Here is a 54,962-nt window from a genome sequence, read left to right on the forward strand (position 1 = left end):
TCAGACCCCTTCTGTACGGCGGACCGCAGGGGAAGGGTCCTCATCTTCTGCGTATTATACCACAATCGCTGGTTACTATTTAAGGCCTCTGAATCGAAACTCCAAAGGTAGGCACTACCATGCAAAACTCAATATATAATGATTGTGTTTCTGCCCGAACTATTCTAATAACTCGAGACCACAGTCGTAGCCGAATCTCGTTCAGAACGCCGCTGAGCGGAGATGCTCGTTCACGAAACTAGTTCGGCCCTCGAGTGCGCCAACGGACGGCTTTCGAGACGATCCTGATGATCGCGGCTGGCGGCGACTCGTCTACCGGGAAACGGCGTCCACGCTGGCTGATTTTCGTTCGTGGGTCACGCGTACGCGTGCGCTATTTCTGGATTGAGACGTTCCGGATCGGTCGCTTCGTCCGTTACCGAGAATCGACGACCCAACTGCCTCGAGTCAGCCCGATCTCGAAACTTGCAAACTCGGTTATCGGGAAAGGCGATTCCGGACGCATTCGGGCCATCTCGAGCAGTTTCGAATCGCTCTCAAGACGACGCGAAGACGATCCTTCGCGCCCCGCTATGCGATACTACGCGGGGATCGATCTCTCCCAGACCGCAGCTGACGTCGCTCCGGCTCACGACGCGAGCGACGAAGACCGTATTTGCCACGTCTCGAGACCCCTAATTCGTTCGGGTTCCGCACTCGCGGCGCGACTCGTTCGGTACTATCGAGTCGGTTGTATTGCTGCTTGCGGGCTCTCTTTCACGTGGTTCACAGCAGAAGAAGGTAAGTCCGATTAGAACCGTCGCGGGGAGCACTCACTCGCTGCGCTCGCGAGTGCACCGTTTGGAGCACAAATCCTCGCCGCAAGTCCCGTGACTCAGAACGAAGTTCACCGCAAAAGTACGGGCCAACTCGGCTTTGAACCACCTCGAGACGTTCCGGGTCGCTCACTGCGTTCGCTCCCGGGCGTGTGACTCGCGTAGTTAAAATCCGAGTCGGATTCCATAGCTGCGACTCACGGATTTGTTCGTCGCAAGAATATGGGCCAACTCGGATTTGAACCGAGAGCCTCCACCTTATCAGAGTGGCGCTCAACCTAATTGAGCTATTGGCCCGCGCTTCGCACTCAATAGTTGCGGGGTGGAACGTTTAAGCGTTTCTTTCTTCGGGCCCCGTGCGAACCGCTACCGGGCGGAGGGATCGTCGTCTCGATCCTCTCCGGAATCGGAGGGCCGCTCGTCGCCGAAATCGATCGTATACGAGTCCTCATCGGTCCTGTCGTCGACCGTGTAGTCGTCGTCGCCGAGGTCGTACGTTCCGCCGTCGGTCGAGCCGGCGTCACTGGAATTCCCGCCTCGAGTCGCTCCCTCGTCGGGAAAGCCGAAGGTCCAGACCTTGCCGCTGGCGAAGCCGCCGGTCTTCTTGTCCGCGTAGGGGACGATCACGAACCGTTTGAGGGCGGCCCGGATCGGAATCCGCGTGATCGGGACGGCTAGCAGGAAGCCGATGGCGTCCGTGACGAGGCCGGGAGTCAGCAGGAAGGCCCCGGCGGCGATCAGGAGTCCGCCGTCGAGCAGTTCGTTGGTCGGGGGTCGCCCCTCGGCCAGCGACCGCTGCATCTTCCCGATAGTTCGGCGACCCTCGGCACGGACGAGCAGCATGCCGACGAGTCCGGTCAGGACGACGAGCAGCACCATCCCGACCCAGGTAAACGCGCCGAACTGAGTGACGAGGAACCCGAGTAACACCGCATCGAGAAACGGGATGAGCAACAACGCGGCAATCCACCGGAGCATACGTCGACATAGCCGGCGGAGGGTGAAAACGCTTTACTCTCACTACACGTCCGCGGAACGACCGTTTTGGAGCAGTTTTGCTCGTTGGAGGTCCGATCTCGTCGGTCTCGCAATTGCGCCGGTCAGCGGCGGTTCCGCAGTCGAAGGGCTTACGCCCGCAACAGCCGAGGCTCCGGTATGGACGACCAGACGCGCGTCGAGTGGCGCGACTGGGGACAGGACGCCTTCGACGAGGCGGCGGAGGCGGACGCCCCGGTTTTGCTCTCGCTCACCGCGACGTGGTGTGATCACTGCCACGAGATGGACGCGGAGACCTACGCCGAGCCTCGCATCGCGGCGAATATCAACGACAGTTTCGTCCCCGTTCGGGTCGACGTCGATCGCCATCCGCGCGTGCGCGATCGGTACAACATGGGCGGGTTCCCGTCGACGGTCTTTCTGGCCCCGGACGGAACGGTGCTGACCGGCGCGGGCTATCTCGGGCCCGACGGCATGCGACAGGTGCTGGACAGCGTCCGGACCATGTGGCAGACGAAAGGCAGCGGCGCCGGTCGCGTCCCGCGCCCGCTTCGCGAGGACAACCCGCCCGCGGGTCGGCTCACGAGCGACGTCGAGTCGGCGATGCTCGGCCAATTGACCGAGGCCTACGACGAAGTCGCCGGCGGCTGGGGCGGGAGTCCGAAGTTCCCGTTACCCGACGCCCTCGAGTTCGCCCTCAAGCGCGATCGGGAGATGGCCCTGCGCTCTTTCGACGCGGTCAGCGCGAACCTGTTGGACGAGTACGACGGGGGCTTCTACCGGTTCGCGGCCGAACGCGACTGGGCCGGGCTCCAACACGAGAAGCTCTTGGATTCCAACGGCGCGCTCGTGCGCGCGTTCGCCAACGCCTACCTGCTGACGGGCAAAGACGAGTACCGCGAGCCCGCCGAGCGGACCGTCGACTACCTCACGACGACGCTGTGGAACGACGAGGCCGACGCCTTCGCGAACAGTCAGGCGCCCGGTGAGGACGACGCCCACACGATCGACGCGACCGACCGCGCCGCGGCCGACGAGCCGCCGGTCGACGAGGGCGTCTTCGCCGGCCCGAACGGGCTGGCGATCGAGGGATTGCTCACCTACCACGCTTACACCGACGATGAGCGGGCGCGTCGGTACGCGGAACGCGCGCTCGAGACCCTTCGGAACGACCTGCTCGAGGACGGCGTCGCCGTCCACGCGCTCGAGGGCGACGTCGAACGCGACGCGGACGGCGAGGTGACGCCGCTGCTCGCGAATCAGGCCCGCGTCCTGGCGGCGCTGACGACGACCGCGAGCGTCCTCGAGACGGACGCGCTGGCGGACGCGACCGCGGTCGCGGACGCGACGATCGATCGGCTCCGCGACGGGGAGTCGTTCCTCGACGGGCCGGCGTCGGGGGCCGGACTCCTCGAGCGCCCGCTTCGACCGCTGGATACGAACGTCGCGCTCGCGGACGCGCTGCTTGAGCTCGCGGTCCTGACCGGCGAGGAGCGGTACCGCGAGGTCGCCCGGGAAACGCTCGAGACCTTCGCGGGCGCGAGCGATCGCTTCGGCGTCCAGATGGCTCGCTACGCGACCGCCGTCTCGCGGCTGCTCGAGGGACCGCTGGTGATCCGCGTCGCGGCCGACCCCGGAACCGACCTCCATCGGGCCGCCCTGCGAATGGCGGACCACGAGAAGGTCGTCGTTCCCGCCGCCGACGACCTCAAGGCGGGGCTGGCGCGGGTCGAACGCGGCGACCAGCGCTCGGACACCGCCGAAACCCCCGCCGAGTTGAGCGAACGCGTCCAGTCGGTCCTCGAGTAACGCGAGCGGAGGCGGCGGCTTCCGGCGGCTCAGTCATCCGTCTGTCAAACGACCACAGCGTTTATATTTCCCCGGTTAGTTTTTTCAGAATATGTCCAGTCTCAGGGATCTCGGGCTCTCGGAGTACGAGGCTCGAGCCTACCGGTCGTTGCTCAACACCGGTCCCACAACGGCAAAGGAGTTGTCTCGTGCCAGCGACGTGCCGATGGGACGGATCTACGACGTCCTCAACAGCATCGAGCAGTACAACCTCGTCCGGAGCCAGACCGCGAGTCGGCCGAAGAAGTACGTCGCCGTCGAACCCTCGACGGCGTTAGACCGGCTTCTCGAGGACAAGAAACGCGAACTCGAGGAGAAAGCCGACCAGTACGAGTCGATCGTCGACGACCTGGCCAACGAACTCGACGCGGCCGAACCGGTCGAAGACCAGTTCTGGACCGCCGCCGTCGGCCCCGAGGAGACCGTCGATCTCATGCTCGAACGGCTCGCGGCCGCCGACGATCACATCGTGATGGTGTCGGCCGATCCGGCCCCCCAGTGGGACCTCCAGACCGTCAGCGAGGCGGTCAACGCCCAACTCGAGGACGCCCTCGACCGGGGCGTCTCGATCGATCTCCTGATGACCCGCGAGATGGTCGGCTCGCTCTCGGAAGATGTGGGTCGACGGTACCGAACGACCCTCCAGCAGCGCGACGACTTCGACGTCCGGACGAACGACGATATCTCGGGTTCGTTCAACATTATCGACGGCGTCGAGATCTGCATTCAGGTGCCGAACCCGCTGTCGTCGGGCGACGCCTTCGGCATGATCGATCTGAAGGACCCGGAGTTCGCCGCGAACGTCCACGAGGAGTTCGTCCCCCGGTGGGAAGAGGCGGAACCGCTCGAGTTCTGAGCTGGTACTTACTCTTCGTCGAGAACGACCGGAACCCCGGCGGCCGCGACGTCGGCGGCGAAGGCACGGGAGTTGGCCTCGAGATCCGGAAACGTGTTGTAGTGGATCGGACAGACGAGGTCGGGATCGATCGCCGCCGCTAGCTCCGCGGCCTCGGTCCGGTTCATGGTGAAATTCTTCCCGATCGGCGGCAGGAACAGCGAGACCTCGAGGTCCCCGTGGTCGTCGAGCACGTCCGAGTCACCGGTCCAGCAGACGCTCGTCCCGTCGACTTCGAACCGGTAGCCGCAGCCGAAGCCCTCCGGATGGATGGGGTCGCCGTCGGGAGCGTTGGGGCCGTCGGGGTGATTGAAGGCGGGGAGAACCTCGAGGTCGACGCCTTCGACGGTCGCCTCTTCGCCGTACTCGACGCGCCGAACGTCGTAGGGCAGGGCCTCGAGGTCCTCGACGTCGCGACCGCCCGCGCGGATCGATTCGGCGTCGACGGCCTCGTAGGCGATGACCGTCGCGTCCTCGCTCGCGACCCGTCGGACGCCGTCGGAGTCGTAGTGGTGGTCGTGGGTCACCAGCACGAGGTCGCCGTCGCGTTCGTCGTACGCTCGGCCCGGCGGATGGGGGACGTCCCGTTCCCATTCGCCGGTGAGGGTCCCGTATCGTCCGGGATCGACGTAGACGACGGTTCCGTCGGCCGACTCGAGTCGAACGGTCGCGTAGCCGAGCCACGAGACCGTCACGTTGTCGTGTCGTACTGTCACTGTAGATCGTTACCGGGCGACGCTGATAACGGTTAGCGTGATCCGTCGCGAGAGTACCGCGGCCGTGGTCGGTCCGCGATTCGATCACCCAGTCCCCTTCGAGGAGAAACGCGGAACTCAGTCGTCGCCGGCGACTTCCTCGCGCAGCGTCCCCATCTCGACCTTTCGCTCGGCGTGGGCGTTGTGCTGGTGGATCGACTCGTCGTTGGACTGTTTCATCGTGATCACCGCGTCGTCGGGGAGGTGATCGAACTCGTCGACGACGCCCTCGGCGAGCGCGCGCACGCAGTCCTCGACGAACTTCGCGTCGGCGTGGGCCGCGTAGGTCATGTGATCCTCGTCGGGCCGCTTCGCGAGGTTGTAGATCCGCGCGCTCATCGCGTCCCGGGCGATGTCGATGACGTCGTTCAGGTCGATCTCCGGATCGCCGTTCGATTCGACCGTCAGCGTCGCGTGGCCCCGCTGGGAGTGGCCCGGCTGTGGCACTTCCTCGAGGAACTCGGTGATCGTCTCCTCCTCGACGCCCAGGTCCTCGAGCGTCTGTTTCGCGCGCGCGGCCGACATCCCCTGCGAGCAGGGGCAGACGGTCATCCCGGTGACCTCCGCGCCGATCTCCTCTCGGGTGCCCTCCTCGGTGGCCGTCGCGGAGGCGATGATGTCGACGGTGTGTTGGGTCTCGCGGTCGCTGGCGGGCGTCTGCTCGCGGCGCATGAACTCCGCTTCCATCGAGACCTTGGCCGTCGACGTGTAGTCGTGTTTCTCGAGGAGCCGTTCGGCGGCGTCGCCGCAGACGTCCTCGACGCGGTAGGCCTCCTCGCGGGTGGCCTCCTCGAGAATCTCGTCGATGACCTCCATGTTGCGGCTCATGTCCGCGCCCTTGCGCCAGGCGGGCAGGTCGACGAAGACCTCGAACTCGGCGGTGAGGACGATCGGTCGTTTCCCCTCGCGGGCGATCTTGACGAGTTTGTCGACGCCGGTGACGCCGACCTGGCTCAGGCCGACGGTGACGTCGGGTGACGTTGCCTGCACGTCCGGAAGCTGATGACTCATTGTCCGTATTCAGGGCAGGCGGCGATTCAACCTTTCGGAACGGGAAATCATCGGTGTACAGTTGGCCCATCCGGGCTGCAGCCAGGTCTCGAATCGCCGTCAGCCTCGAGGGTCGTTTAAGTGCTTCTGGTCATAAGGTGAAGATACGACTGAGAGGCGGTTCTTCTCGAGTCCTCAACGATGTCGTAGCGACGGGTTCGCGGTCGGATCTGTCCCATTCGACTCAGGCGACGGCGTCTGCGCTGCGAGGCGAGATGTCGTCGGCCGCATTCTTGCCATACTGGACTCCTAGAGTGGCACGTGCTGCGCGGTGGTGGACTACCGACGGACCGCTACACAACTCGCGCGCGGCCTCCCTCACGAGCGCTACGAGCGAACGGCGTGGAAGACGCGACGCGTCTCCCAGTGGTCGAGCGAAGGAGACACCGCAGACCAGTTCTCGAGACAATCAGCTCACGCTCTTCCCAAGACCCGTCGCTACGCGTTTCTCTTTAAGTGCTTCTGGTCCTAAGGTGGAGATACGACGGGAGATCGGTTCTTCTCGAGTCGTCTACTTCGGTAGCGATAGCACTCGCTCGAGCGCTCTGGTCGCCGATCGTTCTTTAAGTGCCTCTGGTTACAAGGTGAAGCTACGAAGAGCTTTTCGCGGACCGCTCCCACTCGAGAGACGAGCCACAGCCATGTCTACCGTCCCCGAGTCCGTTTTCGAGCGCGTCGACGACCTGCTGACCGACCTCGAGCGCGACCGCGAGGTGCGCGTCGCGCTGGCGGTCGCCCGCGGCAGTCACGCTTGGGGCGCGGCGAGCCCCGAGAGCGACTACGACGTCGGCTTCGTCTTCGTTCCTGATGACCTGCGCCGGTACGCCCACCTCGCGGGCCCGCCGGAGACGATCCACGAGGCCGCCGACACGGACGACGGCGACGTCGAACTGCAGGGCTGGGACGTCCGAACGTTCGCGCGACTGCTCGCGGATTCCAACGACGGCGCGATCGATCTGCTCCGGAGTCCGATCCGCTACCGCGTCGCGTACGAGCCCGCGGGACTCGCCGCCTACGTCGAGCGGACGTACAATCCGATGGATCTCTACCACGCGTGGCGGGGGATCGCGACGAGCAACTATCGAAAGTACATCTCGAACCATCTGGTCCGCAACGACGACGCGATCTTCCCGATCCTCGAGTCCCGCGAGGACGAGTACGTCGTCGAGACGCGAGACAGTGCGGACGACGCGGGCAGCGACGACGAAACGCGGACGATCCCGGTCGACGACGAGCGGTTCGCCGAGACGCAGACGAAACCCACGGTGAAGCGAAATCTGACGATCTACCGCGCGGCGATGTCGGCTCGCTACCTGACGGCGACCGGAGAAGGGGACGGCCACGAGCTACCCGTGATCGAGTTCGACCGCTTCCTGGACGAGCAGGCGCCGTCCGTCTTCGACGCCGATCGGATCGAACGCGCCCGCGCGTTGCTCGAGCGAAAGCGGGCCGGCGACGGTTCGGAGACGATCGGCGACGCCGTCGGCCGCGAGTTCGCCCGTCCGCCCCGCGAGATCGATCCCGGGCGTCACGCGCGCAGCGGTCCCGATCCGGAGCGGCTGGACGGGTTCGTCGACGAACTGATCGCGGCAGTGCAGTAGGACGGGGCGGTGATCGGAGCGCATCGTTCTTTAAGTGCTTCTGGTAACAAGGTGAAGACACGACGGGAGACCGGTCTTCTCGAGTGGTGCTCTACCGGCCAGCTACTGCTGTCGAGCGCAGCGACGCCGTCGTTTCCATCCGCGACAGCCGTTCCGCAGGTATTGGGCCGTCCCCAGGCTCCCGACGGCACCTTCGTTCCGAATCGAATACCGTTGCATCGGGTAGACCACGGCTGTTGCTACTCCCGCGGTCACAACAGGGTTTACTACGGTGAGCGTCTGAACTCGCCAATGACCTGTGACGTGTGTGGCCGGGAGATAGAGGGGGTTAGATTGTACAAAGCGAGCAGGGGAAGCAAGGGAAACCTCGGCGTCTTTCACCCGGAGTGTCGTCCGTAGGATCCGTCTGCCCGTCGATTCGCTCGTTGCTGCTGTCGTATTACGAGCCCCCCGTTCGTCTCGAACGACCGGGGAGGCGAACTCCGATCTGATTTAAGTACTTCTGGTCACAAGGTGAAGATACGACGGAGAGGCGGTCCTTCTCGAGTTGTCCTCGACCGAGGAGTCACCACTATCTCCGACTGAACTCGCCCCGGTTAGTCGCTTTCAGTTCCTCTAGTCGCAAGTAGAGATACGACGGGAGACCGGGTCTTCTCGAGCCTCAATCCCCGAGTGGCGAGACTACTCGCCGGGCGGTAACCGGGATCGACGCTCCAACATCTCTTTAAGTACCTCTGGTTACAAGGTGAAGCTACGAAGAGCTTTTCGCGGCGTCGAAATCCGTCCCCAGCCTCGAGAGCGGTCGCGCCGTCAGGTGATCGGCCGTCGAGTTCGTATCACCGAGGCTTTCAGTTCCATCGAGCGACGGTTTCACTAGGAGGTGCCTTTTTCCGTCTGCCGGTCCGAGCAAGCGGTAATGAGAGACGACGGTGCTGAACCCGGTCCAGGCCCCGACGAAACCGCGGCCGTCGGCGACAGCCCGCAACTCGAGTACGAGGACGAACGCCGACTCGAAAACCGGCCCGGTTCCGGGTCGCTCTCGCGGGCGGACGTCCAGCGCGATTCGACGGTCCGCCAGTGGGGGGTCGTCACGCCGAGTGCGACCGTGATCGGTCGCGCGGAGTCGCCGGAGGGGGACCTCTCGGAGAGCGTCCGCCGACTGCACGACGAACAACACGCGGCCACGCCGGGCTACAGCGAGCGCGCCCACCGACTCGATCGGCTACGGACGACCCAGGCGCTGTGTAACGCCCTCGAGGTGACGCCGTGGCAGCGGGACCTTGCGCTGGGGGTCATGGACGAGATCGATCTCACCGAATTCGGGAGCCAGCGCGCCATCGAGAAGGTCGCGCTGGTGGTCATCCGCCACGTGGTCGACGTCGACCGCCAGCAGTACTTTGGGCTCGACGACATCGACGCGCAGGCGCTGTCGGCCGACCGGATGGACGACCTCTTCGCCCAGTACCGCGCCCACGACATCACCGAGGAGGAGACGTTCAAGCGTCTCGCGGCCGACTACGGGCTGGACACGACCAGCCTGAACCGGCTCCGGCGGGTCCTCAAGGGGCAACTCGAGGACGAGCTGCCGGCGTACGGCCGGAACCCCTACCGCGACCCCAACCTCCCGGACGTCACCGAGGCCAACGCCGGGAGCGAAGAAGGCGTCGCCGCCGGCGACGGCGCGAACGGGGCCTGAGTTCGCCACCGGGAGCGGGGACCGACGACGAGCGGGAGTCGATGGCGACGCACCCTCGCAGACGGCTTCCGGTTGCCGGCGACTTTTCCGTCGTCGCTCCCTACCGCGGGTATGTCCGAGACAGCCGATTCGACCGACCGACTCGAACTCTACGCCGACTACGTCTGTCCCTTCTGTTACCTGGGGACGCGCTCGCTCGAGCAGTACCGCGAAGCGCGCGAAGAACCCCTCGAGATCGACTGGCAACCGTTCGACCTCCGCAGCGGCAAGCGGAACCCGGACGGATCGATCGATCACGAGGCCGACGACGGCAAGGACGACCAGTACTACGAGCAGGCCAAGCAGAACGTCCGCCGACTGCAGGAGGAGTACGGCGTCGAGATGAACCAGATCATGGCCACCGAGGTCGACTCGCTGCCGGCCCAGCAGGCCTCCTGGTACGTCAAGCAGGAGTACCCCGAGCAGTGGGCAGCCTTCGACGAGGCGATCTACCAGGCGCTCTGGCAGAACGGCCGCGACATCGGCGACGCCGACGTCCTGGCGGACCTCGCCGAGACCGTCGGGCTCCCGGTCGACGAGATCCGCTCGGCGGTCGACGACGACGGGCTCCGAACGGAGCTCGAGGACCAGTTCCAGGCGGCCCAGCGACGGGGCATAACCGGCGTTCCGACGTTCGTCTACGAGGACCACGCCGCCCGCGGCGCCGTCCCGCCGGCCCAACTCGAGCGACTCGTCGAGGGTGCAGAGCAGGCCCAGCGATAGCGTTCGCGGAACGCCGTCCCGGCGTCAGTCGAGTTTTTCGAGGCTGGAGACGAAGTCCCCGCGAGGCCCGACGAGCCTGATCGGCTCGTCCGCGACCGAGACGGTGACGGTCGCGGGGGGGTCGAGTCGCCGTCGGTTCCGCCCGTCGCTGATCGCGTAGCCGGTGTCGGAGTCGGAGATCGTGATCGAGAGTTCTGTGTCTGGATCGACGACCAGCGGCGGCATCGAGTCGGCGGCGGCCATCTGCGTGACGACCAGCGCGTCGGCCGTCGGATGAACCAGCGGCCCGCCCTCGCTCAAGTTGTACGCGGTCGAGCCCGCGGGCGTCGCCACGAGGACGCCGTCGGCGTGGCTGGCGGCGTACCGCCCGCCGTCGACGCGGACCTCGACGGTCGCCCCGCCGCCCGGACCCCGGCGCGGGCCGTGGACGACGATCTCGTTGAGCGCCGGCTCGAGGGTCCAGTCGGCGCCCTCGCTCGTCGCCTCGAGGCGGGCGAGTTCGCGGCCCTCGAACGCGCCGGTCTCGCGGTAGTCCGCGACGAGATCGGTGACGACGTCGACGGCGTCCTTGGGTGCGACAGCGTTGAGAAAGCCGACCTCGCCGAGGTTGACCCCGAGGATCGGCGTGGGGCCGACCTCGCGGGCGACGAACAGCAGCGTGCCGTCGCCGCCGATGCTCACGACGAGATCCCGGTCGTCCATTTCGTCAACCGGGCACGCGGGCGCGTCGACCGCCTCGCCGGTCGCCTCGTCGACGACGACCGCGGTCTCCCCCCCATCGCGTCCGCTTCGCTCGAGCGTCTCCGCGAGCGACGCGGCGAGTCCCTGTGCGCGCTCGTTGCCTCGCTGGCCGACGATGCCGACGGCGACGTCCATCGTCGGCGGCTACCCGCTGCGTCGTCAAAAAGCCACCCGTCACGCCGTCGGGGCGGCAACAACATTCATCGTGGTGGGGGACACTCGAGTACGTGAACGGCCCGCGACGGCCGCCGTCCCAGATCCCGCATGATAGAGGCGCTCCCGCCGAGGTATTTCGATCGATCGCCGCAACTGCATCGAGCGGGTAGCCTCGAGCGCGGTAGCGCTTCCGGCGACGGCCGCCACGGGGCAGCGGGCGTCAGCGACGGTGATCCCCGTGCGTGACGAGTCCGACGACTGGTTCGAGCGCGCGCTCGAGGACGCCGAGGAGTCCGCGAACGACGACGGTGACGCTGCGGACGAGCCGTCCGGCGACGGAACCGGTGAGCAGTTCGACGCGCTCGATGGCGTCGAATCTGCTGAAGCCGCGAGTCAGCGCGAGACGGCGGCCGAGACGGCCGCCGACACCGAGGGAGCTGAGGGGAGCGAAGGCGAACTGTTCGACGAGGACTTCGGCGCGGCGCTCGCGGACGTCGACGTTCCGAACGCCGGCGCGGACGAACCCGGCCCCGAGGGCTTCTCGGAGCTCGACTTCGGCCTCGCGGCGGGCACCGAGACCGACTTCGACGAGGCGGTCGACTCCGACCTCCCCCGACTCGAGCTCGGCATCGAGGGGCTCGATCGGATGATCCAGGGCGGCGTCCCCGAACGCTCCTTGCTCGTCGCGATGGGTAGCGCCGGGACCGGGAAGACGACCTTCGGCCTGCAGTTTCTCGAGCACGGGCTAGCGCGGGGGGAGAACGCGGTGTACATTACCCTAGAGGAGAGCCGCCGCCGGGTGATCGACAGCGCGACCGAGAAGGGGTACCCCTTCGACGAGTACCTCGCCGAGGACCGACTCGCCGTCGTCGACGTCGATCCCGTCGAGATGGCCAACAGCCTGCAATCGATCACGAACGAGCTTCCGACGCTCATCGAGGAGTTCGACGCCGCGCGGCTCGTTCTCGACTCGGTGTCGCTGCTCGAGATGATGTACGAGGACCGCGCGACCCGCCGCAACGAGATTTACGACTTCACCCGGAGCCTGAAGGAGGCCGGCGTCACCGCCCTGCTGACGAGCGAGGCGTCCGAAGAGTCGCCGTACGCCTCCCGGTACGGCATCGTGGAGTACCTCACGGACGCGGTCTTCGTCCTGCAGTACGTCCGGCCGGACGACTTCCGGGAGACGCGCCTGGCCGTCGAGATCCAGAAGATTCGGGACGCGAACCACTCCCGGGAGAAGAAGCCCTACGAAATCACGGACGAGGGGATTTCGGTCTACCAGCAGGCGAACCTGTTCTAGCTTGTCTCGGTTCGGATTCGATAGCGGTTCGACCGCGGCTGCGGTGGTAAACCTCCGTTAGGAACCCGTTCGCTGCCCATACTTTTGCGGATATCGGCGCCACTAGCGCGTATGGTTCAACGGACGACGGCCGACGAGAAACTTCCGCGATCGGAACTCGCAGCGTTCCTGGCGACGCTGTCCGAGGAGTTCGACGGAGAGAGCGAGCAGATCGACGTCAACGTCGGCAACAAGACGGTTTCGCTGAACCCGTCCGAGGAGGTCGACTTCTCGATCGACGTCGTCGAGCGCTCCTCGATGCTCCGCGGCAGTCGCGAAACGATCGAGATCGAACTGAGCTGGAAGTCCTAACTCACTATGGCCGTAATCGATTCCGCCATCATCTTCGTGCTCAGTCTGCTCGTCGGGACGGTCGCGATCCTGGCCGGTGCCCGGGTCATCCTCGACCGGGACGCGAGCGCCTTCAACGCCGCGCTGACCGCGCTGATCGGCGCGGCCGTCTGGGCGCTGACGAGCTACTTCGTCGGCTGGATCCCGCTGCTCGGCGTGCTGGTGATGCTCGTCGCCTGGATCGGCGTGATCAACTGGCGCTACCCCGGCGGCTGGGGGACCGCGGCCGCGATCGGCATCGTCGCCTGGGTCGTCGCCGTCGCGATCGTGTACGCCGCCTCGATACTCGGGATCGTCACTCCCGAGGCGCTGGGCATCCCGGGCGCCTAGCCCCGACCGAAACCGATCGCTACCGGAAACGGATGCGATATTCCCAGCCGGAGAGAACGACGGCAATCGCTTTTTCACCGCGGACGAGTGTCTCGTATACGCCCGATGTACGAGACACTCCTCGTTCCAACCGACGGCAGCGACCAGGCGGCGGTCGCCGCGAGCCACGCGATCGACATCGCAGCGACGCGGTCGGCGACGGTCCACGTCCTCTCGGTCGTCGACGACCGCGCGTTCCTCGTCCTCGACGAGGACCGCGTCGAGACGGTCCGCGAAGACCTGCGAGTGAACGCCCGCGACGCGATCGACGATGTCGCGACGAGCGCGGCGGCCCGCGACCTCGCGGTCGAGACGGCCACCGACACGGGCCATCCCGCCGAATGTATCGTCGACTACGCGGCCGACCACGACGTCGATATGATCGTGATGGGAACCAGCGGCGACGAGTACGAGACCAACGTCGTCGGAAGCGTCTCCCAGCGGGTCGTTCGCGAGGCCCCCGCGCCCGTCCTGACCGTCGGGCCGGACGTCGAGGGCTGACCGGAGTCTGCAACCACATGGATTGATGTGTAAGCCGTCGCTAGTAGGGAGAACATGCGTCGATCGCTCGTGATTGCGCTCGCGTTACTCGTTCTCGCCCTGCTCTTCGTCGGCGGCCCCTCGCTGCTGTTCTCTCCCTCGACCGAGTCCATCTCCCCGAACGAGACGGAGGTATCGCCCAAGATGACCGAACTCGAGGACTCCGACAGTCGGTTCTGGCGATACTTGAGCCCCGAGGAGCGGTTCAAGCAGCGGAGCCCGATCAACGTGATCGTTCGCGGTGACGTCGACGACGTCGAGCGGGTGCTGACCGAAGCCAGCGACGGCGACTGGGCGGAAATCAACGAGAGCGAGGTCGAAGCGGGACCGGAGACCTACACGCTCACCGGCGGCGGCAACCGCTCCGACGATCCCGAGGCCGAGGACAACGAGACGGCGGGCACAGGAAACGAGCCGACCGTCGACGAGCCGCCCACGAACGACACTGTCAACGACTCCGAGACGGCCAACGACTCTGAGGCAGCCAACGACTCGTCGGGGCCCGTCCCCAACCTCGAGTGGGGCGACGCCGACGGCGGCACTCGCTACGCCTACCTCGATCCCGGACCGAACGAGTCCGGCTACTGGACGACCGAGACGCGGCAACTCGAGGACGGCGACTACTACGGCCAGCGCTACCACATCAGGCTCTACGAGAGCCCCAACGAGGACGACCAGTGGGTGATCATGCAGACCCACTCGGAACACTTCGACTGGTTCACGCTCCGCCACCGCGTCCACGGCTCTCAGGACGCCCAGACGAAAGTCGAGAACGACTTCATGAAGCACCCGCGCGTCGACGTCGAGGAGGACGTCCGCAGAGTGTACCTGAACAACAGGAACTCCAGCGACGCCGACGGCTGGGCGAGCGTCGTCGATCTCACCGGGATGATCCTCCTGCCCGGGGCCGTCGGACTCGTCGCGCGCAGACGCGATCGGCTGCTGCGGGCCGACACCGGCAGTCAGACCGACCCCGAACGCATCGCCGACCGAGCGCCGTCGGCCATCGACGACCACCTGACGGACGTCGACCGCCGGCGGATCGCGGCCGCCTACGACCGGATCGAGGTCGGCCATCTGCTCCTCGTCGGCACCATCGTCGGGCTCTACTTCGCCGTGCGCTTCGGCGGCCTCGGCCTCGAGCGCCGCGCCGACTTTCTCACCCCACACCAGATCGCCGGCCTGCTGTACCCGGTGCTCGCCGTCGGGATTCCGACCGCGACCTACCTGGTCGCCGGGACGCTCACGCGCCGGCTCGACGCCGCGCTCGTCGCCGCGGGCTCGCTGGCCGCCGCGATCTGGCTCGATTACGGCTACCTCGGCGTCGATTCGCTGCCCGTCGACGTCGTCCTCCAGCGCATGCTCGTCGTCGTCGCGCTGGGACTGATCGCCGGCGGCGCGGCCAAACGCGCGACCCGCGAGTCGCGGTTCAACGACATGCTGGTCGCGGGCGTCGCGCTCTGGGTGCTCGTCCTCTCCGGAACGCTGTTAGGCTACTTCTGAGGGGGGTTCGCGGCTTTCTTTCCGTCGGAGCGTTCTGAAAAGCGATTGATCTGTAGAGGGCGACACCTAAAAGCCTCGGCCGTCATTGTCTATACGAAATGGCTCGCCCATCCCGCCAGCGCGAACGCGAATCAGCATCGACCGAAACCACAGATCAACGCGAGCGCGAGCGGGCGTGTGACGAGTGTTCCGACGGAACGCTCGTCACGAGCGAAGATCAGGGCGAACTCGTCTGCGACCAGTGCGGGCTCGTCGTCGAGGGTTCGAACATCGACCACGGCCCGGAGTGGCGCGCGTTCAACCACTCGGAGCGACAGAGCAAGTCCCGCGTCGGCGCGCCGACGACCCAGACGATGCACGACAAGGGGCTGACGACTTCCATCGACTGGAAGAACCAGGACGCCTACGGCCGCTCGATCTCCGCGGACAAGCGCAGCCAGATGCGCCGCCTGCGCAAGTGGCAGGAACGCATCCGAACCAAGGACGCCGGCGAACGCAACCTGCAGTTCGCCCTCAGCGAGATCGATCGGATGGCCTCCTCGCTGGGCATTCCGCGGTCGGTCCGCGAGGTCGCCTGCGTCATCTACCGCCGCGCGTTAGACGAGGACCTCATCCGTGGGCGCTCCATCGAGGGCGTCGCCACCAGTACCCTCTACGCCGCCTGCCGCATGGAGGGCATCCCCCGCAGCTTAGAGGAGGTCGCCGCCGTCTCCCGCGTCGAGCGCAAGGAGATCGGCCGCACCTACCGCTACGTCGCCCAGGAGCTCAGCCTCGAGATGGAGCCCGTCGACCCGAAACAGTACACGCCGCGCTTTTGCTCGGAGCTCGACCTCTCGGAAGAGGTCCAGGCCAAGGCCACCGAGATCATCGACACGACGACCGAGAAGGGACTGCTGTCGGGCAAGTCGCCCACGGGCTACGCCGCCGCCGCGATCTACGCCGCCTCGCTGCTCTGTAACGAGAAGAAGACCCAGCGCGAGATCGCCGAGGTCGCGCAGGTGACCGAGGTGACCATTCGAAATCGGTATCAGGAGCAGATCGAAGCGATGGGAATCTAGCCGCTGGCGCGAACGCGAACGGGATCACCACAGCCGTCGCGGCCGAGTAGACGACTGGATTTTGACTGGCGTTTCTAATTCCCGACGGACAGCGAGTAATAACGCGTCGTATCGCGGCGATTCGCGTCACTACTCGGCTGCGAGTGAGCGGGAGAATATGCGCCGGCCGGGAATTGAACCCGATGGCAAGACCTCACTTCGTTCGGTCTTGCGTGATTCAATTCTCCTTATGGCGCATTCGGTCCTCACGTTCGTTCGTCGCAGAAATGCGCCGGCCGGGAATTGAACCCGGGCCGCGAGCTTGGGAAGCTCGAGTCCTACCACTGGACCACCGGCGCTCACTCCGTTCGCGCCGTCATTCGACGGACGACGTCCGTCTCATCACCAGCGCTCCGTATGGACTCGAGGTGCCGGCTCATATTAAAAGAAACGGACGACGGCTCCGACGGCCGGCGACTCGTCGGCCGCCGGGAAACGGTGCGATCACGACGCGAGCGGGGCTAGCCGGTCATGACCGCCATCATCTGTTCAGCGACGAACTCGTCGTCGATCTTGTAGTGGGCCTTGCGGATCGCCTCGGTCTCCCAGCGGTGTTCCTCGAGGAACCGGATGGCGTCCTGGTTCGTCGCCGGCAGACTCTGGTACACCTTATCGTACTCGTTCTCGGTAGCCCACTGGAGCCCCCGCTCGAGGAGATTGCTTCCGATCCCGTGACCGCGGTACTCCTCGAGCACGCCCATGGTCAGCTCCGCGGTGTGCGAGAGCTTCGCGTAGTTGGGCGCCTGCAGGTGGACCCAGCCGACGACGTCGTCATTGATCGTCGCGACGAAGAAGATCCGAGACGTGATATCGTTGTGTCGGAAGACGACCTCCTCGTGGTCGAGCAGGTCGACGACGGTCTCGGCGACGAGGTAGTCGTTCTCTTCGGCGACCTGTCGCATCACGCCCACGATCCCCTGCAGATCGCTCTGTTCGGCCGGCCGGATCGTATACTCCAGCTCGTCGGTCGCGTGCGTCTTCTCTTCGCCGATGTCGATCGCCAACCGCACGAGTCCCTCCTCGGTCTCGACGTACCCGTCGTCCTCGAGGGTCGAGAGCGTCTCCTCGAGTTCGTCGTCGCCGAACCCGAACTCCGCTTTCAACTGTTGTCGTTCGACGGCCCCGTTTCGCTCGACGAAGTCGTACACCTTCCGCTGGACGTCAGTTTCGAAGTCGCGTTGTTCGATTGCCTGCATGGGAGAGCGTTCTCCGTCGGCGTATTTAGTGATTGGTAGAAGTTAACATTGAACACAGTTTGGCTGGGAAGAATAGCTCCAGACTACGGTTCTCGGAGACGGAATTCGCCCGAGTCGCTACCGGGGCGTCGCAGCGGGACCGAACGCCGAAACGGGAGACGCGCCGGCTGGAAATTGAACCCGGGTTGCCAGCCTGGGAAGCTCACGTCCTCCCGCTAGACTACCCGCGCCCATTTCGTTCGCTCATTTCCCGTGGCTCGCAACTCCCCCGGATTCGCTCATCACCGGCGCTCACCGACGCCTCGCGGCCGATTTCGATTCACCGTCCCGCTCCTCCTCGAGGCCGTTCCCCGCGGCGAGTCATCGATCGGACGCGCGTCCAGTTTTTGCCCGAGAGGCGAGGCTATTAGGACGGGCCAGCCGTACGAACGCCCAGACAGATGCTCGACCTTCGCTTCTCGGAGGCGGAACTGGAACGGCGACGCGATCACATCACCGACTTCGTTCAGTCTCGAGTCGACGCCGCGAGGGCCGACGGCGCCGTCCTCGGACTTTCCGGGGGGATCGACAGCACGCTCACCGCACACCTCGCCGTCGAGGCGCTGGGCGCCGAGAACGTCCACGGGCTCGTCCTTCCGGCCCGGGTCAGCAGCGAGGGGAACATGAGCGATGCCGAACGCGTCGCCCAGAACCTCGAGATCAGTTACGACGTCATCGAGGTCGAGCCGATCGTCGACGCCCTGCTGAAGGCCTATCCCGAAGCGGAGGGTGATCGCGAGGCCGTCGGGAACGCCCGCGCACGCGTCCGAGCCGTCCTGAACTACCTCGTAGCGAACCACGAGGACCGGCTGGTTCTGGGCACGGGCAACCGCAGCGAGGCCGCGGTCGGCTACTTCACCAAGTACGGCGACGGCGCGGTCGACTGCCACCCGATCGGCAACCTCTACAAGGCACAGGTCCGCCAGCTGGCCCGCCACGTCGGCGTCCCCGAGGAACTGGCCGCGAAGACGGCCACGGCCGAACTGTGGGCCGACCAGACCGACGAGGACGAGATGGGCGTCAGCTACGAGACGCTCGACTCGATTCTGGCGACTCACATTGACGGGCCGCTGTCGGTCGACGCGACGGCCCGCCTGCTCGAGGTCGAGGCAGAGACCGTCGAGAAGGTCCGCGGCATGTACGAACGCAGCGAACACAAGCGGCGGGTACCGCCGGCGCCGGAGCAACTGGACTGAGCGCGCTCAGTTGGCCCGCGACCGCCAGTTCGGCTCGAGGAGCCCGTACCAGTACGTGTCCTGATAGTCGCCGTCGACGAACACCTCGTCGCGATGGATCCCCTCCTTGGTGAATCCGATCGACTCGAGCAGCCGCTGTGAGGCCTCGTTGAACTCGAACACGCGGGCCGTGACCTTGTGCAGCCCGAGCTGGTCGAAGCCGTAGGTGACGAACCGCTCGACCGCGTCGGTGGCGTACCCCTGCCGGTGGTAGTCGGGCGCGATCCAGTAGCCGATCTCCGCCCGATCGGCCTCCCAGTCGATTCCGTTGAAGGCGACCGTCCCGACCGGCGTCGAATCGGCGACGATCAGGAGGTTCACCGTGTCGTCGCCGCAGACGACGTCCTCGAAGAACTCCCGTTCCTGCTCGCAGTTGACGGGTCGCGATCGGCCGATCGGTCGCCAGACGCGCCGGTCGTTGACCGCCGGCCGCAGGAACTCGAGGTCGTCCTCCTCGATCGGTCGGAGATCGACGCTGTCACCGGAGAGAAACACCGAGTCGGGCATTGATCCACCCTCGTCGTGAAACGGGAAAAACATTTCTGAGAGCACAGGTCTTGCGGCACGGTCGCCTCGCCCGCCGGCCGCTACTCGAGGACGGCGTCGATATCGTCCGCGTGGTTCGCGACGAGGTCGCCGAACGCCCGCGCCTCGAGCCGTTCCTGCGTCGCGCGCTCGCTGTCGTCCCGAATCCGTCGTTTCAAGACGGCGAGCGCATCGGGCGCGTTCTCGGCGATCTCCTCGGCGACCGCCCGCGGCTCGGCGTTGATTCTCGAGATGAGGCCCATGTGCAGGGCGGCGTCGGCGTCCACGGCTCGCCCCGAGAGCGCGAACTCGAGGGCGTCCCCCTCGCCGAGCACGCGAGGCAGTCGGACGGTACCGCCCCAGGCGCCGAACAGGCCGAACGTGACGCCGGGCTCGCCGTATGTCGAGTCGGGCGTCCCGACGCGGACGTCGCAGGCCAGCGCGAGCTCGAGGCCGCCGCCGCGGGCGGGGCCGTCGATACCGGCGACGACGACCGCCGGCGAGTCCTCGATCGTCCGGGCGACGTGCTGGCCCAGTCGGGCGAACTCGACGGCCCGCTCACTGTCGCCGTCGAGATCGGCGACCGCCTCGAGGTCCGCGCCCGCGGAGAACGCCCCGCCGCGTCCGCGGAGGTAGATCACCGGCTCCTCGGCGTCTTCGATCGCCGTCTCGAGGGCCTCGAGACCCGCGACGGTCAGGGCGTTGCGCGCGCCGGGGCGGTCGATCGTCACGGTTCGAATCGATCGGTCGGCGTTACTCTCCACATCGATCATGTGCGCGAGTCTACCGGACGTTTCCAAAGGTCTTTGGCTCCCCCGTCGTAAGCCGCTATCAATGGATCGAGCCGACAGCTGTCGGCGTGCCGCCTCCGAAGCCGTCGCGGACGTGGAGCCGCCGGCGCTGCACGACCGCATCGAGACCACCCTCACTGAAGCATCGATGGTCCCCGGCGTGCTGACACTCGAGAGCGCCGCAACCACGGCCGACGGACGCGCCGTCGCCGACACCGAGCGCAGCGGGGAGACCGACCGCGGTCGCGCACGGCACCGCGGCCGGGACGGAGACCGCGACAGCGACGCGCTCGCGACCCAGGCGGCCGGCGTCCAGCTCATCTACGAGGGGCTGCGGCTGACGCGGTCGCTCGCCCACGACGAGCCCTGGGCCGTCGAGGGGAACGGCGACGACGACAGCGATCTCGCGATCCTCGCCGCCGACATCCTCGTGGCCCGTGGCTTCTACCTGCTCGCTCGCACCGACGCCGCCAGCAAGGCGGTCCGGACCGTCCAGAAATTCGGACGCGACCAGACCCGCCGCGACGCGGTCGCCGATCGCTCGAGTGCGGGGGTCGCCGGTGCCGACGGCGAGCCCGCACCGGACGACGGCGAGGCGACGGCGATCGACGCCAACCTCGAGCGCGATATCCTCGAACTCGCGGTCCGCACGGGCGCCGCCGCGGTCGGCGACGCGCCGTCCCAGCGGCTGCTCGCCACCGCCGAGACCCTCGCCGAGACCGTCGGCACCTCCTTCCCGCCGGCAGCGGACTGTCTCGCCGATTTCGAGCCGATGCCCTCCGAACAGTCCCTCGAGGATCCGACGACCGACCGAGCGACGTCGGCGACCGATCCCTGAGCGCGGGTTCGAGTGGCTCGCTACACAGCCCCACGCCCCACGGCAAATCGAAAGCCCTAAAGACGACTCGAGTCAACGAAGAAGTGCGCGCCTGGGTAGCTTAGCGGTAAAGCGCGTCCTTGGTAAGGACGAGAGCCCGGGTTCAAATCCCGGCCTAGGCTTTTCTCGAGGTACAGTGGCTATCGTTCCACTTTTCACGCTGATAAATGACGAAATAGCCACTATCACAAAAAGCTCGATACCGTTACATTCTATCCCGGCGCTGCACTGCGATTTGCGAAATTGTAAGGCGACACAACTAAACTGCAAGATGGCATCGAGTTTAGGGAAGAATGTATTAGGGCCACATCCTATAGAATAGGCCCTGTATCGCTAATCTTACGATCAGGAACCCTCTATGCAGTGGACCACACGGTTTCGATTTGACTAAAACTCCTGTAAAGAGGGTGCTATTTCATTTGCTTCCCCTAGAGAACGACATTCACATTCCTAACATCCGTTGTTTGTAGTTATCGTCCTGCATAATATGTCGGATAAGAAAGAGCAGTTCTGGATCCGTGATCATGAGAACACGATCTTTAGAATCCCATTCGACTAATTCCTCACCTGGACGTTTGTTATCGGCAATACTCTCTATTTGATCACAAACATTACTTATTTGAGAACCTCTGGGGACTTCGTTAACACAATCTTTTCGGATACGTTTTTTGAGGTCGGAGAAATGGAATGAGGTATTTGCATCTCCATTTGCAATTGCCCTTAACGTCAAAACATAGGTGTCTCCGGGTTCTTCTCCACCATAATCGTATTCCTCCCTACCAGAGTCATTCACCCCGCCAAGCATCTCTCTCACTACCGACCGTTTACCCATCCAGTCAGCAGCAATTGTAAGCACCTTTTCGAACTCCTCATCTGACAAGTCAATAATTTTGGTCTCCTGATTTGGATCGCGAGTCCCAGTAATTCCGGCAACCTCACACGCAGATGCACAGAGTCTCTGCATTATCATCGGCGATTTTATTGCGTTCTCAGCCAATCGTTTTTTTAGATCATCAGAGAACACGACATTCAAATGTTCCTGGCCTTTGTTAACGATTTCTTCTAACTCAGACTTTTTCCAAGACTGAACTGGAATAGTCATTATACGGTCATCAATGTCAGAAACAAGTTCCTGCAATGTTTCTCCACGATGAGTTACAAATGCAACACATACTGGGACTTTATCTTCAATGGCCCCCTTGAGTGACTGCACGATAGACACTTTGGTTTCTCTATTATCGATATAGTGGAAGTCGTCAATGAGAATGATGAAATTCCGGTTTTCTGCATAGTCAACGACTTGTCGCAGACCCCGACGGCTGTAGGACCTAGATTGTCCAGAGGCCTGGACATCCCTTTTTTCTCTGGTGTGATCGATACCAGTTCCTTGCGGTTTCACTCCACCAGAAGTTGTACCTGCTTTTTCAGTTGTGTCTGTTCTGTGTTCATCGATGGTCTCGGGGGCATCCAATTCATCAAGAACAATGTTCCAAAGCTCGTTTACAGAACCGATTTCTGGGCCCCGGATCTGAATGACTGGGATTTCCTTTTCTCTCGCTGTATTCTTTACCAAAGCTGTCTTCCCCGATTTTGATGGGCCGACAATTGATGCGCCAGGTGTAGAGCTTCTAAGAACTCTTTCTAATCGAGAATCTATTCGCCTATTATTCCGTTTGACATAGCTATATTGGGAATATTCACCCGCATCAAATACTTCTTCTGCGGTAGGCATAGAAGCAGAATATGTTGCGTCATATAAGAACTCTGGGGTAATATGACGCCAATTGTTTGTGGTCGTTTGATGAGGTCTATGGATTGAGAAACTAGCTTCACCTCGGAGCGTGGTCTGCCCATTGTGGCGTGATGCCCTAAGATGTATTTAATCGCTATAATCCAATGCGGAAAAATAACTATCCTTGACTTCGTTAATGATCCAGCGTATCCTTGATGCGACATATGGTCCTGGTTTCGGGAACCATTTATACATAGAATTAGTAATCTATGATAGAGAAGGTTTTCAAGAAATCACACACAGAGCGTTGCTGCTATCTCTTGTCTGACAATATTCATTTGACGGAGAGTCTGTCACCAGTTTCCGAATCCGGACGGACAGCAGTGGCGGGGCTGGGATTCAACCGTCGCGAACTCGTACAACCACTCGAGTAGACCGAACGGCCAGTGCGGACCGACGCTCACCACGATTCACCATGTCCTCTCACAGCACCGATACGGCCGACCTCGAGGCGACGTACGGAACCGACGAGACGGACTCGCAGGCCGATTCGAGCGGGGTCCTTCCAACTATCCTCACCCAAATCCAGAACGGAACCGTCCCGATACTGACCGGTACCGCCCTGCTCGTCGATGCGGTCCGGTCGGCGGGACGGAGTCGACGCCGCGCCAGTCTCCGCGCGTTCGCCGGAGGCGCACTGCTCGGAATCGGCCTCCGAAAACGGCGCTCGAGCGACGACGCACTCGGACCGACGGGCGACGAGTCGGGCGCGTACGACGGCACCGAGTCGATCGGGATCAGCGACGAGGGAGGCGGGGGTTCGGACGACGCTCGAGCCAACCGCGAGCGCTCCGACGTGCTCCACGAGTCCGAGGCGAACCCTCGCGGCGTGTCGGGGGAGCCCGACGTCGAGACCGAGACCGCTCCCGACGAAGGGGACGTTCGGTTCACGACGGACCGAGACGGGGACGCGTCGCCGAAGCCGCACCTCGAGGGGACCGACGAGGATCCGCGCCGCGCCGAGTCGGATCCGGAGACGGACGACGACCACGTCGAGGTCGACCTCTCGGCGGCCGCGATGGCCGACGAGGCCAGCGAGGCGACGGGCCCCGATCCGGAGCAGGCCTACCCCTCGCTCGAGGGGACCGACCCCGAACCGATGGCGGAGGAGGCGCCGCCGCGGGGCGACCACGAAGCCGATTCGGCCGCCGATTCCGAGGGTGACGACGGCGAGCGCGACGACGAGCGCTAGACAAACGACGCAACAACCGAGTGACGCGGCGTCGGCCGCTGACGACCGCGTTGTAATCACGGCAGCCGGATTCCGCCGTCTCCCTTCTCGAGGTGCAGTTTGGAACCACGGTTTAGTGGGTGACCGTTGGACGACCGGTATGGCCGAGACCGAGCTATCGACGCCGGAGTTCGAGTACGATATCGAGAGTGCGATCGTCACGGGGGCGACCGGCGACGTCGGGTCGTGGGTCGTCGACCAACTGGCGGATCGCGGCGTCGACGTCGTCGGCGTCGATTTCGATCGCCCCGACGGCGTGCGCGCCAACGTCGACTTTCGGGCCGTCGACCTGACCGAGGGCGTCGACACCTGGGAGACGATCGCCGAGGTCGATCCCGACGCCGTCGTCCACCTGGCGGCGCTCTCGGATCCCCTCGAGAACCCATCGACGCGGCTCTTCGAGAACAACGTCACGAGCGCGTACAACGTCCTGCAGGCGGCCGGCCGCGAGGGGATCGACGTCGTCTGGTCGTCCTCGCAGGCGACCTACGGCGCGCTGTTCGCGGCGTCGACGTGGACGCCGGACTACCTGCCGATCGACGAGGCCCACGACCGCCGGCCCGAGGACGCCTACGGGCTCTCGAAGGTCTGTGGCGAGGAGATCGCGAAATCGATGGCCCGCCGGTACGGGATCTCGGTCGCGACGATCCGGCCGGCGACGATCTTTTCGCCGACGAAGGAGCGAGCGCGACCGACCGAGGACGGCTCGGACCTCTCGAGCGAGGAGCCGACCGGCAATTTCGCGTCCTACGTCGACGTGCGCGACGTCGCGCGAATGATCGAAGCGGCGCTGGCGGCCGACCTCGAGGGTCACGAGGAGTTCCTCTGCGTCGCCGACGAGAACTACCTCGGGCGGCCGACCGCGGAGCTCGTCGAGACGGTCTGCGGGTCGATCCCCCGCGGGGTCGACCTCGAGGGCAAGGAGTCGGCGCTGTCGAACGCGAAGGCCGCCGACGTGCTCGGTTGGACGCCTGCCCACACCTGGCACGAAGGGGCCGACGAGGACGTGTCGGGACCGACGTGGCTGTAACTCAGGCGTCGTCGGGCGACGGGGAAAGCTGCGGGCGCCACCGCGGAACGTCCGTTTCGTTCCGGGCGACCAGCGTGACGCGCGGCTCGTCTCCGATCCGGTGTTCGGCGTAGTACAGAATCGCGAGGTCCGAACACGCCGCCAGCAGTTCGTTCGAATCGAACCGGAACCGATCGCCCGGGCCGGCGTCGCGCTCCGCCGACGCGAGGTAGTGTTCGTAACAGAGGACGCCCCCGGGCGCGAGGGCGTCGATCAGGGCCGGCAGCCGATCGCGCGCGTCGAAGAAACTCACCGTCACGAGGTCGTAGCTCCCCTCGAGAACGCAGTAGCGATCGGCGTCGGCCAGAATCCAGTTGACGGTCGTCCCGCGTTCGCTCGCCCGCTCGCGGGCCCGCGAGAGCTTCGCGTTCGAGAGATCGACGGCGTCGACGATCCAACCGCGCTCCGCCAGAGCGAGGGCGTTCCGACCGGTGCCGGTGGCGACGTCGAAGGCCCGTCCGGGGGGCAGTTCCTCGACGACCGACCGAACGACCGGCGCGAGTCCGTCCGATCCGACGGCGTCGCCTCGAGACGGGCCCGAACCCGACCGAGCGGCGTCGTGGTCTTCGGTCACGGCTCGCACTCGCGGGACGCAGCGCCTTAGTTTCTCGCGGGATTCGACGATCGCTCGTCCCGTCGTCAGCACGGTGTGCCGTCGCCGCGCTACGTCACGTACAGCGAGTAGGCGATGATGACGAAGCCCACGAGCATCAGGAGGCTCTCGAGCAGGATACCCATCATCAGCGAGACCCCGAGAATTTCGTACAGCAGCCCGGCTAGCACGAGGCCGAGCGTGACGAGGCCGAAGCCGGCGGCCAGGAGTCCGAGCGCGCGCTGGCGCGTCCGGCGGTAGGCTTTGAACGCGAGAAAGGTGATGAAACTGCCCACGAGCAGGATGAGGGTCTTGACGACGGCAAGCGAGATGGCGATCGACGTTCCTGCGTCGTGGAAACTCATGGTATCCGTACGTCGAAAATTACGAACGGGAACCAAGTAGCTTGCGTTCACGACGAACCAGCCGGCTACGACCGCGGTCTCGAGGCGAATCGAACCGACGCGCGGACACCCGAGTCTTTTGCCCGCCGGTCCCGAACCGACGGCCATGACGCGATTGGTCGAACTCGAGGAGACGGGACCGAGAAAGCTCGAGCCGTCTGATATCGACGACGAGAAGGGAGACGTCGCGGTCTGTCGGTGCGGCCTGTCGGAGTCGTTTCCGTTCTGCGACGGGAGCCACCGACGGACCCGCGACGAGGAGCCGGAGACGACCTACGTCTACGAGGACGGCGAGCGTCGGGTCGTCGAGCGAGTCGTGACCGAAGACGGGGCGGTCGGCGGCGACGGCACTGGGGATGCCGACACCGACGGCGATGACGACGCCAGCGCCGAATAGGGTTCGCCACCGGAGTTACCCTACCGCATCGAGCGCGAGGAGTTGAGCACGACCAGCAGGCTGCTCGCGGCCATCGCGACGGCGGCGAAGAGGGGGTTCAGCAGGCCGGCGACCGCCAGTGGGATCGCCACCGCGTTGTAGCAAAACGCCCAGCCGAGGTTCTGGCGGATGCGCCGGTGCGTGCTCGCGGCAATCTCGAGCGTCTCGCCGACGGCCTCGAGGTCGTCGCCGACGATCACCGCGTCGGCCGCGTCGGTCGCGAGTCGGGTCCCGCCGCCCATCGCGATGCCGACGTCGGCGGCGGCCAGCGCGGGCGCGTCGTTGCTCCCGTCGCCGACCATCGCGACCGTCCCCCGCGCCCGGAGGCGGTCGACGGTCTCGGCTTTCGCCTCCGGCGGGACGCCCGCGAAGACCTCGTCGACGCCGTCGACCGCGCGGAACCGCTCGGCGGCCGGCCCCTCGTCGCCGGTGAGGACGACGATCTCGCGACCCGACGAGAGCGCCTCGAGCGCTGCATCCAGTTCCTCGCGTTCCGAGTCGCCGACCGCGACGACGCCGCGGACCCGACCGTCCCAGCCGACGGCGGCGGGGACGCGTCCGACTGCGCGGGCGTCCTCGATCGGGGACTCGAGGGCATCGGGAACCGATAGCCCGCGATCGCGGCAGAAGTCGGGGTGGCCGACGACGACGCGCTCGCCGTCGACGACGCCGCTGACGCCGCGGTCGGCTCGCTCGAACGAGTCGACGGCCGTCGTGGACTCCTCGGCGCCGGCCGCGGTCCCACCGTCATTTTCGGCCTCGAGACCACCGCCGTCGGCCGCGGCGACGGGCGCCGCCTCGACGACGGCGGCGGCGATCGGGTGGTCCGACAGCGATTCGACCGCGCCGGCTCGCCGAAGTAACTCGTCCGAGTCGGCCCCGTCGACGACGTGGACGTCCTCGACGGCCATTTCCCCGGTCGTCAGCGTCCCCGTCTTGTCTAGCACGACGACGTCGACGTCCGGGGCGTCCTCGAAGATCGTCTCCGCGGCGACGACGATCCCGCGCTTCGCGGCGGCCTGCACCCCTGCGGCGATCGCCAGCGGCGTCGCCAGCCCGAGCGCGCAGGGACAGGAGACGATGACGACCGTCAGCCCGATCAGGAGGGCGGTCGACGGACTCGAGCCGGTCGCGAGCAGGACGGCGGCCGTACAGACGGCGAGGGCGACGACCAGCGGGACGAACACCGTCGCGAGCTTGTCCGCGAGCCGCTGGACGCCGGGTCGGGAGCTCTGGATCGACCAGAGCAGCGAGACGAGCCGGTCGAGGGTGCTCTCGGCCTCGTCGCCGACCCCGAGGACGATCGGCGCGTCGGTGACGACGGTGCCGCCGCGGAGTTCGTCGCCGGGAGTCTTCCGAACGGGCAGGGACTCGCCGGTGACCAGCGACTCGTCGACGGCCGCGGACCCCTCGAGGACCTCGCCGTCGAGGGGGACCCGCTCTCCGGGCCGGACGAGCAGCCGATCACCGGGCTCCACGGCCTCGAGCGGAATCGTCTCGCCGCTCTCGAGGCGGGCCTCGTCGACCTGGCGTTCGGTCAGCTCCGAGAGCAACCCCGTCGCACGGCGTTTGACCGCCCGCTCGTAGTGGGTGCCCGCGGTGACGACGAGGACGACGGCGACGGTGACATCGAAGTAGAGGTGGCTCTCCCCGAGGAGGATCGCGACCGCGCTGTAGCCGTACGAGCCGAGCGCGGCCGTCGCGACGAGCAGGTCCATGTTCGGCCGACCCGCCCGGAGGCTGACGGACGCGCCCCGGAGGATCGGATACCCGGTGTAGAAGAGGATGAACGACGTGAACGCCCAGATGTTCGCGGACAGAAACGCGAGCTCGTAGCCGCCGAAGGCGACGACCGGCTCGAGGTCGAAGTAGGTCGGGTAGAGAAAGAGGACATACCACACCATGACCATCATGCCGAAGAAGCCGCCGAGCAGCAGCCGGGCGAGCCCGTCGTCGTCGCCCGCGTCGCCGTCGGCGGCCGATCGATCGGCCGCGGTGTAGCCGTAGCCCGAGACGATTTCGGGGAGGTCGTCGGCCGCGAGCCGGTCGGGATCGTAGACGATCCGGATCGTGTCCGTCGCGTAACTCGCCGTCGCGCCCAGCACGCCCGCCTCGCGCTCGGCGACCGACTCGAGAAACGCCTCGCAGGTCGAACAGTGCATCCCGTCGACCGCGAGGAAGGCGTCCTCGCCGTCGAGGTCGTCGAGGTCGCGGCCGCCCGCCGCGTCCGCCCCGTCCAGCCGCGATCGGACCGCCGCCTCATCTGGACCGTCATCGCGTCGCTCGAGGGTTCGCGCGACCTCGAGACAGCCCCGGCAGCAGTAGGTGCCGTCGGCGTCGGGGTCGGGGTCGGTGATCGGCGTCGACGGAAGCGGCAGGTCACAGAGGTCACAGCCGTCGCTCCCGTCGACTGGCGACGGCGATTCGGGCGCGTGTGGGCGTTCGGACGAGTCTGGGTTCCGTGAGTCTGGGCACATCGTTAGAACGGTGGTGCGAACGGCAGCGGCGGGTGGGGCAGATGGATTCCGTACAGCATCAGTCCGTGCGAGAGCGGGACGTAGCCAAGGACGACGAAGGCGGCGCCGAGCCCGCGGTGGAGGCGGACGCGCGTCGACGACTCGAGGGCGGTCAGGACGGTACCGTAGGCGAACAGCGTCGGGATCGTTCCGAGCCCGAGGACGGCGAGCGAGAGCGCCCCGCGGGTCGGCGAGCCGACCGCGAACGCGTAGAGGTATGCCGGGTAGATGATCGGACACGGCATGAGTCCGTGGACCGCGCCGAGGGCGGCGATCCCCGGCGATGTCGCGAGTCGGTCGATCCGATTCGAGAGCAGCGTCGAGAGGCGCCGGAACAGCGTCCCGACGAGGGGGAGATCGTGACCGGGGACGGCCGTCCGCCCGCGGACGTAGTAGAGTCCGCTCGCGATGATGGCGATCCCGACGAGGATTCCCGTCGCGCCCCTGACGGAGTCGCCGACCGCGGCGACGGCCTCGCTCGAGGCGACCGTCGCCGCGCCGAGGAGGCCGAAGAGGGCCCCGATCGTCGCGTAGCTCGCCGTCCGTCCGAGGTTGAACAGCGCGTGCTGGCGCACCTCGTAGCCGGTGAGCGTATCGTCGCGGCGCTTGTCGCCGGCGGCGCCGATCCGGTCGGCGTAAGCCGTTACCAGCGGCCCGCACATCCCCAGGCAGTGAGCGCCGGCGAGCAGGCCGACGACGAAGAGGACGACCAGGTCCGCGTGCTCGAGGCCGAGCCCCGGCCCGGCGCTCGCGAGTGCTGCGAGGGTCATCTCCGGCCGTCGTTCGGTCGCCGAGGCGTCACCTGGCGGCCCCGTTTTCGCTCGCGGCGTGATCGCCGTGTGATCCCTCGACCGGCGACATCGCGAGGTACAGCGAGCCGATGATCACCGCGACGTTGACCGCGCTGACGAGACCGGCGACGCCCGAGTTCGTGGCTCCGTAGACGAGAACCGGAACGACCGCGAGTAGCCCGACGGCCGCCGCGTGTCGCGGCGTAACTGTCTCGAGGGTCATAGCTGTCTCTCGGGCAGTCATCGGCTTAATACCTCGAGTTGTTTTCATCGGACGGGAATTACGATCGGTCGTAAGGTGCCGCTGTTCCCTACCAACGCGTATGAGTTCAGCGACAGAACAACGGACGACCGATCAGGCTACCGAGACCGATTCTGGGGAGACCGGTCCGGTTCGCACGATCGGTCACGACGAGTACGATCCGATCGGGACGCTGATCCTGATCGCGATCTACTTCGCGATACTGGTACTGCTGTGGCTGTTCATGTACTTCGTCGAGTTCCTCGGTAACGGGCCGACCGTCGTCGGGACGCTCGTGACGGTGGTGGGGCTGGCATGAACATTCACACCTACGAGAAGCTCTGGCTGGCCGCAGCGATGGTGTTGATCGTCGGCTTCATCGCGACGATCACGTACGGCGCCGTCGGGCCCGGCGTCTCGATGGTCGACGACGACGGCGGCTCGATCGACCCCGACGCGATCAGCGATCACGAGCGGTTCGGCGACACCGGCGTCACACACGTCGGCGGGAACGAGTACGAGGTCGACGTCGTCGCGCAGGCGTGGTCGTACTCGCCGGGCGAGATCGAGGTGCCGGCGGGCAGCGAGGTGACGTTCTACGTCACGAGCCGGGACGTGACCCACAGCTTCTCCGTGGTCGGAACGAACATCAACACGATGGTCATCCCCGGCGAGGTCTCGCAGATGACCGTCGAGTTCGACGAACCGGGCGAGTACGGCATTCTCTGTAACGAGTACTGCGGACAGGGCCACCACAATATGGAGGGCAAGCTGACCGTCGTTCCCGAAGACGAGTTCAACATGACCGAACTGGACGTCGAGGCCCCCAGCGAGGTCGAGGCGGGCAACGAGACGACGATCAACGCGACCGTCAGCGACGGGATGCAGACCGATTTCGAGACGACCGTGACCCTCGAGATCGGCGACCAGCAGTACGAAGAAGACGTCGCGATCTCCGGCGATGGCAGCGAGTCCGTCGAGTTCGCGGTCGACACNCCCGCTCAGAGATGTGTATAAGAGACAGGCGCGGGACGCTCACCGTCGTGGACGGTGACGGCGGCTCCGACGGGGGTGATGGCGATGCGTAACGCCTACGTCGATCAGTTCCCCGCGGAAGCGAAGGTGATCAAGGCCGCGTTCTGGAGTTCGTTCCTCGCGCTGGCCATCGGCGGCCTGCTCGGACTCGTGCAGGCGCTCCACCGGACGGACGTCGTCCGGTTCATCGATTCGGCGGACTACTACACCGTGTTGACCGCCCACGGCGTCCTGCTGGCGATCACATTCACGATCTTCTTCCTCGTGGGCATCTTCACCTGGGCGGTGACGACCAGCCTCGAGCGGGGCGTCGTCGACACCCGCTTCACCTGGTCGTGGTACGCCATGATGGTCGTCGGCACGGTGCTGGTCGGCGTCACGATCTTCGCCGGCTTCCTCGAGGACGCGCCGGAGATCCTGGGCGCGCCGCTGAACGCGGACGTCCTCTTTACGTTCTACGCGCCGCTGCAGGCTCACCCCTTCTTCTACGTCGGACTGGTGCTGTTCGTCGTCGGCTCTTGGCTCGCCGGCGTCGACTGGTTCCGGACGTGGTGGGCCTGGCGGGGCGAGAACCCCGACGAGCGCATCCCGCTGCCGACGTTCATGGTGTTGACGACGACGCTGTTCTGGTACATCTGCACGTTCGGCGTCGCCCTGTCGATCCTCGTGTTCCTCCTGCCGTGGTCGCTGGGGATCGTCGACTCCGTCAATCCGCTGCTGACTCGAACGCTGTTCTGGTACTTCGGCCACGCCGTCGTCTACTTCTGGCTGATGCCGGCGTACATGATGTGGTACATCATGCTGCCGAAGCTCTCCGGCGGGAAGCTGTTCAGCGACCCGCTCGCACGTGTCGTCTTCGTGCTGTTCCTGCTGCTCTCGACGCCGCTGGGCATCCACCACCAGTATCTGGATCCCGGCATCGCGGAGGGGTACAAGTTCATCGCGATGACGAACACGATGTTCCTCCTGCTGCCGAGCCTGCTGACCGCGTTCACCGTCGTCGCGAGCATGGAACACGGCGCGCGCCAGCGCGGCGGCGAGGGCTACCTCGGCTGGCTCAGAGCCCTACCGTGGCGCGATCCGGTCTTCACCGGCATGGCGCTGGCGGGGCTGATGTTCGCCGCGGCCGGCTTCTCCGGCATGATCAACGCGGGAATGAACATCAACTACCTCGTCCACAACACCTGGTGGGTCGTCGGGCACTTCCACCTCACCGTCGGCACCGCCGTCGCGCTGACGTTCATGGCCGCGGCCTACTGGTTCATCCCGCAGGTGACCGGCAAGGCGCTGTGGAACCGTTCCGTCGCGCTGGGCCAGGTCCTGCTGTGGTTCATCGGCATGACGTTCATGTCGAACGCGATGCACCGCTCGGGGCTGTTCGGGATGCCCCGCCGGACCGCCGAACCGCAGTACTCCGGCTTCGAGTTCGAACCCGCCGCCGGGACCGTCGGTGAGATCAACGCGCAGGTCGCCCTCGGCGCCGTGATCCTGACCGTCTCGCTTGCCCTGTTCCTCCTGAACATGGTCCTGACGTCGTTCAACGGGTCCAGCGACGCCATCCCGGACAACACCTACGCCGGAACGCTCTCGGGTCCCGAGGACGCGCCCGAGATCCTCGACAACCTCAAGCTCTGGACCGCCATCGCCATCGTCCTCGTGATCTTCGCGTACACGCTCCCGGTGGCGAGCATCGTCGAGAACGGCGGCCTCTTCGGCCCCGGAATCGAGGGACAACAGCTCACGCTCGTCCCTGATACCGCGACCGTCCTCGAGACCGTCCGGGAGGTGATGCCGTAGATGCGCGTCTCCAAGGCCGGCCTGCTCGTCGTCGCGGCGATCGTCATCCCGATCGTCGTCGAATTCCGCACCGCCCTCTCGTGGTTCGGAATCGAGCTCTCGGTCCTCGAAGGGGTCGCCCTCGCCGTCACGATCGTCCTCGCGATCGTCGTCTGGGCGGTGTGGCCGTCCGACGGGAACGGCAACGCCGAGACCGAACCCACGGACCCCGAGTGATCGGGCGCGGCGACCGACGCCCCGACCGGGAGTTGAGGGCGATTTCTTTCCTGGAGGCGTGTGAAAACCGCGGTGCGTACAGGGAACGCCGGTATCGAACGCTTCGACGCGACGAGACCGAAGCTTACGTTTCGAACGGAAGACTTCCGAGAAACTCGTCGCTCTGATAATCGAGATGGTCCAGTCGAGGGCCGAGCAGTTCCCGCGTGAGGACCACCAGCGGATTGGTCTGGCCCTCTCCGATCATCGCGACCTCCGTTCTCGATCCGGTGGCGTCCTCGTCCCAGAGGCCGACGACGACGGTCTCCCGATCGGCGACGATGAGCCGACTCACCTTGGGATAGTTCGCCCGTTCGTACATCCAATCCATCTGTGGCTCCCAGATCGTCGCTTCCGGGAGGCGCTCCCGAAAGAACTCTCGAGCAGCGTCGTTTTTCGTCCCGGCGTGAAGGTCGACGCCTCGGTCGATGGCGTTCTCCGCGTGCGGGACACACGCTTCGTCGAGTAACTCGTCGGACGCGTAGATCAGAAAGAGTTCGTCGTCGGCTCTGTCGGCCAGCTCCCGGCAATAGTCGTACACCGCTTTGCGACCCTCGAGCCGCCCGACGGTATGCTCGTCCAGTCTCCGTCCCGTCCCGAACTGCGAGAGCAGTTCGTCGAGCGCTTCGACGTCCATCCAGTCGACGTCATCCGCCGATCGACGGCCGGTGGTGACGATATTTTCATCGTGGTCGTACGCGACGAACCCGACTTCGTCGAGTCGGGGAAGGTACTCGTGGTGGAGCGAAACGATCGTCCGCTCGAGTTCCTGTTCGTCCGCCGAAGCGAGGTGTTCAGCGAGTTCTGTTATGGAGAGGCCGCGAGGAGACTCATTGAGAGCGGTTAAAATTTCACGATTAGTGGCATCTATGAGTAGTCGAATGATTTCTTCGTCTTCTGACCCCATTACTGATGGATATTCCCGTGCGGGTGTTAAAAACCAGGTTTCTATTCAGCCATGTTATTATAGGATCATAGCCTATCAATTTTTGCTGAGAGTCATCATCGTTCGCACTCAGAACCCACATATGTGTCTACCAAATTGGACGATTCGGTTCCGAGAATAACTTCGAAGAACGAAACCGTGTTACCGGCTGCCGGAACCGTGACGGTCGCTACCACGTCTCGATCCGTCCCTCGCGGACGTCCTCCGCACAGCCCTCGCAGTCGGGATGGCCCGCTTCGAAACACGCCGGCCGGTACTGGTCGTCGAGCATCGCCGCCCGCTGTTCGGCGTAACGCCGGCAGACGATCTTCGCCCGTCCCGCCTCGTCCGACGGCAGGCTGCGGGCGTTTTTCGCCACTTCGTAGGCCTCGCGGGCCTCCTCGAGTTGCTCGCCCGTCGAGCCCCGAACCTGTTCGTACTGCTCGCCAGCCTCCTGAAGCTTCGAGCGCAGGAACCGCTCGAGCCGACGACGATCCGCCATTGGCACGTGATTCGGTCGCCGGCCACATAGTCCCGTCGCCGCCGTTCAGCGATTCGTTACGCGGGAACAGTCTCGGCCGGTCGACGACGAGCGACCGCTCGAGCCGGGGCGAAGGGTTTTGCCAGCTCGTGTCGTGTGGTGACTATGAGCACGGAGCAGCCTCGCGAGAGTCGCCGCGACGAAATCGATACGATCCTCGAGCGGAAGGACGGCGGCGTCCGCGAAACCCGCGACGAGGCCGACAAGTACACCGTCGTCGGTGCGGCCGACAGGCGAACCTACGCGAACTGGCTGACGCCCGTCGAGGAGCACTTCGTCTGCCACCGCAACGACATTCCCGACGCCGACGCGGACTCGTGGACGGTCTCACTGACGGGAGGACTCGACGACGAGTACTCGCTGTCGGACCTGAACGACGAGTTTCCGACGGTCGCGGTGGCCCACACGATGGAGTGTGCCGGAAACGGCCGCGGACAGCACCGACCGGAGACGGGGAGCGTCCAGTGGGGGTTCGAGGCCGCCGGGACGGCGATCTGGACCGGGACGCCGCTCAGTTCGATACTACGCGGTCGGCTGGACGACGCGGACGGCGACGCGTGGCTCACGGCCGTCGGCGGCGACCCCTCGGACGGCGACGACGTCTTCGCGCGGTCGATCCCCCTCTCGAAGGCGCTCGAGGACTGCATCCTCGCCACGGAGATGAACGGCCGGCCGCTCCCCCGCGAGCACGGCTTTCCGGTTCGGCTGATCGTCCCCGGCTGGTACGGCGTCAACTGCGTCAAGTGGGTCGAGGAACTCCGGCTGATGGATACGATGGTCGTCGACGGCTCGCTGGACCGGCCCGGCGACCACGCCTACTGGCAGCAGGAGGCCTACCGGATGCACCCCGCCGGCGTCGACCCCGAACCGAACGAGACCGTCGAAACGGTCGATACGTGGGCCCAACTCGAGGCGGACGAACCCGACCACCCCTACACGTTCGACCAGACCGTGATGTCGGTCATCGGCGCTCCGGACGGCGACTCCGCAGTGAGCGCTCCCGAGGACGGAACGATCGAGATCACCGGCGTCGCCTGGGCCGGCGACGACGGCGTCGAGCGGGTCGAGGCCTCGACCAACGGCGGCGACACGTGGGCCGACGCGGAGCTGTTCGGGCCCGACTACGCGGGCGCGTGGCGACTGTTCCGCTCCGACTGGGACGCGCGGCCGGGGACGCACGTTCTCTGTTCGCGAGCGACCGACGATCAGGGCCGCCGACAGCCGATGCGGATCTCCAATCCCGACGCCTGGCGCGGCGCGCTCGAGGCCGACGAGTTCCCCTGGAACGAGGGCGGGTACGCCGCGAACGCGGTTCTGCCGAACGCCGTCGAAATCGACGTCGAGTCGACCTAACGGCCCCCTCGATCGGGCTCGCGACGTTCACTTTCACCCCGGTGCCGGTACTTTAAATACTATCGGGCGCGAAACGAGATATGCCTCCCAGTGAAACGAAAGAGGAGGCGTGACACAATGAGCGACGTACGACAGCACGCGGACGACATACACGACCAGTTTTCGGATCACATCGACGTGAGCGTCGACGACGTCGAGGAGCGACTGACGACGCTCGTCGACGAGTACAAGGTCCCCATCGACGAGGCGCGCCGGAGCGTCACCAACCACTACCTCGAAGAGGCCGGCCTCGAGCGAGAGGACATCTCGCAGGGCGGTAGCGAGGAAGTGAACGTCGAGGACATCGACAAGCCCGAACAGTGGATCGACCTCACCGCGAAGGTCATCGAACTCTGGGATCCCCGGAGCGACTCCGTCGCACAGGTCGGCCTGCTGGGCGACCCGACGGGCACGATCAAGTTCACCAAGTGGGCCAAATCGGACCTGCCGTCCCTCGAGGAGGGCGCGGTCTACGACCTTCGCAACGTCGTCACCGACGAGTACCAGGGCCGGTACTCCGTCAAACTCAACTCGACGACGGTGATCGAGGAACTCGACGAGGACATAGAGGTCGGCGACGACACCAGCGAGATCGAGGGCGCCCTCGTGGACATGCAAAGCGGCAGCGGCCTCATCAAGCGCTGCCCGAAAGAGGACTGCACGCGCGTCCTGCAGAACGGCCGCTGTAACGAACACGGCGAGGTCGAAGGCGAGTTCGACCTCCGCATCAAGGCGGTCGTCGACGACGGGATCGACGCCCACGAGGTCATCTTCGACAAGGAGGCCACCGAGGACCTGACGGGCCTGAGCTTAGAGGAGGCCAAGGATATGGCGATGGACGCCCTGGACACGACCATCGTCGCCGACGAGATCCACGAGGACATCGTCGGGACCTACTACCGCATCGAGGGACCGACCTTCGGCCGCTACGTGCTGGCCGACGACGTCGAGGAACTCGACGGGCCCGCCGACGCCGAACAGCTGCTGATCAGAGCGAGGTCGATGTGATATGAGCCAGTCAGAACTCACCCGCGAAGTCGCCCGCCGCGTCTTCGCATCGGAATTCAACGATTCGACGTACACCTTCAAAGAGAGCGACGACGAGCGCGCGCCCAACTACGCGCTGCTCCCGACCGGCGACCGCGCGAACCGCGTGTTCATCGTCGGCACCCTCACGGAAACCGAAGACGTCGGCGAGGACAGCGAGTACTGGCGCGGCCGGGTCGTCGACCCGACCGGGACGTTCTTCGTCTACGCCGGCCAGTACCAGCCCGAGGCCGCCTCGGTGCTCCGGGACACGGAGCCGCCGGAATACGTCTCCATCGTCGGCAAACCCCGTACCTACGAGACCGACGACGGCAGCGTCAACGTCTCCGTTCGCCCCGAATCCATCGCGGTCGTCGACGACGACACCCGCGACCGCTGGGTCGTCGAAACCGCCGAACGAACCCTCGACCGGATCGAGGCCTTCGAGGAGTGGGAAGAAGAACAGGAGGCTCCCGAGAGCGGCTCGACGGCGCCCACCAACGAGTACGCCCAGATGGCCCGCGAGCGCTACGACTCGCCGGTCGTCAACTACCGAAACGACGTGATTCAGGCCCTCGAGCAACTCGAGGACGTCGAGGCCGACGACGCCGAAGCGACGGCCTGAGTTCGGCAACTCCGTTTCGTTCTTTTTCGCGCCGCTCAACCCGAGAGCGACGCATCCGCGTCCGCTCTCCGATCACGCCTCGAGAGCGGTCTCGAGTAGCTCGCCGATCGCCGCGAACTCGTCGTTGGTGACCTCGTGGCCGGTCTCGGGGTAGCGCCGCTCGTCGACCGCGGCGTCGGCTCGTTCGAAGAGTTGCGCCGTCGCGGCGACGCGCGACGGATCGACGTGGGGGTCCTCGGTCCCGTAGCCGAGCAGGACCGGTGTCCCCGCCAGCGAGCCGTCGATATCGGTCGCCTCGAGTTCGGCGTCCGATCCCGGCAGGGTCGCGGAGAGAACGGCGAGCCCGCCGTAGCGGTTCGGGTTCCGGCGGACGTACTCCGCGGCGACGCAGGCGCCCTGCGAGAAGCCCGCGAGGACGGTTTGCTCCGGCGGGATCCCGATCTCCGCCGCGGCCCCGAGAGCGGCGGCCACACAGTCGACGCTCGAGGAGAGCCACGGCTCGTTCTCAGTTCGCGGTGCGGCGGCCGAACGGGGGTACCAGCGGCTCCGCTCGGCCTGCGGGGCGAGGACGGCGAGGCCGTGTCGATATACGGGTTCGAAGAGGTTGACAACGCCCTGGGCCGTCGCGCCGCGACCGTGGCAGACGACGAGCGCGGCCTCGGCGGCCAGCGCGGGCGCACCAGCCGTGAGCAGCGGCTGCCCAGCGTGGGGCCCCGAAACCGAGTCCATCGTCCGACTCGAGTCCCGGCCCGTCATCGGTCGCTACCGGCGTCGGCGCTGTCGGCGGCGCCGGTGTCGCCGTCGCGCGCAGTCGACTCCGGAACCGTCAACTCCGGCAACTGGCTCTCGATCAGGTCCCGATCCCGCTCGAACCAGTCGGGCAGGTGCAGCGACTCGCCGGGGCCGCCCTCGGGACCGGTGGCAGCGACGCCGTCACTCTCGGTCGCCAGTTCGAAGAGGACGCCGCCCGGTTCGCGGACGTACAGCGAGTGGAAGAAGTGGCGGTCCTTGACCCGCGAGACGTCGTGGCCGCGGTCGCCGAAGAGCTCCCGCCACTCGTGGAGTTCGTCCTCGCTCCCGACGCGGACCGCGACGTGGTGCAGGGTTCCGGGGCCCTCGCGGCCGAACTCGGCGGCTCGGTCGAGCACGTCGACGACCGTCGCTCGATCGCCGGCGGCGCGATACCGGGCTCGGTCGTCCAGTTCGGCCTCGTACTCGAAGCCCAGCGTCTCGAGCGTGCTCGCGGTCGCGTAGGGATTGACCGACAGTGTCGAGACGCCGTGGAGCGCGCGGATCGCGGATTCGTCGGGAACCGGGCCGTCGGTCCACGGTTCGACGCCGCTCGGGTCCGGCGCGTCGGGCGGGCCGGCGACGAGTTCCAGTCGCGTCCCGTCGGGATCCTCGAATCGCAGGACGCGCTCCTCGAAGCGCTCGAGCGGGCCCTCGACCGCGACGTCGTGATCGGCGAGTCGGTCCCGCCAGTACTCGAGGGAGCCCGCGGGAACGGCGAACGCGACCGACGCGACCTGCGGTTTGCCGACCCGGCCCGGATCGGTGTGGGGGTCCGGGAAGTGGGTCAGGACCGTCCCCGGCGTGCCGACCGCGTCGCCGAAGTAGAGGTGGTGCTGGAGGATGTCCTCGAAGTTCACCGTCTGGGTCGCGAGGCGAAGGCCGAGGACGCCCGCGTAGAAGTCGACGGCCGTCTGGGCGTCGCCGACCAGTCCCGTGACGTGGTGGAGTCCCGGCGTGTCGGGAGGCATGGTCGACGTTGGGCCTCGAGCGGAATAGCAGGTCGGGTCCCGGAAGCGGCGATCGAGTGGTCGTCTGACGAATCGTTAAGTGTCACGCCCGACGAATAGACGACAAACAGATGGGCAACAAGAACAAGACGATCTCGTTTCGAGTGAACGAGGACGCGTTCGAGGCGCTCCAGGATATCGCCGAAGAGCGCGACATCTCGTTGTCCGCCGTCTTCCGGGACTACGTCGACCAACTGGTCGAACACGACGGGCAGGTCGAGGTCGTCCCCGAGGACGAACTCGAGGCGATGGGGAGCGATGACGGGGAGCAGACGTTTCCGCCGACCGTCGAGGTCCGCAAGAGCTTCGTCCGCGAACACGAGCGCCTCGAACTCGAGGCCGAACACCTCCGGGAGCAACTCGACGAGTACAAGGGCTACGTCAACGAGTTGCAGGACCGACTCGAGGACGAGGAAGACGAGATCCTGTTGCTGGACGATCTAGACGAGGAAGACGAATCGTACCAGTTGCGATAGTCGGCGCTCGGAGCAGATTGAACTGAACTGATTTCTGTGGTGGCGCGCGCCGGAGTTGGGAAACCGAAGCGTGAGTGCCCGCTGTGTGACTGCTGAATATCTCGGATGAATCGCCTCGAAATCAGGTTCCGCGGAACTCGGCCTGCTGCTTATAGCGATGGTACATCAACCGAGATTCTTGAGTGAATCCGGCATCTCGCCGGTTACCAGCCATCGAAGGAGACTCCATCCGAGAGCGATCCAAAACACGATGACTGCCCCGAACAATACTTGCTCCATACGCCTACGTACACACGATTTTATAAATTCATATTGGTTATTCTTCCAAATGTAGGTGCTGGATCGTCAGATCTGTTCTAGGCACGTGTAAGAAATAGTAAAATCGTGCGACGTTCCGTTTCTCCAGTCAGCAGCGGCAACGAGAGTACTATCGGGCGAGATTCTGCTTCGCCTGCCGGATCTCGTCGCGTTTCTCGTCCTGACCGTCGATCCGCGCCAGTCCCTCGGCCGCCTCGAGCGTGCGGACGCCGTTGTCCAGAAACGAGAGGACGTCGCCGGGGTAGGCGTAGACCATGTAGTCGTCGGTCATCACGTCGACGATCGCGTCCGGGCCCAGCCCCTGTGCGCGCAACTCGAGGAGGTACTGGATGAATTTTCGTTCCGGGCAGCCACAGTAGGGGTTGTTGTCGCAGCTACAGTCCAGGAAGTCCTCCGTGAAGTCGAGGACACGATCCCGGGTCGCGTCGTCTAACTTCTCGAGGCCCTGACCCTGGAAGAGCATGTCCAGCGTCGCCCCCTTGAACGCGCCCTTCGGGATGTTCGTCTCGAGCTGGGAGCTGAGCTGCCGGTGGTTTTTGACGTAGATTTTATCGGTGATGGCCACGCGTTGGCGGCCCTAGCGGCGCTGGGCCGAAAAACGTCCCGGTCCGCGTCGCGGCCGGCGAGTGCCCCGGAATCACGCGGTACTGTCTCGCACGGACGCGTACTCGAGTCGTAACGTATTTCAGTTGGACCGGCCGTAACTGATTGTGTAAGCGTGTCCGGGTTGGGGTAGTGGTTATCCTTCAGCCTTGTGGAGGCTGAGACGCGGGTTCGATTCTCGCACCCGGACTTCCTGCGGCGAACAAACTCGTGAGCCGCAGGAGTCGTCAGAGAATCGAACTACGCGAGACGAACGAAGTGAGTCTCGCAGTCGGGTTCGATTCTCGCACCCGGCCATTTCGAAACGGTATCGTGAACGAGCCGCCGGTGTCCGTCACATCGCGTTCTCGAGGAACCCGGTCAACCGCTCGACGAAGTACTCGGGTCGTTCCTCGGGGATCCAGTGGCCGGCCCGGTCGACGACCTCGCCGTCGACGTCGGTCGTGACCGCGTTCATGTCCGCGATTGGCAGCTCGCGGAAGGAGGTCGCGCCGCCGAGGGCGAGCACCGGCGTCTCGAGCGGGTCCTCGGCGTGCGCGTCGTTATTCTCGGCGTCCTCGTCGTAGGCGCGGTAGTACTCGAAGCCGCCCCGGAGCCCGCCGGGCTGGGAGTAACAGCGGACGTACTCGTCGCGGGCGTCGGTATCAATCGCTGAGGGGTCGTAGGCGCCCTGCTTGTAGAACCACGAGAGGTAGAGCCGCTCCCGTCCGGCGACCAGTCGTTCGGGCAGGTCGGGAACGGAGTGAAAGCGCGTGTGCCAGAGCCGCCGTTTCTCCTCCTCGCGGACGCCCGGGAGCCCGGCGTCGAGGACGCAGAGGGCGCCGACCTCGCCGCGATACTGGGCGGCGTAGGCGTAAGCCGTCGCCATCCCCCAGTCGTGGCCGACGAGCGCGATCGGGTCGTCGCCGAAGCCGAGGTGGGCGACGAGTTCGCGAACATCGGTCGCGACGGTGTCCTTGTCGTAGCCCGCCGCGGGCGTTTCGGAGTCGCCCATGCCGCGGAGATCCGGCGCGATGACGGTGTAGTCGTCGGCGAGAGCGGGAATCACCGCGCGCCACTCGTACCAGGTTTGGGGCCAGCCGTGGAGCAACACCAGCGGCGGCCCCTCGCCCGCCGTCACGTAGTGCAGTTTGACGCCGTTCACTCGCGCCAGTCCGTGCTCGAGGTCGTCGAGCGCGTCCGCGTCGACCATGTCCCCCTCCTCAAGGCCCGCGAAGTTCACTGTTCGGCCGCGGCCGGGGCGGCGTTCGAACCGCCCCGTGGATCCACGCGAACATCCAATATCGAGGGGGACCTACGCTCGAGCGATGGCGACGACCGATCCGGACGATTCGTTCGATTGCGACACCTGCGGGCGGACGGTCGCGTTCGACGAGGCCCGTCGAACGAAAACGATGGGCGGGCTCGATCCGACGACGTGGCAGACCCTCTGTTGTCCCCACTGCGGCTCGCGCCTGAAGACTGTCTACGTCGGCGACTGATTGGCCGCTCGAGTCAGCGATTCCCGACCTGAGCGCTCGAGGCCGATACGAGATGCCGAACACCACCTCGAGTAGCCCGTTCGGCGGCGTGTTCATGCGTCCGCGTTTAGGACGGCGGTCGCGTACGAACCCGCATGGCCAATGCCGGACTCGGACGGACCGTCGACGAGCCCGCACGGAACGCGGCGCTGGCCTGGATCGTCACGCTCGCGCTCGTCGCCTTCGCGATCAACCACGGCCTCGCCGAGTCGTACCGCTGGTTCGCCTTCACCGGCTTCGCGGTCGCGATCGTCCTGCTCCCGGTGGCCGCGTTCCGCGATCCGCTCGCGATGCCGCCGTGGGAACTGCTGGCGCTGGTCGCCGTTCCCGTCGTCGACGCGACGCTGTTCGGTCAGTCCTCGCTGACGACGGTCGCGACCTACGTTGCCGTCGCCGCGGTCGCGCTCGTCGCGACCGTGGAGATCGATCGGTTCACGGCCGTGCGAATGAACCACACGTTCGCGATCGTCCTGGTCGTGCTCACGACGCTGGCGGTCGCCGGAACGTGGAACGTCGCTCAGTGGCTGGCCGACGTGACCGTCGGCACCAACTACGTCCTCGACGGTCGCTCGCAGGACGCCGCCAACCGCGCGCTGATGATCGACTTCGCGTACGCGGCCCTAGCCGGACTCCTCGCTAGCGTCGTCTTCGGGCGCTATTTTTCGTACGCGCCGAACGACAGCGATCAGACGCGAGCGTACTCTCCCATCAACGACGCTCCGGGTGAGGCGGAGCCGGACGACGACGCGCCGGACGAAGAACCCGATCCGGTCCCGAGTCTGATTCGCGACCGGTTGGACGCCCCCGACCGAACCGTCGAGATCCTCTCGCGAACGATGCAGGTCGCCCTCGCCGTCCTCCTGCTGTACGGGTTCGTCACGCGGGACCTGACGACGGTCTCCAACAGCGCCATCGCGCTCGGGATCACGTTCCTCCCCGCGGTGTTCGAACGGGACCGGCGACTGCCCCTCGAGCCGGGACTGGTCTTCTGGCTCACCGCGGCGGTGTTCCTACACGCGCTCGGCTCCGCGGGCCTCTACAGCTTCATCGGCCCGTGGGACAGTCTGACCCACACCGTCTCGGCGTCGATCGTCGCCGCGGCGGGCTACGCCGTCGTCCGGGCGATCGACCTCCACACCGACGAGATCTACTTCCCGCCGCGGATGCTGATCGCCTTCATCCTCGTGTTCGTGCTGGCCTTCGGCGTCCTCTGGGAGCTCCTGGAGTTCGCGCTCGACTGGAGCGCACAGCAACTCGGCCTCAGCGCGGTCGTCGCCCAGCACGGCCTCAATGACACGATCGTCGACCTCTTCTACGACGTCGTCGGCGCCGGCGTCGCCGCGATCTGGGGCTCGTTCTACCTCACCGAACTCTCGAATCGCATCGCCAGCCAACTCGAGAGTTGAGCCAGTCGACCGCTCGAGCCGACGCTCGAGAGAGACCCCAACGCTCGACGGCGTTCCGACGCTACGCCGACTCCTCGAGCTCGTCTCGCTCGGCGCGCTCGATCGGATATCGTCGGCCGTCGCCGAGCTCCGCGAGTGCCTCGTCGAAGTGGTCGATCCCGCGGCCGACCGCGTGGTGAAAATCTACGAGCGCGCCATGGGCTCGGCGTACTTCCTCGAGGCCGCGCTCGATCTCTTCGAGGGCCGCTCGCTCGTCGTCGGACAGGTCGGTGATCGGAGACAGATCACTCATACCGACCGTCTCTCGGTCGAGTAGTTAGAGATACGGCCTGAATTGACGGGGTGTCGCGCGTCGGTGGAACCGGACCGCGGATCGAGCGCTCTCGCGGGACGCCTCTCGTCTGTACGGGCCGGAGGTTAGTCGACGGGACCGAAACGGGCGGCCGGACTCACGGCGACCTCCCGTACACGCGCTCCGCGAAGAGCAACGCGACGAGTCCGAAGATGATGATCGTGTACGAGATCGCGGCGAACAGGGCGTCTTGCGTGCTCGCGTACTCGCTCGTCCGGAAGATGATCGCTTTTCGGACCATCGCGATCACTCCCGTGTAGATCACGAGCCTGACGATCTGTCGGGTGTCGCTCTCCTGCGTGTACGCGATGACCGTGTGATACACTTCGACGATTATCAGCAAGAGGAGCCCCGTGTCGATGAACCCGATGACGACGAGCGGATCGGTGATGTTCCCCGTTTGAATCGACCGCAGGATCTGCAGCGTCAGATCGACGACCCCGATCGCAAAGAGGATCGCGAAGACCCACGCGGCGACCAGTTCGACGTATCGAATGAACTGATCCGCCACCGCGGCGATCCGGTCGGGATCGACGACGGTAGCGGGAGCGTCGGACGCCGGTCCTCGAGAACCGTTTTCGTCGTCAGTCATAGCCGTTCGGAGACCGTACGGTCCAGACGTCGATTCGGACGAGGATAAGCGTTCCCGGGCGGAGGGACATCGTACGCCGGCGACGGTTCCGACCGCTCTCAGCCCCTCCGACGCACGCAGGGCTCGCAGCAGCGGTCGGCGTCTCGCGATGGACGGGCAACGCGTCGGCGGCGGCCGATACGGTTCGAGCCGCGAACTGGCGGCCGATTTCGACTGCCGGATCAAGGGCGTCTTCCGCTACGAACCGGGCGACGACTGATCGCCGCAGGCGACGATCACGTCGATCCGCAATCCGTTTCCGAAGGCCGATGCGATCACCGACGGCCTGCGTCGGAACGGCGTCGACGTCAGAGAGGGATCGCGGCAGAAGCGCTCAGTCGGCCGCGTCGGTCAACCGCTGGACCTCGTCCTCGGACAGCGACAGCTGCGAGGCCGCGACGTTCGACTCGAGGTGCTCCGGACTCGAGGTGCCCGGAATCGGCAGGATAACCGCCGACCGCTCGAGGAGCCACGCCAGGGCGACCTGGCGGCGCGTCGCGTCGTGTTCGTCGGCGATCTCGTCCAGGAGATCGCCGTGCTCGTCGACGTCGTCGCCGTTGATCGGCGCCCACGGAATGAAGCCGATCCCCTCCTCGGTACAGAGTTCGAGGGCGTCGGCGGCGCCGCGGTCGCCGACGTTGTAGCGGTTCTGGACCGTCGCGATCTCGACCTGCTCGCGGGCCTGATCGATGTGTTCCGGCGAGACGTTGCTGAGCCCCACCTCGTCGACGAGCCCCTCGTCTTTGAGTTCGGCGAAGGCCGCAACCGAGTCCTCGAAGGGCGTGTCGTCGTCGGGCCGGTGGAACTGGTAGAGGTCGATAGTATCGGTCTGCAGGCGATCCAGCGAGGTGAGCACCTGATTGCGGATGTAGTCGGGATCGCCGTGGGCGAGCCACTCGCCCTCGCGGTTGCGCAACAGGCCGGCCTTGGTCGCAACCAGCACGTCGTCGCGATCGCCGATCGCCTCGCCGATGAGCCGTTCGCTGACTGCGGGGCCGTAGGAGTCGGCCGTGTCGACGAGATCGACGCCGATATCGACCGCCCGCTGGAGCACCTCGCGGGCCTGGTCCTCGTCCTCGGGCGGCCCGATGATCTCGTCGCCGGTGAGACGCATCGCCCCGAAGCCGAGCCGATGAACGGTTCTGTCTCCGATCTCGAACGTGTCGCTCTCGTTTTGTGGTGTCTCGCTCACGGGCGTGTTACTGCCGGCGGACGCATAACCGTTGGCCACGGCCACGTCGGGTTCCGGTTTCTGCCCGCTCGCGGTCTCGATTGCCGCCCTCGAACTGAGTGCAGCGGTTCGCTTGAGACGGCCTAAAAGCCAGTTAGAACTCTTCTCCAGTCGCTTCTTCGGCCGTTTCCTCGATCCCTTCCGAAACCGCTTCTTCTGCCCCGCCCGAGAGGTAGCCGTCGATCGCCTCCGTCAGTATCTCGAGTACACTCATAATTCACGGATTAAATTGATAGTACAATACTCTGTCGTGAGAGAGCTTCGCTCGCAGAACCTCAGTCTAGTTCAGAATCCGCTCGGCGTCGTTTCTACGTCTCCTCACTTCGTTCGTCGCTGTAGAATATGCCGCCTCCCGGATTTGAACCGGGGACAGCTCGATCTTCAGTCGAGTGCTCTCCCAGTCTGAGCTAAGGCGGCGCACCTCTATCTCTGTCGATCGTATAAAAAAGGATTTCGAATCAGAGCCGGTATGACAGCCGCCTACACGAGTATCATTTCGTTTGTGATAGGTGGGGTTAGGAAAACACATCGAAAAGTAACGCGGAGAATACGCTCGAGTTTATCAGTCATTGATTCGTGTGTGTTGGATTTTTAGATATTCAAGACACCCTTTTCCGGGCCGGCGAGTAATATCGTGTTATGGAGGCACTTACCTCGAGTCAGGAGGGACGACAACTCTCGGCAGATACCATCCTCGAACTGCTCGCGAACCGGCGACGGCGGTACCTCCTCTACGCACTCCGCGGGCAGGAAGATCCGATCGAACTCTCGACGCTGGCCGAACAGGTCGCCGGCTGGGAACACGACGTACCCCCGGACGAAGTCGCCAAGAACGAGTACAAGAGCGTCTACGTCTCCTCCGTCCAGTGTCACGTCCCGAAACTGGCCGACGCGGGCGTCGTCGACCACGACGAGGACAACCACACGGTCGTCCTCGGGGACAACTTCGACCAGCTCGAGCCGTACCTCCGCGTCGTCGTCAAGGACGAACCGGAGAATTCGACACTCCACGCCGCGCTCGAACGCGAGTCCGGCGACGGCCTCCTGGGACGCGTTCGGGAGAACGTCGCCCGACTCAAGCAGTAGCTCGATTCGAACCGCCGCCCGAACCGACGACGGCGAACCGTGTCGCTCGAGGCACAGTGACTGTTTTCTCGCGGGACGATTCGGTTTGAACGACTCGCGACAATCAGTGAGCAGGGACGTGACGACGCTACCAGCGCGTCGGAGCGATTCCAGCTCCGCAAAATCGGTTTCGAGAGAGATATCCTTACATTACCGACGGGGGACTGTCTTAACAAACGAGTGTCCATAATACGTCATTGGAAACCAGTTCCTGGCGTCTCGTGGTAGAGAACGGAGCGGTTCGAGCGACGCGTCGAATCCGAACGGCAGCCACAGCGAGCGGCCCAAATCGGGTTGGCGAAATAGACAGTCACCTGACTGTTTCACTGACTGCAACGAGCCATCTACCCGCCGAGACGAGTAGTGTATCGAATGCAAGAGCGTCATCGGTACTGGAATGGACACCGTCTCGAGAGGAAGTACAGGATGCGCTCATAAGATCCCCGATAGATGAATCGACCGTCCAGCGTGCGGCGTCCGGAGCGCGTCAAATCCGTGGTGGCGAGTCGCTGCCGGCGACCGAGATCGAACGCTCGACCCCCGACTCGAGGAGATTACGATCAGGATCGGCCGGGACGGCGCGCTGTTGCACGCCGTCCGGGACGGTCACCGGCTGGTCATCGCCAAACTGCTCGGTATCGAGGCGATTCCGGTCCTCGTCCGCCGGCGACACGCGCGGTGGCAATCGACTCGCGAGGATCTCTCGACCGCGATGCCTGCGTTCGTTCGAACCGTCGGTCGACGGGAGCGCGATGCCGGCATCGAACGAGTGAGGCTGGGGTGTAACAGTGGCCCGACGAATCCGCCTTCGGGAGCGCACAATGAGGCCGTGGGAACTCCCCAACGGCCGGTGACGGGCCGTAATGCGGTCGCTACCGACTCGCCACGCGGTCGATACCACGAGCAACGGTCCGGTATCGCTCGAGTACCGCGCGGAGGGGAACGCGTAACTATCCGTCCCGAACGTGTCTCCTCGGACAGCGTATGCTCGAGTCTCGAGACGAAGACGCGTTCCGACCGGCGCCCGCCGAAGCGGAGTGGGAACCTGAGTCGATGTCCGGCGTCGTCGGCGTCCGAATCGCGACCAGCGAGGAGGACGGACCGTCGTCCTCGGAGTGGCTCTGGTCCTCGCAGTGGCTGGACCTCGTGGCCAAACGCTGACCCGTTCGTCGTCGAGCGGTCTTCGTCCGGTTCGGCGTCGGCTCGGTCGGATTCGGCAGGTCCGAATGATCGCCGACGGTCCCGTTCCGAGCGCAGCGTTTCCGGACGGTCGTCCGCGGTCGGTGGCGAGCGAGAATGGATGGCCCGGGAGTGCACTCTCGTCGCGAGGCTTGGCGGTGCGCTGGCTCGTACGCTTGAAGAGAGATCGACTCGAGTGCGTTCGAGAGAGACTGGCTCGAGTCGAAGCGGGGCTCGGGCGGGTTCGAACAACGCGAAGACGGTCGCTCACTTCGTTCGCGCTACGTCTTCTCTCGTTCGAAAGCCCTCGCATACATTCCTGTGACTCACTTTCGTTCGTCTCAGAAATGGGCTCGGGCGGGTTCGAACCACCGACCTCGGCCTTGTAAAGGCCGCGTCATGACCAGCTAGACCACGAGCCCGCATCCGAACCAAATCACCCCGTCCGAATAACCTTTACTTTCTCGCGCTCGAGGATCGATCATGGCCCTCGAACGCGTCCAGAAGGCCCTCCTGGCGGTTGCAGCTGTCGGCGTGATCGCCATGCTCGTTCTTCAGATGGGGCTGGTCACGCCGCCGTGGACCGAAGACGAGGGCACCGTCCGCGTCGTCGACGGCGACACCGGCGCGGGGCTCGCGACCGTCGACGTCGAGGTCGCGGACACGCCGAACGAACGCTACACCGGGTTGAGTGATCACGAGTCGCTCGCGGACGGCGAGGGGATGCTGTTCGTCCACGGCGACGAGGACGAACGAACCTACGTGATGCGGGAGATGGACTTCGACATCGACATCGTCTTCGTCGGCGCCGACGGCGAGATCACGGCGATCGAGCACGCCCGCGCGCCCGAAGCCGGCGAGGACGGCGAGAATCTCGAGTACTCCGGCGAGGCGAAGTGGGTTCTCGAGGTGCCCCGCGGCTACGCTACCGAGACCGGAATGGAACCCGGCGACGAGATCGAAATCGAGTACGAGTGAGACGCCGGTCGATCCCCGCAGACCACCGTTTCGATTCGTAGCAAACCCTTATTGGCGGCCGACCCGGACTCGAGAACAATGAGCGGGAGTGGCGTCGACTGGGAGGAGGACGACCCGTTCGAGGAACAACGCGAGGAGATCGAGAACCCGATGAAGCGGCTGTTCCTCGAGTACGGGCGCAACTACGCGTTTCAGGCGGTCGTCGGCGTCTTCGCGAGCACCTTCGCCCGGATTCTGGATCTGCTGCCGCCGATCATGCTGGCGGTCGCGCTCGACGCCGTCTTCCGCGGTGAGGCCGGCTACGCCGAGTCCCTCCCCTTCGGCGGCGACCTTGTTGCCCCGTACGTCCCCGCGACCCAGGAGGGGCAGTTCTACCTGACCGTCGGCGTCATCGCCGCCGCCTTCTTCCTCGGCGCGGCGTTTCACTGGCTTCGCAACTGGGGCTTCAACGCCTTCGCCCAGAACATCCAACACGACATCCGGACCGACACCTACGACAAGATGCAGCGGCTGAACATGGACTTCTTCGCGGACAAGCAGACCGGGGAGATGATGTCCATCCTCTCGAACGACGTCAACCGCCTCGAGCGATTCCTCAACGACGGGATGAACTCCCTGTTTCGGATGGCGGTAATGATCGTCGGAATCGGCGTGATCCTCTTCGCCTACAACTGGCAACTCGCGCTGGTTGCTCTGCTTCCGGTGCCGCTGATCGCCGGCTTCACCTACCTGTTCGTCAAGATCATCCAGCCCAAGTACGCCGCCGTCCGGTCGACCGTCGGCAAGGTCAACTCGCGACTCGAGAACAACCTCGGCGGGATCCAGGTAATCAAGTCGAGTACCACCGAAGACTACGAGTCCGAGCGCGTCGAGGACGTCTCGCAGGATTACTTCGACGCCAACTGGGACGCCATCGAGACGCGCATCAAGTTCTTCCCGGGACTGCGCGTCCTCGCCGGCATCGGCTTCGTCGTCACCTTCCTCGTCGGCGGTCTGTGGGTCTTTCAGGGCCCGCCCGGCTCCTTCACCGGCACCCTGACCGAGGGTGAGTTCGTCGTCTTCATCCTCTACACGCAGCGCTTCATCTGGCCGATGGCCCAGTTCGGGCAGATCATCAATATGTACCAGCGCGCCAGGGCCTCTTCGGCGCGGATGTTCGGCCTCATGGACGAACCGAGCCGCGTCGCGGAGAACCCGAACGCGACCGACCTCGAGGTGACGGAGGGCCGCGTCTCGTACGACGACGTCACGTTCGGTTACGACGACGAGGAGACCATCGTCGAGGACGTCGACTTCACCGTCGCCGGCGGCGAGACGCTGGCCCTCGTGGGGCCGACGGGTGCGGGAAAATCGACCGTCCTCAAACTCCTCTTACGGATGTACGACGTCGACGAGGGGGCGATCACCGTCGACGGTCAAGATGTCCGAAACGTTACCCTCGAGAGCCTGCGCGAGTCGATCGGCTACGTCAGCCAGGACACGTTCCTCTTCTACGGCACCGTCGAGGAGAACATCACGTACGGCACGTTCGGCGCCGACCGCGAGGACGTGATCGAGGCCGCGAAGATGGCCGAGGCCCACGAGTTCATTGAAAATCTCCCCGACGGCTACGACACCGAGGTCGGCGAGCGCGGCGTGAAACTCTCGGGCGGCCAGCGCCAGCGCATCTCCATCGCGCGGGCGATCCTCAAGGACCCCGAGATCCTCGTCCTGGACGAGGCGACCAGCGACGTCGACACCGAGACGGAGATGCTCATCCAGCGCTCAATCGACGAGCTCGCGGCGGACCGGACCACGTTCGCCATCGCCCACCGCCTCTCGACGATCAAGGACGCCGATCAGATCCTCGTCCTCGAGGGCGGCGAGATCGTCGAACGCGGCGGACACGAGGCACTGCTCGAGAACGGCGGGCTCTACTCGCACCTCTGGGGCGTCCAGGCCGGCGAGATCGACGAACTGCCACAGGAGTTCATCGAGCGCGCCCAGCGCCGGCAGGCCCGAACGGACGTGAGTACCGACGACGACGATTGATCAGCTCGAGGCGATTTCGCTCTCCGGCCGGCGGCGCACCGGCGCAAGGGTAGGCGTCTACGTCCTCGCCTCCGATACCGCCGAAACGTCCGACGCGCCGCTCGAGGCGACCATCGAAACAGTCGCCACCGGCAGAAGTGGCTCGTTCGCTCGCACGCTGTTCACTCTCCGCTGAAAAGTACTGGCGATACCTCCACCTCGTCTCGGTCTCGAACGACCGGTTCCGCTTCGGACGCGCTCAGAACGACTCCTGTCCTTCCTGATTGTCCTGGTCCGGCGCACCTTCGTCCTGTCGCTGTTCGCCTGACGCGGGCGGGGTGCGGTCGCTGTAGTTCTTCCGTCCGATCGCCTCGTCGCCGACCATGTTCATGATCGCCGTCTCGACGTCGCCGTAGTCCTGGTACTCCTCTTGGTTGAGCGGCCCGATGAGTTCCTCGAGGGTCGTCGTGTTCCCCTCCATCTCGATCTCCTCGTCGCCGTAGCGCTCCATCAGTTCGTCCTCGCTCAGCGGGTAGTCCGCGGACTCGAGGTCGTCGCCCAACTCGCCGAGGTCGACGCCGAGCTGTCGGTCGTCGTTGGTCATGGACGGCAATTACTCGCACCGCCGGAAACCGGTTGGCCCTGCGTTCGCCACCGGAACCGACGGCGGAGCGGCGCGCCGAGGACGCCCGCGCCGACGATACGACGGGAACCGACGGTTCCGAGAGTTTCATGTCCGCTCCGCGGGAGTGCTCGCGCATGGACCTACGCAACGCGACGTGGACGGACGTCCGCGACTGTGAGACGGAGCTGGCGGTCGTCCCCGTCGGCAGCACGGAACAGCACGGCCCCCACGCCCCCCTCGGGACGGACGTCGTCGCCGCGGAGGCGGTCGCCGACGCCGGCATAGAGCGCGTCGACCGCGAGGTCGTCCGCGCGCCGGCGATCCCGGTCGGTATCGCCGAAGAACACCGGCAGTTCCCGGGTACGATGTGGGTTTCCGAGGACACCTTTCGGGACTACGTCCGCGAAGCCGTCGAGAGCCTCGCCCACCACGGCTTCGATCGGGTCGTCATCGCCAACGGCCACGGCGGCAACGTCGACGCCCTGCGGGAGGTCGGCGGCCAGATCACCCGCGACGGCGACGCCTACGCCGTTCCCTTCACCTGGTTCGAGGCCGTCGGCGAGCACTCCGCCGAGATGGGACACGGGGGCCCGCTCGAGACCGCCCTGCTGCGCCACTGCGAGCCCGACCTCGTCCGGGAGGAACGGATCGAGGAGGCCCGAGACGGGCGCGCCGAGAGCTGGGGCGACTGGCTGAGCTATACGAATCTGGCCTACGATGCGGCGGAGTTCACCGAAAACGGCGTCGTCGGCGATCCCGCGGACGGGGATCGGCAACGCGGCGAAGAACTGCTCGAACTGGCGGGGGACGCGTTAGCGCGACTGCTCGAGGCCGTCGCCGAGCGAGGCGTCTCGCGACCCGAGCGCCGGGAGTAGCGGCATCACGGGGCGACGTGGGGCGACGCGAGTCACTCTCGAGTGGCTGCGTCGTTACTCTTCGTCTTCGTCAGACTCGTCTTCGTCAGCGTCGGCGTCGGCTTCCGCCTCCTCTTCCTCGTCTTCTTCCGCGGCGTCCTCTTCTTCGGCTTCGTCGTCGGTGTCCGCATCGGTGTCGGGACCGGCGTCCTCGAGGGTCCCTCGGAGCGCGGGAATCGTCGACGTGAGTTCACCGACCTGCTCGCCGGCCTCGGCGATGTCCGCGATGGCGTCCTCGAGATTGCCGATTTCTTCCTCGAGGTCGTCGGCGTCCTCGAAGGCGTCGGCGCGCTGGCCCATCGTGAACCACTTCTTCGCGTCTCGGAGGTGCTCCTCGGCGTCGCCGGCGTTCAGCGCGGAGTTGAGTCCGTTGAGCACGCCGAGGACGTTGTCGGCGTCGGTCTCCCAGACGTCGTCGGAATCGGGCAGCGCGGCCCAGCCGTCCTCGAGCGAGGATTCGACGTCTGCGCGCATCTCGTTGGCGGCCTCGCCGAACAGTTCCTCGTCGTCGCCGAATGTCGCTTGGCTCATAGCTCACTCTTCACGGGGGCCGGGGTTAAAAGGTCGCCCGAAAGTGAAAGTGAAAACCGACTCGAGCGAGTCGATATCGACCGAACGGCGACGAGATTTCGAAAGGGAGATTACTCGAACCCATGGCGGAACGAGAATGAGAATACGTGTTCGAGCAAATCGACTCCCGATTGTATCCGCCTACCCGCGCTCCGCAATCAGTCAGCCGTCGAGTCGCGACCGCGGACCGATTCGACCTGCATCAGCGGATAGCCGTCCTCCATCTCCATTCGCGTGACGACCTCACAGCCCTCGTAGTCGACGACGATTTCGACCTCGAGGAACCGGCCCGTCAGTTCGGTGTAATCGGCCGCCGAGTCGGCGAGTTCGGCCTCGAGCGCCTCGGTTCGGACGTCGACGGTGACGTCGGTGCAGTGGGGCTGGTTCTCGATAGCTTCCTCCATCGCCGTCTCGAGGCTGGGTGCGCTGGCCGGCGCGACCGGGGTCCCGGCGAACTGGTGGTAGAGCGTGCCGAACTTGATGCCGGCCTCGAAACAGGCGGCCTCGGCGTCGGTGGGATCGCTGTCGGTCATACGCGGATCCTCGAGTGCGCTCGGGAAGGGGATTGCGATGCGAGCGGACGACGATCGAGATCCCGTGCGAACGACGAGGAGCACCTTGCGCTCGTGGCAACAGGGAGTCACCACTCCCTCCCCAGCCGATTCGCTCGTTCGCAGGCTCACGGCTACGCCGTTCGCCATTCCGCGGCGCGAGGCGCCGCGCTCCGCTCCCTCGCTCATCCCTCGCGCGTAGCCGTCGCCGCGCCTTCGAATTACTAGGCGCGCCGTCAGCACGCGCCCCCGCAAAGTGGGATCTCGACCGAGTTCGAGACGAGCGCACTGGTCTGTGACTGTTCGGAACGTATGCTACTACCGACCGAACTGCCGAGGAACCGCATGGTACTTATCGACGCTTTCCCTTCCACCGAACGAATGGCACAGTCAGTCCTGCTTACGGGGGCTGCGGGGCGGGTCGGAGAGGCCATCCTCGGCGGCCTCGCGGACGACTACGAGTGGCGGTTGCTGGATCGGGATCCGCCGACGGAGGACTATCCCGGCGAGTTCGTCGTCGCGGATATCACCGAGGACGAGACTATCCGCGAGGCAATGGAGGGGATCGACGTCGTGCTCCACCTCGCGGGCGACCCCCGAAAGACGGCGCCGTGGGACAGCGTCCTGACGAACAACATCGACGGGACCCAGACGGTCTTCGAGGCCGCCGTCGACGCCGGCGTCGAGAAGGTCGCTTTCGCCTCCTCGAACCACGCCGTCGGCCACTACGAAACCGACGAGCGCACGCCCGAGATGTACCGGGCCGACGACGACTACCTGCTCGACGGGACCGAACAGCCCCGTCCGGGTAACCTCTACGGCGTCT

General features: G+C 65.4%; 56 protein-coding genes, 6 tRNA genes and 1 pseudogene (1 of these 63 running past the window's edge). 34 read left to right on the forward strand and 29 right to left on the reverse strand.

From position 1 onward, the window contains the following. Window positions 1-1,038: 1,038 nt before the first annotated feature. Together C477_RS01840 and C477_RS01845 are read right to left on the reverse strand one after the other, a co-directional pair. Window positions 1,039-1,112 (reverse strand) — tRNA-Ile (locus C477_RS01840). 69 nt (window positions 1,113-1,181) lie between these two features. Then, a complete protein-coding gene (locus C477_RS01845) occupies window positions 1,182-1,793 on the reverse strand; it encodes an FxsA family protein (RefSeq protein WP_008892727.1) in 612 nt (203 codons plus the stop codon). 177 nt (window positions 1,794-1,970) lie between these two features. On the opposite strand from C477_RS01845, the gene C477_RS01850 reads away from it, so the two are divergent. Beyond that, window positions 1,971-3,620: a DUF255 domain-containing protein gene (locus C477_RS01850; protein ID WP_008892728.1), complete on the forward strand. Its 1,650-nt coding sequence runs from the start codon at window positions 1,971-1,973 to the stop codon at window positions 3,618-3,620. A 91-nt stretch (window positions 3,621-3,711) separates the two neighbouring features. Continuing rightward, the gene (locus C477_RS01855; RefSeq protein ID WP_008892729.1) at window positions 3,712-4,515 is read left to right on the forward strand and encodes a TrmB family transcriptional regulator; all 804 of its coding nucleotides are present in this window, start codon (window positions 3,712-3,714) and stop codon (window positions 4,513-4,515) included. A gap of 8 nt (window positions 4,516-4,523) precedes the next feature. On the opposite strand, the gene C477_RS01860 is transcribed toward C477_RS01855, so the two are convergent. Then, a complete protein-coding gene (locus C477_RS01860) occupies window positions 4,524-5,270 on the reverse strand; it encodes an MBL fold metallo-hydrolase (RefSeq protein WP_049914134.1) in 747 nt (248 codons plus the stop codon). 117 nt (window positions 5,271-5,387) lie between these two features. Further along, entirely contained in the window at window positions 5,388-6,320 is a 933-nt protein-coding gene (gene mptA / locus C477_RS01865; RefSeq protein WP_008892731.1) for a GTP cyclohydrolase MptA, read from the reverse strand. Window positions 6,321-7,000: 680 nt separating this feature from the next. Between mptA and C477_RS01870 the strand changes: the two genes are divergently transcribed. The 3 genes from C477_RS01870 to C477_RS01880 all read left to right on the forward strand — a co-directional run bounded on the left by C477_RS01870 (window position 7,001) and on the right by C477_RS01880 (window position 10,418). Then, the gene (locus C477_RS01870) at window positions 7,001-7,960 is read left to right on the forward strand and encodes a nucleotidyltransferase domain-containing protein (protein ID WP_008892732.1); all 960 of its coding nucleotides are present in this window, start codon (window positions 7,001-7,003) and stop codon (window positions 7,958-7,960) included. 916 nt (window positions 7,961-8,876) lie between these two features. Further along, window positions 8,877-9,656 carry a hypothetical protein gene (locus tag C477_RS01875; RefSeq protein WP_008892733.1) on the forward strand — a complete coding sequence of 260 codons (780 nt, stop codon included), beginning with the start codon at window positions 8,877-8,879 and terminating at the stop codon, window positions 9,654-9,656. Window positions 9,657-9,767: 111 nt separating this feature from the next. Beyond that, window positions 9,768-10,418 (forward strand): DsbA family oxidoreductase, encoded by a 651-nt coding sequence (locus tag C477_RS01880; protein ID WP_008892734.1) that lies wholly within the window; start codon window positions 9,768-9,770, stop codon window positions 10,416-10,418. A gap of 24 nt (window positions 10,419-10,442) precedes the next feature. Here the strand turns inward: C477_RS01880 and C477_RS01885 are convergent, their stop codons facing one another. Continuing rightward, complete coding sequence (locus C477_RS01885) at window positions 10,443-11,294, reverse strand: NAD(+)/NADH kinase (RefSeq protein ID WP_008892735.1); 852 nt, start codon at window positions 11,292-11,294, stop codon at window positions 10,443-10,445. 259 nt (window positions 11,295-11,553) lie between these two features. Between C477_RS01885 and C477_RS01890 the strand changes: the two genes are divergently transcribed. The 6 genes from C477_RS01890 to C477_RS01915 all read left to right on the forward strand — a co-directional run bounded on the left by C477_RS01890 (window position 11,554) and on the right by C477_RS01915 (window position 16,478). Continuing rightward, complete coding sequence (locus C477_RS01890) at window positions 11,554-12,618, forward strand: KaiC domain-containing protein (RefSeq protein ID WP_008892736.1); 1,065 nt, start codon at window positions 11,554-11,556, stop codon at window positions 12,616-12,618. Window positions 12,619-12,729: 111 nt separating this feature from the next. Continuing rightward, entirely contained in the window at window positions 12,730-12,969 is a 240-nt protein-coding gene (locus C477_RS01895; protein WP_008892737.1) for an amphi-Trp domain-containing protein, read from the forward strand. A gap of 6 nt (window positions 12,970-12,975) precedes the next feature. Beyond that, entirely contained in the window at window positions 12,976-13,338 is a 363-nt protein-coding gene (locus C477_RS01900; RefSeq protein ID WP_008892738.1) for a hypothetical protein, read from the forward strand. Between the two features lie 105 nt (window positions 13,339-13,443). Then, window positions 13,444-13,878, forward strand: a complete 435-nt coding sequence (locus C477_RS01905) for a universal stress protein (protein ID WP_008892739.1) — start codon at window positions 13,444-13,446, stop codon at window positions 13,876-13,878. Between the two features lie 54 nt (window positions 13,879-13,932). Next, window positions 13,933-15,420, forward strand: a complete 1,488-nt coding sequence (locus C477_RS01910) for a hypothetical protein (protein ID WP_008892740.1) — start codon at window positions 13,933-13,935, stop codon at window positions 15,418-15,420. A 98-nt stretch (window positions 15,421-15,518) separates the two neighbouring features. Beyond that, window positions 15,519-16,478 carry a transcription initiation factor IIB gene (locus C477_RS01915; protein ID WP_008892741.1) on the forward strand — a complete coding sequence of 320 codons (960 nt, stop codon included), beginning with the start codon at window positions 15,519-15,521 and terminating at the stop codon, window positions 16,476-16,478. Between the two features lie 267 nt (window positions 16,479-16,745). Here the strand turns inward: C477_RS01915 and C477_RS01920 are convergent. Continuing rightward, window positions 16,746-16,816, reverse strand: a tRNA-Gly gene (locus C477_RS01920). A 162-nt stretch (window positions 16,817-16,978) separates the two neighbouring features. After that, complete coding sequence (locus C477_RS01925) at window positions 16,979-17,713, reverse strand: GNAT family N-acetyltransferase (protein WP_008892742.1); 735 nt, start codon at window positions 17,711-17,713, stop codon at window positions 16,979-16,981. Between the two features lie 440 nt (window positions 17,714-18,153). On the opposite strand from C477_RS01925, the gene C477_RS01930 reads away from it, so the two are divergent. Continuing rightward, a complete protein-coding gene (locus C477_RS01930) occupies window positions 18,154-18,948 on the forward strand; it encodes an NAD+ synthase (protein ID WP_008892743.1) in 795 nt (264 codons plus the stop codon). Window positions 18,949-18,954: 6 nt separating this feature from the next. Here the strand turns inward: C477_RS01930 and C477_RS01935 are convergent, their stop codons facing one another. Both C477_RS01935 and C477_RS01940 read right to left on the reverse strand, forming a co-directional pair. Then, complete coding sequence (locus tag C477_RS01935; RefSeq protein ID WP_008892744.1) at window positions 18,955-19,494, reverse strand: GNAT family N-acetyltransferase; 540 nt, start codon at window positions 19,492-19,494, stop codon at window positions 18,955-18,957. An 80-nt stretch (window positions 19,495-19,574) separates the two neighbouring features. Beyond that, a complete protein-coding gene (locus tag C477_RS01940; RefSeq protein WP_008892745.1) occupies window positions 19,575-20,285 on the reverse strand; it encodes an enoyl-CoA hydratase/isomerase family protein in 711 nt (236 codons plus the stop codon). Window positions 20,286-20,346: 61 nt separating this feature from the next. Here C477_RS01940 and C477_RS01945 point away from each other — a divergent pair, with 61 nt between their 5' ends. After that, window positions 20,347-21,141 (forward strand): DUF7114 family protein, encoded by a 795-nt coding sequence (locus C477_RS01945; RefSeq protein WP_008892746.1) that lies wholly within the window; start codon window positions 20,347-20,349, stop codon window positions 21,139-21,141. An 89-nt stretch (window positions 21,142-21,230) separates the two neighbouring features. Next, window positions 21,231-21,302 (forward strand) — tRNA-Thr (locus C477_RS01950). Window positions 21,303-21,622: 320 nt separating this feature from the next. Here C477_RS01950 and C477_RS22750 read toward each other — a convergent pair. Next, the gene (locus tag C477_RS22750; RefSeq protein ID WP_083870229.1) at window positions 21,623-22,912 is read right to left on the reverse strand and encodes an ATP-binding protein; all 1,290 of its coding nucleotides are present in this window, start codon (window positions 22,910-22,912) and stop codon (window positions 21,623-21,625) included. Window positions 22,913-23,387: 475 nt separating this feature from the next. Between C477_RS22750 and C477_RS01955 the strand changes: the two genes are divergently transcribed. Together C477_RS01955 and C477_RS01960 are read left to right on the forward strand one after the other, a co-directional pair. Beyond that, complete coding sequence (locus tag C477_RS01955; protein WP_008892747.1) at window positions 23,388-24,164, forward strand: ICP22 family protein; 777 nt, start codon at window positions 23,388-23,390, stop codon at window positions 24,162-24,164. 139 nt (window positions 24,165-24,303) lie between these two features. Beyond that, window positions 24,304-25,233, forward strand: a complete 930-nt coding sequence (locus C477_RS01960; protein WP_008892748.1) for an NAD-dependent epimerase/dehydratase family protein — start codon at window positions 24,304-24,306, stop codon at window positions 25,231-25,233. A gap of 1 nt (window position 25,234) precedes the next feature. Here the strand turns inward: C477_RS01960 and C477_RS01965 are convergent, their stop codons facing one another. Next, window positions 25,235-25,846 carry a class I SAM-dependent methyltransferase gene (locus C477_RS01965; protein ID WP_239641832.1) on the reverse strand — a complete coding sequence of 204 codons (612 nt, stop codon included), beginning with the start codon at window positions 25,844-25,846 and terminating at the stop codon, window positions 25,235-25,237. A gap of 89 nt (window positions 25,847-25,935) precedes the next feature. Next, the gene (locus C477_RS01970; protein WP_049914174.1) at window positions 25,936-26,229 is read right to left on the reverse strand and encodes a DUF7521 family protein; all 294 of its coding nucleotides are present in this window, start codon (window positions 26,227-26,229) and stop codon (window positions 25,936-25,938) included. A 145-nt stretch (window positions 26,230-26,374) separates the two neighbouring features. Between C477_RS01970 and C477_RS01975 the strand changes: the two genes are divergently transcribed. Continuing rightward, window positions 26,375-26,665 (forward strand): CDGSH iron-sulfur domain-containing protein, encoded by a 291-nt coding sequence (locus C477_RS01975; RefSeq protein WP_008892751.1) that lies wholly within the window; start codon window positions 26,375-26,377, stop codon window positions 26,663-26,665. A gap of 20 nt (window positions 26,666-26,685) precedes the next feature. On the opposite strand, the gene C477_RS01980 is transcribed toward C477_RS01975, so the two are convergent. The 3 genes from C477_RS01980 to C477_RS01990 are packed head-to-tail and all read right to left on the reverse strand — an operon-like array spanning window position 26,686 to window position 30,234. Next, complete coding sequence (locus tag C477_RS01980) at window positions 26,686-29,181, reverse strand: heavy metal translocating P-type ATPase (protein ID WP_008892752.1); 2,496 nt, start codon at window positions 29,179-29,181, stop codon at window positions 26,686-26,688. A gap of 2 nt (window positions 29,182-29,183) precedes the next feature. Further along, a complete protein-coding gene (locus tag C477_RS01985) occupies window positions 29,184-29,990 on the reverse strand; it encodes a sulfite exporter TauE/SafE family protein (RefSeq protein ID WP_008892753.1) in 807 nt (268 codons plus the stop codon). 28 nt (window positions 29,991-30,018) lie between these two features. Further along, on the reverse strand, window positions 30,019-30,234 hold the full coding sequence (locus tag C477_RS01990) for a hypothetical protein (RefSeq protein ID WP_008892754.1): 216 nt from the start codon (window positions 30,232-30,234) through the stop codon (window positions 30,019-30,021). Window positions 30,235-30,334: 100 nt separating this feature from the next. Here C477_RS01990 and C477_RS01995 point away from each other — a divergent pair, with 100 nt between their 5' ends. From C477_RS01995 to C477_RS02010, 4 genes and pseudogenes are all read left to right on the forward strand, one after another. Then, window positions 30,335-30,571, forward strand: coding sequence for a hypothetical protein (locus C477_RS01995; RefSeq protein ID WP_008892755.1), 237 nt, complete (start codon window positions 30,335-30,337; stop codon window positions 30,569-30,571). After that, a pseudogene (locus tag C477_RS02000) lies at window positions 30,568-31,340 on the forward strand (cytochrome c oxidase subunit II). The gene C477_RS01995 and the pseudogene C477_RS02000 overlap by 4 nt, the downstream one beginning before the upstream one ends. Further along, entirely contained in the window at window positions 31,327-33,084 is a 1,758-nt protein-coding gene (locus C477_RS02005; RefSeq protein ID WP_008892757.1) for a b(o/a)3-type cytochrome-c oxidase subunit 1, read from the forward strand. The pseudogene C477_RS02000 and the gene C477_RS02005 overlap by 14 nt, the downstream one beginning before the upstream one ends. Further along, window positions 33,085-33,300, forward strand: coding sequence for a hypothetical protein (locus C477_RS02010; protein WP_008892758.1), 216 nt, complete (start codon window positions 33,085-33,087; stop codon window positions 33,298-33,300). It begins immediately after the preceding gene. A 124-nt stretch (window positions 33,301-33,424) separates the two neighbouring features. On the opposite strand, the gene C477_RS02015 is transcribed toward C477_RS02010, so the two are convergent. Then, window positions 33,425-34,246, reverse strand: coding sequence for a DUF7344 domain-containing protein (locus C477_RS02015; protein ID WP_049914142.1), 822 nt, complete (start codon window positions 34,244-34,246; stop codon window positions 33,425-33,427). A 208-nt stretch (window positions 34,247-34,454) separates the two neighbouring features. After that, complete coding sequence (locus C477_RS02020; protein ID WP_008892760.1) at window positions 34,455-34,766, reverse strand: DUF7091 family protein; 312 nt, start codon at window positions 34,764-34,766, stop codon at window positions 34,455-34,457. 144 nt (window positions 34,767-34,910) lie between these two features. On the opposite strand from C477_RS02020, the gene C477_RS02025 reads away from it, so the two are divergent. The 3 genes from C477_RS02025 to C477_RS02035 all read left to right on the forward strand — a co-directional run bounded on the left by C477_RS02025 (window position 34,911) and on the right by C477_RS02035 (window position 37,848). After that, entirely contained in the window at window positions 34,911-36,158 is a 1,248-nt protein-coding gene (locus C477_RS02025) for a sulfite oxidase (RefSeq protein ID WP_008892761.1), read from the forward strand. Between the two features lie 117 nt (window positions 36,159-36,275). Then, on the forward strand, window positions 36,276-37,205 hold the full coding sequence (locus C477_RS02030) for a nucleic acid-binding protein (RefSeq protein ID WP_008892762.1): 930 nt from the start codon (window positions 36,276-36,278) through the stop codon (window positions 37,203-37,205). A 1-nt stretch (window position 37,206) separates the two neighbouring features. After that, entirely contained in the window at window positions 37,207-37,848 is a 642-nt protein-coding gene (locus tag C477_RS02035) for an RPA family protein (protein ID WP_008892763.1), read from the forward strand. Between the two features lie 72 nt (window positions 37,849-37,920). Here C477_RS02035 and C477_RS02040 read toward each other — a convergent pair whose 3' ends face one another. Both C477_RS02040 and C477_RS02045 read right to left on the reverse strand, forming a co-directional pair. Beyond that, window positions 37,921-38,604, reverse strand: coding sequence for an alpha/beta hydrolase (locus C477_RS02040; protein WP_008892764.1), 684 nt, complete (start codon window positions 38,602-38,604; stop codon window positions 37,921-37,923). Next, window positions 38,601-39,608 carry a VOC family protein gene (locus tag C477_RS02045; RefSeq protein ID WP_008892765.1) on the reverse strand — a complete coding sequence of 336 codons (1,008 nt, stop codon included), beginning with the start codon at window positions 39,606-39,608 and terminating at the stop codon, window positions 38,601-38,603. Before C477_RS02045 ends, C477_RS02040 begins: the two co-directional genes overlap by 4 nt. 110 nt (window positions 39,609-39,718) lie before the next feature. On the opposite strand from C477_RS02045, the gene C477_RS02050 reads away from it, so the two are divergent. Next, on the forward strand, window positions 39,719-40,123 hold the full coding sequence (locus C477_RS02050) for a ribbon-helix-helix protein, CopG family (RefSeq protein WP_008892766.1): 405 nt from the start codon (window positions 39,719-39,721) through the stop codon (window positions 40,121-40,123). Between the two features lie 427 nt (window positions 40,124-40,550). On the opposite strand, the gene C477_RS02055 is transcribed toward C477_RS02050, so the two are convergent. Then, complete coding sequence (locus tag C477_RS02055; protein ID WP_008892767.1) at window positions 40,551-41,006, reverse strand: DUF5814 domain-containing protein; 456 nt, start codon at window positions 41,004-41,006, stop codon at window positions 40,551-40,553. Between the two features lie 156 nt (window positions 41,007-41,162). On the opposite strand from C477_RS02055, the gene C477_RS02060 reads away from it, so the two are divergent. Next, window positions 41,163-41,234: transfer RNA gene (locus C477_RS02060), tRNA-His, on the forward strand. A gap of 144 nt (window positions 41,235-41,378) precedes the next feature. Here the strand turns inward: C477_RS02060 and C477_RS02065 are convergent. After that, complete coding sequence (locus C477_RS02065) at window positions 41,379-42,236, reverse strand: alpha/beta fold hydrolase (protein WP_049914145.1); 858 nt, start codon at window positions 42,234-42,236, stop codon at window positions 41,379-41,381. Window positions 42,237-42,351: 115 nt separating this feature from the next. Here C477_RS02065 and C477_RS23935 point away from each other — a divergent pair, with 115 nt between their 5' ends. Further along, entirely contained in the window at window positions 42,352-42,525 is a 174-nt protein-coding gene (locus C477_RS23935) for a hypothetical protein (RefSeq protein ID WP_008892769.1), read from the forward strand. 134 nt (window positions 42,526-42,659) lie between these two features. After that, window positions 42,660-43,970, forward strand: a complete 1,311-nt coding sequence (locus C477_RS02070; protein WP_008892770.1) for a hypothetical protein — start codon at window positions 42,660-42,662, stop codon at window positions 43,968-43,970. Between the two features lie 61 nt (window positions 43,971-44,031). Here C477_RS02070 and C477_RS02075 read toward each other — a convergent pair whose 3' ends face one another. From C477_RS02075 to C477_RS02090, 4 genes are all read right to left on the reverse strand, one after another. After that, window positions 44,032-44,262, reverse strand: coding sequence for a hypothetical protein (locus tag C477_RS02075; protein WP_008892771.1), 231 nt, complete (start codon window positions 44,260-44,262; stop codon window positions 44,032-44,034). A gap of 157 nt (window positions 44,263-44,419) precedes the next feature. Further along, the gene (locus C477_RS02080) at window positions 44,420-44,914 is read right to left on the reverse strand and encodes a phosphate-starvation-inducible PsiE family protein (RefSeq protein ID WP_008892772.1); all 495 of its coding nucleotides are present in this window, start codon (window positions 44,912-44,914) and stop codon (window positions 44,420-44,422) included. 373 nt (window positions 44,915-45,287) lie between these two features. Further along, on the reverse strand, window positions 45,288-46,145 hold the full coding sequence (locus tag C477_RS02085; RefSeq protein WP_008892773.1) for an aldo/keto reductase: 858 nt from the start codon (window positions 46,143-46,145) through the stop codon (window positions 45,288-45,290). Between the two features lie 382 nt (window positions 46,146-46,527). After that, window positions 46,528-46,601: transfer RNA gene (locus C477_RS02090), tRNA-Phe, on the reverse strand. A gap of 222 nt (window positions 46,602-46,823) precedes the next feature. On the opposite strand from C477_RS02090, the gene C477_RS02095 reads away from it, so the two are divergent. Further along, window positions 46,824-47,270 carry a DUF7344 domain-containing protein gene (locus C477_RS02095; protein WP_008892775.1) on the forward strand — a complete coding sequence of 149 codons (447 nt, stop codon included), beginning with the start codon at window positions 46,824-46,826 and terminating at the stop codon, window positions 47,268-47,270. Window positions 47,271-48,293: 1,023 nt separating this feature from the next. Further along, entirely contained in the window at window positions 48,294-48,470 is a 177-nt protein-coding gene (locus C477_RS23940) for a hypothetical protein (protein WP_008892777.1), read from the forward strand. Window positions 48,471-48,836: 366 nt separating this feature from the next. Here C477_RS23940 and C477_RS02105 read toward each other — a convergent pair. Further along, window positions 48,837-48,910 (reverse strand) — tRNA-Val (locus C477_RS02105). Between the two features lie 61 nt (window positions 48,911-48,971). Between C477_RS02105 and C477_RS02110 the strand changes: the two genes are divergently transcribed. Both C477_RS02110 and C477_RS02115 read left to right on the forward strand, forming a co-directional pair. Next, window positions 48,972-49,466 carry a DUF192 domain-containing protein gene (locus C477_RS02110; RefSeq protein WP_008892778.1) on the forward strand — a complete coding sequence of 165 codons (495 nt, stop codon included), beginning with the start codon at window positions 48,972-48,974 and terminating at the stop codon, window positions 49,464-49,466. A 78-nt stretch (window positions 49,467-49,544) separates the two neighbouring features. Further along, window positions 49,545-51,497: an ABC transporter ATP-binding protein gene (locus C477_RS02115; RefSeq protein WP_008892779.1), complete on the forward strand. Its 1,953-nt coding sequence runs from the start codon at window positions 49,545-49,547 to the stop codon at window positions 51,495-51,497. A gap of 238 nt (window positions 51,498-51,735) precedes the next feature. Here the strand turns inward: C477_RS02115 and C477_RS02120 are convergent, their stop codons facing one another. Beyond that, window positions 51,736-52,080, reverse strand: a complete 345-nt coding sequence (locus C477_RS02120; protein ID WP_008892780.1) for a DUF5789 family protein — start codon at window positions 52,078-52,080, stop codon at window positions 51,736-51,738. Between the two features lie 155 nt (window positions 52,081-52,235). Between C477_RS02120 and C477_RS02125 the strand changes: the two genes are divergently transcribed. Next, window positions 52,236-52,976: a creatininase family protein gene (locus C477_RS02125; RefSeq protein ID WP_008892781.1), complete on the forward strand. Its 741-nt coding sequence runs from the start codon at window positions 52,236-52,238 to the stop codon at window positions 52,974-52,976. Between the two features lie 54 nt (window positions 52,977-53,030). Here the strand turns inward: C477_RS02125 and C477_RS02130 are convergent, their stop codons facing one another. After that, window positions 53,031-53,546: a DUF5790 family protein gene (locus C477_RS02130; protein WP_008892782.1), complete on the reverse strand. Its 516-nt coding sequence runs from the start codon at window positions 53,544-53,546 to the stop codon at window positions 53,031-53,033. 197 nt (window positions 53,547-53,743) lie between these two features. Further along, complete coding sequence (locus C477_RS02135; RefSeq protein ID WP_193366249.1) at window positions 53,744-54,118, reverse strand: dihydroneopterin aldolase family protein; 375 nt, start codon at window positions 54,116-54,118, stop codon at window positions 53,744-53,746. Between the two features lie 399 nt (window positions 54,119-54,517). Here C477_RS02135 and azf point away from each other — a divergent pair, with 399 nt between their 5' ends. Further along, window positions 54,518-54,962, forward strand: the 5' portion of a protein-coding gene (gene azf, locus C477_RS02140) for an NAD-dependent glucose-6-phosphate dehydrogenase Azf (protein WP_008892784.1). It continues 305 nt past the right edge of the window; 445 of the gene's 750 nt are visible here — the first part of the coding sequence; the start codon lies at window positions 54,518-54,520; the stop codon falls past the right edge of the window.

The organism is Haloterrigena salina JCM 13891 (genome assembly GCF_000337495.1).
Taxonomy (GTDB): Archaea; Halobacteriota; Halobacteria; order Halobacteriales; family Natrialbaceae; genus Haloterrigena; species Haloterrigena salina.

What these genes read in the sequence shown, in the direction of transcription:
- C477_RS02045 (WP_008892765.1), bottom strand. Translation starts at nt 39,608, where the DNA reads ATGCCTCCCGACACGCCGGGACTCCACCACGTCACGGGACTGGTCGGC.
- C477_RS01855 (WP_008892729.1), top strand. Translation starts at nt 3,712, where the DNA reads ATGTCCAGTCTCAGGGATCTCGGGCTCTCGGAGTACGAGGCTCGAGCC.
- C477_RS02030 (WP_008892762.1), top strand. Translation starts at nt 36,276, where the DNA reads ATGAGCGACGTACGACAGCACGCGGACGACATACACGACCAGTTTTCG.
- C477_RS01895 (WP_008892737.1), top strand. Translation starts at nt 12,730, where the DNA reads ATGGTTCAACGGACGACGGCCGACGAGAAACTTCCGCGATCGGAACTC.
- C477_RS02135 (WP_193366249.1), bottom strand. Translation starts at nt 54,118, where the DNA reads ATGACCGACAGCGATCCCACCGACGCCGAGGCCGCCTGTTTCGAGGCC.
- C477_RS01980 (WP_008892752.1), bottom strand. Translation starts at nt 29,181, where the DNA reads ATGTGCCCAGACTCACGGAACCCAGACTCGTCCGAACGCCCACACGCG.
- C477_RS02115 (WP_008892779.1), top strand. Translation starts at nt 49,545, where the DNA reads ATGAGCGGGAGTGGCGTCGACTGGGAGGAGGACGACCCGTTCGAGGAA.
- C477_RS01850 (WP_008892728.1), top strand. Translation starts at nt 1,971, where the DNA reads ATGGACGACCAGACGCGCGTCGAGTGGCGCGACTGGGGACAGGACGCC.
- mptA (WP_008892731.1), bottom strand. Translation starts at nt 6,320, where the DNA reads ATGAGTCATCAGCTTCCGGACGTGCAGGCAACGTCACCCGACGTCACC.
- C477_RS02010 (WP_008892758.1), top strand. Translation starts at nt 33,085, where the DNA reads ATGCGCGTCTCCAAGGCCGGCCTGCTCGTCGTCGCGGCGATCGTCATC.
- C477_RS01875 (WP_008892733.1), top strand. Translation starts at nt 8,877, where the DNA reads ATGAGAGACGACGGTGCTGAACCCGGTCCAGGCCCCGACGAAACCGCG.
- C477_RS01910 (WP_008892740.1), top strand. Translation starts at nt 13,933, where the DNA reads ATGCGTCGATCGCTCGTGATTGCGCTCGCGTTACTCGTTCTCGCCCTG.
- C477_RS01955 (WP_008892747.1), top strand. Translation starts at nt 23,388, where the DNA reads ATGTCCTCTCACAGCACCGATACGGCCGACCTCGAGGCGACGTACGGA.
- C477_RS01845 (WP_008892727.1), bottom strand. Translation starts at nt 1,793, where the DNA reads ATGCTCCGGTGGATTGCCGCGTTGTTGCTCATCCCGTTTCTCGATGCG.
- C477_RS02025 (WP_008892761.1), top strand. Translation starts at nt 34,911, where the DNA reads ATGAGCACGGAGCAGCCTCGCGAGAGTCGCCGCGACGAAATCGATACG.
- C477_RS02095 (WP_008892775.1), top strand. Translation starts at nt 46,824, where the DNA reads ATGGAGGCACTTACCTCGAGTCAGGAGGGACGACAACTCTCGGCAGAT.
- C477_RS02075 (WP_008892771.1), bottom strand. Translation starts at nt 44,262, where the DNA reads ATGAGTGATCTGTCTCCGATCACCGACCTGTCCGACGACGAGCGAGCG.
- C477_RS01970 (WP_049914174.1), bottom strand. Translation starts at nt 26,229, where the DNA reads ATGAGTTTCCACGACGCAGGAACGTCGATCGCCATCTCGCTTGCCGTC.
- C477_RS01945 (WP_008892746.1), top strand. Translation starts at nt 20,347, where the DNA reads ATGGATCGAGCCGACAGCTGTCGGCGTGCCGCCTCCGAAGCCGTCGCG.
- C477_RS02005 (WP_008892757.1), top strand. Translation starts at nt 31,327, where the DNA reads ATGGCGATGCGTAACGCCTACGTCGATCAGTTCCCCGCGGAAGCGAAG.
- C477_RS02020 (WP_008892760.1), bottom strand. Translation starts at nt 34,766, where the DNA reads ATGGCGGATCGTCGTCGGCTCGAGCGGTTCCTGCGCTCGAAGCTTCAG.
- C477_RS01885 (WP_008892735.1), bottom strand. Translation starts at nt 11,294, where the DNA reads ATGGACGTCGCCGTCGGCATCGTCGGCCAGCGAGGCAACGAGCGCGCA.
- C477_RS01925 (WP_008892742.1), bottom strand. Translation starts at nt 17,713, where the DNA reads ATGCAGGCAATCGAACAACGCGACTTCGAAACTGACGTCCAGCGGAAG.
- C477_RS01880 (WP_008892734.1), top strand. Translation starts at nt 9,768, where the DNA reads ATGTCCGAGACAGCCGATTCGACCGACCGACTCGAACTCTACGCCGAC.
- C477_RS01905 (WP_008892739.1), top strand. Translation starts at nt 13,444, where the DNA reads ATGTACGAGACACTCCTCGTTCCAACCGACGGCAGCGACCAGGCGGCG.
- C477_RS01935 (WP_008892744.1), bottom strand. Translation starts at nt 19,494, where the DNA reads ATGCCCGACTCGGTGTTTCTCTCCGGTGACAGCGTCGATCTCCGACCG.
- C477_RS01930 (WP_008892743.1), top strand. Translation starts at nt 18,154, where the DNA reads ATGCTCGACCTTCGCTTCTCGGAGGCGGAACTGGAACGGCGACGCGAT.
- C477_RS01985 (WP_008892753.1), bottom strand. Translation starts at nt 29,990, where the DNA reads ATGACCCTCGCAGCACTCGCGAGCGCCGGGCCGGGGCTCGGCCTCGAG.
- C477_RS02015 (WP_049914142.1), bottom strand. Translation starts at nt 34,246, where the DNA reads ATGGGGTCAGAAGACGAAGAAATCATTCGACTACTCATAGATGCCACT.
- C477_RS02080 (WP_008892772.1), bottom strand. Translation starts at nt 44,914, where the DNA reads ATGACTGACGACGAAAACGGTTCTCGAGGACCGGCGTCCGACGCTCCC.
- C477_RS22750 (WP_083870229.1), bottom strand. Translation starts at nt 22,912, where the DNA reads ATGCCTACCGCAGAAGAAGTATTTGATGCGGGTGAATATTCCCAATAT.
- C477_RS01900 (WP_008892738.1), top strand. Translation starts at nt 12,976, where the DNA reads ATGGCCGTAATCGATTCCGCCATCATCTTCGTGCTCAGTCTGCTCGTC.
- C477_RS02040 (WP_008892764.1), bottom strand. Translation starts at nt 38,604, where the DNA reads ATGACGGGCCGGGACTCGAGTCGGACGATGGACTCGGTTTCGGGGCCC.
- C477_RS01990 (WP_008892754.1), bottom strand. Translation starts at nt 30,234, where the DNA reads ATGACCCTCGAGACAGTTACGCCGCGACACGCGGCGGCCGTCGGGCTA.
- C477_RS02120 (WP_008892780.1), bottom strand. Translation starts at nt 52,080, where the DNA reads ATGACCAACGACGACCGACAGCTCGGCGTCGACCTCGGCGAGTTGGGC.
- C477_RS01940 (WP_008892745.1), bottom strand. Translation starts at nt 20,285, where the DNA reads ATGATCGATGTGGAGAGTAACGCCGACCGATCGATTCGAACCGTGACG.
- C477_RS02035 (WP_008892763.1), top strand. Translation starts at nt 37,207, where the DNA reads ATGAGCCAGTCAGAACTCACCCGCGAAGTCGCCCGCCGCGTCTTCGCA.
- C477_RS02065 (WP_049914145.1), bottom strand. Translation starts at nt 42,236, where the DNA reads ATGGTCGACGCGGACGCGCTCGACGACCTCGAGCACGGACTGGCGCGA.
- C477_RS02110 (WP_008892778.1), top strand. Translation starts at nt 48,972, where the DNA reads ATGGCCCTCGAACGCGTCCAGAAGGCCCTCCTGGCGGTTGCAGCTGTC.
- C477_RS01870 (WP_008892732.1), top strand. Translation starts at nt 7,001, where the DNA reads ATGTCTACCGTCCCCGAGTCCGTTTTCGAGCGCGTCGACGACCTGCTG.
- C477_RS23935 (WP_008892769.1), top strand. Translation starts at nt 42,352, where the DNA reads ATGGCGACGACCGATCCGGACGATTCGTTCGATTGCGACACCTGCGGG.
- C477_RS01995 (WP_008892755.1), top strand. Translation starts at nt 30,335, where the DNA reads ATGAGTTCAGCGACAGAACAACGGACGACCGATCAGGCTACCGAGACC.
- C477_RS23940 (WP_008892777.1), top strand. Translation starts at nt 48,294, where the DNA reads ATGCTCGAGTCTCGAGACGAAGACGCGTTCCGACCGGCGCCCGCCGAA.
- C477_RS02070 (WP_008892770.1), top strand. Translation starts at nt 42,660, where the DNA reads ATGGCCAATGCCGGACTCGGACGGACCGTCGACGAGCCCGCACGGAAC.
- C477_RS02050 (WP_008892766.1), top strand. Translation starts at nt 39,719, where the DNA reads ATGGGCAACAAGAACAAGACGATCTCGTTTCGAGTGAACGAGGACGCG.
- C477_RS01960 (WP_008892748.1), top strand. Translation starts at nt 24,304, where the DNA reads ATGGCCGAGACCGAGCTATCGACGCCGGAGTTCGAGTACGATATCGAG.
- C477_RS02125 (WP_008892781.1), top strand. Translation starts at nt 52,236, where the DNA reads ATGGACCTACGCAACGCGACGTGGACGGACGTCCGCGACTGTGAGACG.
- C477_RS01975 (WP_008892751.1), top strand. Translation starts at nt 26,375, where the DNA reads ATGACGCGATTGGTCGAACTCGAGGAGACGGGACCGAGAAAGCTCGAG.
- C477_RS02130 (WP_008892782.1), bottom strand. Translation starts at nt 53,546, where the DNA reads ATGAGCCAAGCGACATTCGGCGACGACGAGGAACTGTTCGGCGAGGCC.
- C477_RS01915 (WP_008892741.1), top strand. Translation starts at nt 15,519, where the DNA reads ATGGCTCGCCCATCCCGCCAGCGCGAACGCGAATCAGCATCGACCGAA.